Origin of the sequence: Acidocella sp. (genome assembly GCF_036489515.1) — a bacterium.
Classification (GTDB): Bacteria; Pseudomonadota; Alphaproteobacteria; order Acetobacterales; family Acetobacteraceae; genus Acidocella.
In genome coordinates this window covers 1-57,292 of the sequence record NZ_DASXFO010000053.1, presented here as the reverse complement: position 1 = coordinate 57,292, position 57,292 = coordinate 1, and the positions used below count along the sequence as shown (strand labels likewise).

Annotated in this window: 52 protein-coding genes and 1 pseudogene (1 of these 53 cut by a window edge); 21 read left to right on the top strand and 32 right to left on the bottom strand. The window is 63.0% G+C overall.

From position 1 onward, the window contains the following. Positions 1-2,173: the 3' portion of an efflux RND transporter permease subunit gene (locus VGG47_RS08425; RefSeq protein WP_331537409.1), read on the top strand. Its footprint begins 995 nt before the window's first position; only the last 2,173 of its 3,168 coding nucleotides appear in the window; its start codon lies off the left edge, out of view; it ends in the stop codon at positions 2,171-2,173. A gap of 145 nt (positions 2,174-2,318) precedes the next feature. Here VGG47_RS08425 and VGG47_RS08420 read toward each other — a convergent pair whose 3' ends face one another. Then, entirely contained in the window at positions 2,319-2,540 is a 222-nt protein-coding gene (locus tag VGG47_RS08420) for a DUF2934 domain-containing protein (RefSeq protein WP_331537407.1), read from the bottom strand. 50 nt (positions 2,541-2,590) lie between these two features. On the opposite strand from VGG47_RS08420, the gene VGG47_RS08415 reads away from it, so the two are divergent. Next, positions 2,591-2,725, top strand: coding sequence for a hypothetical protein (locus VGG47_RS08415; protein WP_331537405.1), 135 nt, complete (start codon positions 2,591-2,593; stop codon positions 2,723-2,725). Between the two features lie 330 nt (positions 2,726-3,055). Beyond that, positions 3,056-3,847 carry a sensor histidine kinase gene (locus tag VGG47_RS08410; protein WP_331537403.1) on the top strand — a complete coding sequence of 264 codons (792 nt, stop codon included), beginning with the start codon at positions 3,056-3,058 and terminating at the stop codon, positions 3,845-3,847. Between the two features lie 154 nt (positions 3,848-4,001). Here the strand turns inward: VGG47_RS08410 and VGG47_RS08405 are convergent, their stop codons facing one another. The 3 genes from VGG47_RS08405 to VGG47_RS08395 form a co-directional block, all read right to left on the bottom strand. Continuing rightward, positions 4,002-4,844, bottom strand: coding sequence for an aldo/keto reductase (locus VGG47_RS08405; protein WP_413788646.1), 843 nt, complete (start codon positions 4,842-4,844; stop codon positions 4,002-4,004). A 165-nt stretch (positions 4,845-5,009) separates the two neighbouring features. Next, positions 5,010-6,632 (bottom strand): gamma-glutamyltransferase family protein, encoded by a 1,623-nt coding sequence (locus tag VGG47_RS08400; protein WP_331537401.1) that lies wholly within the window; start codon positions 6,630-6,632, stop codon positions 5,010-5,012. Between the two features lie 223 nt (positions 6,633-6,855). Next, positions 6,856-7,314 (bottom strand): cupin domain-containing protein, encoded by a 459-nt coding sequence (locus VGG47_RS08395; protein ID WP_331537399.1) that lies wholly within the window; start codon positions 7,312-7,314, stop codon positions 6,856-6,858. A gap of 172 nt (positions 7,315-7,486) precedes the next feature. Between VGG47_RS08395 and VGG47_RS08390 the strand changes: the two genes are divergently transcribed. Beyond that, positions 7,487-8,392, top strand: coding sequence for a LysR family transcriptional regulator (locus VGG47_RS08390; RefSeq protein WP_331537397.1), 906 nt, complete (start codon positions 7,487-7,489; stop codon positions 8,390-8,392). A gap of 146 nt (positions 8,393-8,538) precedes the next feature. Here VGG47_RS08390 and VGG47_RS08385 read toward each other — a convergent pair whose 3' ends face one another. The 3 genes from VGG47_RS08385 to VGG47_RS08375 all read right to left on the bottom strand — a co-directional run bounded on the left by VGG47_RS08385 (position 8,539) and on the right by VGG47_RS08375 (position 10,978). After that, positions 8,539-8,859 carry a hypothetical protein gene (locus VGG47_RS08385; RefSeq protein WP_331537395.1) on the bottom strand — a complete coding sequence of 107 codons (321 nt, stop codon included), beginning with the start codon at positions 8,857-8,859 and terminating at the stop codon, positions 8,539-8,541. Next, complete coding sequence (locus tag VGG47_RS08380) at positions 8,856-10,175, bottom strand: amidohydrolase (protein ID WP_331537393.1); 1,320 nt, start codon at positions 10,173-10,175, stop codon at positions 8,856-8,858. Before VGG47_RS08380 ends, VGG47_RS08385 begins: the two co-directional genes overlap by 4 nt. 248 nt (positions 10,176-10,423) lie before the next feature. Further along, complete coding sequence (locus VGG47_RS08375; RefSeq protein ID WP_331537391.1) at positions 10,424-10,978, bottom strand: hypothetical protein; 555 nt, start codon at positions 10,976-10,978, stop codon at positions 10,424-10,426. Positions 10,979-11,273: 295 nt separating this feature from the next. Between VGG47_RS08375 and VGG47_RS08370 the strand changes: the two genes are divergently transcribed. Then, on the top strand, positions 11,274-11,528 hold the full coding sequence (locus VGG47_RS08370) for a hypothetical protein (RefSeq protein WP_331537389.1): 255 nt from the start codon (positions 11,274-11,276) through the stop codon (positions 11,526-11,528). A 65-nt stretch (positions 11,529-11,593) separates the two neighbouring features. Here the strand turns inward: VGG47_RS08370 and VGG47_RS08365 are convergent, their stop codons facing one another. The 5 genes from VGG47_RS08365 to VGG47_RS08345 form a co-directional block, all read right to left on the bottom strand. Next, a complete protein-coding gene (locus tag VGG47_RS08365) occupies positions 11,594-11,920 on the bottom strand; it encodes an NIPSNAP family protein (protein WP_331537387.1) in 327 nt (108 codons plus the stop codon). A gap of 198 nt (positions 11,921-12,118) precedes the next feature. Continuing rightward, on the bottom strand, positions 12,119-13,108 hold the full coding sequence (locus VGG47_RS08360; protein ID WP_331537385.1) for an aldo/keto reductase: 990 nt from the start codon (positions 13,106-13,108) through the stop codon (positions 12,119-12,121). 183 nt (positions 13,109-13,291) lie between these two features. Then, the gene (locus VGG47_RS08355; RefSeq protein WP_331537383.1) at positions 13,292-14,518 is read right to left on the bottom strand and encodes a multidrug effflux MFS transporter; all 1,227 of its coding nucleotides are present in this window, start codon (positions 14,516-14,518) and stop codon (positions 13,292-13,294) included. A gap of 153 nt (positions 14,519-14,671) precedes the next feature. Beyond that, positions 14,672-15,316, bottom strand: a complete 645-nt coding sequence (locus VGG47_RS08350; RefSeq protein ID WP_331537382.1) for a TetR/AcrR family transcriptional regulator — start codon at positions 15,314-15,316, stop codon at positions 14,672-14,674. A 3-nt stretch (positions 15,317-15,319) separates the two neighbouring features. Further along, positions 15,320-15,892, bottom strand: coding sequence for an NADPH-dependent FMN reductase (locus tag VGG47_RS08345; protein ID WP_331537380.1), 573 nt, complete (start codon positions 15,890-15,892; stop codon positions 15,320-15,322). Positions 15,893-16,019: 127 nt separating this feature from the next. Here VGG47_RS08345 and VGG47_RS08340 point away from each other — a divergent pair, with 127 nt between their 5' ends. The 3 genes and pseudogenes from VGG47_RS08340 to VGG47_RS08335 all read left to right on the top strand — a co-directional run bounded on the left by VGG47_RS08340 (position 16,020) and on the right by VGG47_RS08335 (position 18,082). Continuing rightward, complete coding sequence (locus tag VGG47_RS08340) at positions 16,020-16,973, top strand: AEC family transporter (RefSeq protein ID WP_331537378.1); 954 nt, start codon at positions 16,020-16,022, stop codon at positions 16,971-16,973. A 210-nt stretch (positions 16,974-17,183) separates the two neighbouring features. Then, positions 17,184-17,468, top strand: a pseudogene (locus tag VGG47_RS15620) (Kdo hydroxylase family protein); the annotation flags it as partial. Between the two features lie 14 nt (positions 17,469-17,482). Continuing rightward, positions 17,483-18,082: a Kdo hydroxylase family protein gene (locus tag VGG47_RS08335; RefSeq protein WP_331537376.1), complete on the top strand. Its 600-nt coding sequence runs from the start codon at positions 17,483-17,485 to the stop codon at positions 18,080-18,082. A gap of 143 nt (positions 18,083-18,225) precedes the next feature. On the opposite strand, the gene VGG47_RS08330 is transcribed toward VGG47_RS08335, so the two are convergent. Continuing rightward, positions 18,226-18,378: a hypothetical protein gene (locus VGG47_RS08330; RefSeq protein WP_331537374.1), complete on the bottom strand. Its 153-nt coding sequence runs from the start codon at positions 18,376-18,378 to the stop codon at positions 18,226-18,228. Between the two features lie 184 nt (positions 18,379-18,562). Here VGG47_RS08330 and VGG47_RS08325 point away from each other — a divergent pair, with 184 nt between their 5' ends. The 5 genes from VGG47_RS08325 to VGG47_RS08305 all read left to right on the top strand — a co-directional run bounded on the left by VGG47_RS08325 (position 18,563) and on the right by VGG47_RS08305 (position 22,992). Beyond that, on the top strand, positions 18,563-19,570 hold the full coding sequence (locus tag VGG47_RS08325) for an alpha/beta fold hydrolase (RefSeq protein ID WP_331537372.1): 1,008 nt from the start codon (positions 18,563-18,565) through the stop codon (positions 19,568-19,570). A gap of 159 nt (positions 19,571-19,729) precedes the next feature. Further along, positions 19,730-20,803, top strand: a complete 1,074-nt coding sequence (locus VGG47_RS08320; RefSeq protein WP_331537370.1) for a glycosyltransferase family 4 protein — start codon at positions 19,730-19,732, stop codon at positions 20,801-20,803. Positions 20,804-20,967: 164 nt separating this feature from the next. Continuing rightward, positions 20,968-21,228 carry a hypothetical protein gene (locus tag VGG47_RS08315; protein WP_331537368.1) on the top strand — a complete coding sequence of 87 codons (261 nt, stop codon included), beginning with the start codon at positions 20,968-20,970 and terminating at the stop codon, positions 21,226-21,228. A 70-nt stretch (positions 21,229-21,298) separates the two neighbouring features. Next, positions 21,299-22,150 carry a glycosyltransferase family 25 protein gene (locus tag VGG47_RS08310; RefSeq protein WP_331537366.1) on the top strand — a complete coding sequence of 284 codons (852 nt, stop codon included), beginning with the start codon at positions 21,299-21,301 and terminating at the stop codon, positions 22,148-22,150. After that, entirely contained in the window at positions 22,147-22,992 is an 846-nt protein-coding gene (locus VGG47_RS08305) for a PIG-L deacetylase family protein (protein WP_331537364.1), read from the top strand. Before VGG47_RS08310 ends, VGG47_RS08305 begins: the two co-directional genes overlap by 4 nt. A gap of 150 nt (positions 22,993-23,142) precedes the next feature. On the opposite strand, the gene VGG47_RS08300 is transcribed toward VGG47_RS08305, so the two are convergent. From VGG47_RS08300 to VGG47_RS08290, 3 genes are all read right to left on the bottom strand, one after another. Further along, positions 23,143-24,234 carry an NADH:flavin oxidoreductase/NADH oxidase gene (locus VGG47_RS08300; protein ID WP_331537362.1) on the bottom strand — a complete coding sequence of 364 codons (1,092 nt, stop codon included), beginning with the start codon at positions 24,232-24,234 and terminating at the stop codon, positions 23,143-23,145. 256 nt (positions 24,235-24,490) lie between these two features. Continuing rightward, complete coding sequence (locus VGG47_RS08295) at positions 24,491-26,593, bottom strand: putative bifunctional diguanylate cyclase/phosphodiesterase (RefSeq protein WP_331537359.1); 2,103 nt, start codon at positions 26,591-26,593, stop codon at positions 24,491-24,493. 397 nt (positions 26,594-26,990) lie between these two features. Then, positions 26,991-28,046, bottom strand: coding sequence for an NAD(P)-dependent alcohol dehydrogenase (locus VGG47_RS08290; protein WP_331537357.1), 1,056 nt, complete (start codon positions 28,044-28,046; stop codon positions 26,991-26,993). Positions 28,047-28,387: 341 nt separating this feature from the next. Between VGG47_RS08290 and VGG47_RS08285 the strand changes: the two genes are divergently transcribed. The 3 genes from VGG47_RS08285 to VGG47_RS08275 all read left to right on the top strand — a co-directional run bounded on the left by VGG47_RS08285 (position 28,388) and on the right by VGG47_RS08275 (position 30,202). Further along, positions 28,388-29,080 carry a TetR/AcrR family transcriptional regulator gene (locus VGG47_RS08285; protein WP_331537356.1) on the top strand — a complete coding sequence of 231 codons (693 nt, stop codon included), beginning with the start codon at positions 28,388-28,390 and terminating at the stop codon, positions 29,078-29,080. A gap of 76 nt (positions 29,081-29,156) precedes the next feature. Next, positions 29,157-29,363 carry a TOBE domain-containing protein gene (locus VGG47_RS08280; RefSeq protein WP_331537354.1) on the top strand — a complete coding sequence of 69 codons (207 nt, stop codon included), beginning with the start codon at positions 29,157-29,159 and terminating at the stop codon, positions 29,361-29,363. 287 nt (positions 29,364-29,650) lie between these two features. Beyond that, a complete protein-coding gene (locus VGG47_RS08275) occupies positions 29,651-30,202 on the top strand; it encodes a ferritin-like domain-containing protein (protein ID WP_331537352.1) in 552 nt (183 codons plus the stop codon). Between the two features lie 146 nt (positions 30,203-30,348). On the opposite strand, the gene VGG47_RS08270 is transcribed toward VGG47_RS08275, so the two are convergent. Then, positions 30,349-31,461 (bottom strand): NADH:flavin oxidoreductase/NADH oxidase, encoded by a 1,113-nt coding sequence (locus VGG47_RS08270; protein ID WP_331537350.1) that lies wholly within the window; start codon positions 31,459-31,461, stop codon positions 30,349-30,351. 265 nt (positions 31,462-31,726) lie between these two features. On the opposite strand from VGG47_RS08270, the gene VGG47_RS08265 reads away from it, so the two are divergent. From VGG47_RS08265 to VGG47_RS08250, 4 genes are all read left to right on the top strand, one after another. Further along, positions 31,727-33,226: an MmgE/PrpD family protein gene (locus VGG47_RS08265; RefSeq protein WP_331537348.1), complete on the top strand. Its 1,500-nt coding sequence runs from the start codon at positions 31,727-31,729 to the stop codon at positions 33,224-33,226. Between the two features lie 106 nt (positions 33,227-33,332). Next, entirely contained in the window at positions 33,333-34,481 is a 1,149-nt protein-coding gene (gene prpC, locus VGG47_RS08260; protein ID WP_331537346.1) for a bifunctional 2-methylcitrate synthase/citrate synthase, read from the top strand. Positions 34,482-34,648: 167 nt separating this feature from the next. Continuing rightward, positions 34,649-35,578: a methylisocitrate lyase gene (prpB, locus tag VGG47_RS08255; RefSeq protein WP_331537344.1), complete on the top strand. Its 930-nt coding sequence runs from the start codon at positions 34,649-34,651 to the stop codon at positions 35,576-35,578. Between the two features lie 206 nt (positions 35,579-35,784). Then, a complete protein-coding gene (locus VGG47_RS08250; protein ID WP_331537342.1) occupies positions 35,785-36,966 on the top strand; it encodes an NAD(P)/FAD-dependent oxidoreductase in 1,182 nt (393 codons plus the stop codon). 150 nt (positions 36,967-37,116) lie between these two features. Here the strand turns inward: VGG47_RS08250 and queC are convergent, their stop codons facing one another. From queC to VGG47_RS08220, 6 genes are all read right to left on the bottom strand, one after another. Beyond that, positions 37,117-37,836 carry a 7-cyano-7-deazaguanine synthase QueC gene (gene queC, locus VGG47_RS08245; RefSeq protein WP_331537340.1) on the bottom strand — a complete coding sequence of 240 codons (720 nt, stop codon included), beginning with the start codon at positions 37,834-37,836 and terminating at the stop codon, positions 37,117-37,119. A gap of 193 nt (positions 37,837-38,029) precedes the next feature. After that, positions 38,030-41,371 (bottom strand): L-glutamate gamma-semialdehyde dehydrogenase, encoded by a 3,342-nt coding sequence (locus VGG47_RS08240; protein ID WP_331537338.1) that lies wholly within the window; start codon positions 41,369-41,371, stop codon positions 38,030-38,032. A 185-nt stretch (positions 41,372-41,556) separates the two neighbouring features. Further along, a complete protein-coding gene (locus VGG47_RS08235; protein ID WP_331537336.1) occupies positions 41,557-42,243 on the bottom strand; it encodes a fumarylacetoacetate hydrolase family protein in 687 nt (228 codons plus the stop codon). A 13-nt stretch (positions 42,244-42,256) separates the two neighbouring features. Continuing rightward, entirely contained in the window at positions 42,257-43,183 is a 927-nt protein-coding gene (locus VGG47_RS08230) for a dihydrodipicolinate synthase family protein (protein WP_331537334.1), read from the bottom strand. Beyond that, positions 43,183-44,163 (bottom strand): 2-hydroxyacid dehydrogenase, encoded by a 981-nt coding sequence (locus tag VGG47_RS08225; protein ID WP_331537331.1) that lies wholly within the window; start codon positions 44,161-44,163, stop codon positions 43,183-43,185. Before VGG47_RS08225 ends, VGG47_RS08230 begins: the two co-directional genes overlap by 1 nt. Positions 44,164-44,213: 50 nt before the next feature. Then, entirely contained in the window at positions 44,214-45,935 is a 1,722-nt protein-coding gene (locus VGG47_RS08220; protein ID WP_331537329.1) for an IlvD/Edd family dehydratase, read from the bottom strand. Between the two features lie 139 nt (positions 45,936-46,074). On the opposite strand from VGG47_RS08220, the gene VGG47_RS08215 reads away from it, so the two are divergent. Then, a complete protein-coding gene (locus tag VGG47_RS08215; RefSeq protein ID WP_331537327.1) occupies positions 46,075-46,938 on the top strand; it encodes a LysR family transcriptional regulator in 864 nt (287 codons plus the stop codon). Positions 46,939-47,071: 133 nt separating this feature from the next. On the opposite strand, the gene VGG47_RS08210 is transcribed toward VGG47_RS08215, so the two are convergent. From VGG47_RS08210 to VGG47_RS08170, 9 genes are all read right to left on the bottom strand, one after another. Further along, the gene (locus tag VGG47_RS08210) at positions 47,072-47,914 is read right to left on the bottom strand and encodes an NAD-dependent epimerase/dehydratase family protein (RefSeq protein ID WP_331537326.1); all 843 of its coding nucleotides are present in this window, start codon (positions 47,912-47,914) and stop codon (positions 47,072-47,074) included. Positions 47,915-48,043: 129 nt separating this feature from the next. After that, positions 48,044-49,342: an MFS transporter gene (locus VGG47_RS08205; protein ID WP_331537324.1), complete on the bottom strand. Its 1,299-nt coding sequence runs from the start codon at positions 49,340-49,342 to the stop codon at positions 48,044-48,046. An 86-nt stretch (positions 49,343-49,428) separates the two neighbouring features. Further along, complete coding sequence (locus tag VGG47_RS08200) at positions 49,429-50,517, bottom strand: lactonase family protein (RefSeq protein WP_331537322.1); 1,089 nt, start codon at positions 50,515-50,517, stop codon at positions 49,429-49,431. 12 nt (positions 50,518-50,529) lie between these two features. Further along, complete coding sequence (locus tag VGG47_RS08195; RefSeq protein WP_331537319.1) at positions 50,530-51,246, bottom strand: ribonuclease activity regulator RraA; 717 nt, start codon at positions 51,244-51,246, stop codon at positions 50,530-50,532. Positions 51,247-51,287: 41 nt separating this feature from the next. Then, positions 51,288-52,073: an SDR family oxidoreductase gene (locus VGG47_RS08190; protein WP_331537317.1), complete on the bottom strand. Its 786-nt coding sequence runs from the start codon at positions 52,071-52,073 to the stop codon at positions 51,288-51,290. A gap of 246 nt (positions 52,074-52,319) precedes the next feature. After that, positions 52,320-53,987 carry a thiol reductant ABC exporter subunit CydC gene (gene cydC, locus VGG47_RS08185; RefSeq protein WP_331537315.1) on the bottom strand — a complete coding sequence of 556 codons (1,668 nt, stop codon included), beginning with the start codon at positions 53,985-53,987 and terminating at the stop codon, positions 52,320-52,322. Beyond that, on the bottom strand, positions 53,984-55,753 hold the full coding sequence (gene cydD / locus VGG47_RS08180; protein WP_331537313.1) for a thiol reductant ABC exporter subunit CydD: 1,770 nt from the start codon (positions 55,751-55,753) through the stop codon (positions 53,984-53,986). Before cydD ends, cydC begins: the two co-directional genes overlap by 4 nt. A gap of 117 nt (positions 55,754-55,870) precedes the next feature. Further along, positions 55,871-56,914, bottom strand: a complete 1,044-nt coding sequence (gene cydB / locus VGG47_RS08175) for a cytochrome d ubiquinol oxidase subunit II (RefSeq protein ID WP_331537311.1) — start codon at positions 56,912-56,914, stop codon at positions 55,871-55,873. 50 nt (positions 56,915-56,964) lie between these two features. Then, on the bottom strand, positions 56,965-57,292 hold a 328-nt coding region (locus VGG47_RS08170), incomplete at its 5' end, for a cytochrome ubiquinol oxidase subunit I (protein WP_331537309.1).

Genomic DNA, 57,292 nt, shown 5'->3' with positions numbered 1-57,292 from the left:
GAACTTCGTCTCCGCGGATATCGACGAGATCCTCCGCACCCTGGTAATCACCCTGATCCTCGTGGTGGCCGTGGTCTACCTGTTCCTGCAGGACTGGCGGGCCACGGTGATTCCCACCATCGCCATCCCGGTCTCGCTGATCGGCGTGTTCGCGGTCCTGTACGTGCTCGGCTACTCGGCGAACACGATCGATCTCTTCGCCATCGTGCTCGCCATCACCCTGGTGGTGGACGACGCCATCGTGGTGGTCGAGAACGTGACGCGCACGCTCGAGGAAAATCACGGCATGAGCGTGGCCGACGCCACCGAGAAGGCGATGGCCGAGATCACCGGCCCGGTGATCGCGACCACGCTGGTGCTGGTGGCGGTGTTCGCGCCGGTCGGTTTCGTCTCCGGCGTGACCGGCGCGCTGTACCGGCAGTTCGCGGTGACGATCTCGGTGTCGGTGGTGATCTCCGCGATCAACGCGCTGACGCTGAGCCCGGCGCTCTGCGCGCTGATGCTGAAGCCGCCGAAGCCGGTCACTTTCGTCGGGTTCCGCTGGTTCAACAGCCTGTTCGACTTCATGCGCAACCGGTTCGGCAATGTCGTAGGGGTGCTGACGCGCCGGCTGACCTTGGCGATCGCCGGCATCATCGCCGTCTTCGTCATCACTTATGGCGTGTTCGAGCACACCCCGACCGCCTTCCTGCCGGCCGAGGATCAGGGCTACTTCCTGATCAACGTGCAGCTGCCGAACGGCGCCTCGCTGGAGCGCACCAACGACGTCGTGGACGAGCTCACCACCATCCTGCACAAGACGTCGGGGGTCGAGCATGTGATCGGCGTCTCGGGCTTCAGCATCGTCACTGGCGCGCAGGAACCGAGCGGCGGTCTGGTCATCGCCATCCTCACCCCCTGGAGCCAACGCGGCCGCAGCGAGTCCGCCGAGGCGCTGATGGCGAAACTGAAACCGACCTTCAATGCGATCCCCTCGGCGGACATCGCGGCCTTCGATCCGCCGCCGATCCCCGGCGTCAGCGCGACCGGCGGCATCAACTACGTGCTCGAAGCGCAGAACGGCGAGAGTGTGCAGCAACTGGCCGCGGCCGCGCGCGGGCTGATTTTCGCCGCCAACCAAAATAAGAACCTGACCAACGTGTTCAGCGGCTTCGACGCCAGCCAGCCGCAGGTGGAGGTGTCCGTGAACACCACCCGGGCGGAGCTGCTGGGGGTCTCCCCGGAAGTGGTCTACACGACGCTGCAGGCCTATCTCGGCTCGCAGTTCGTCAATCTCTTCAATTATGACAACTTCGTCTATCAGGTGATCGTGCAGGCGGACCAGCAGTACCGCAGCAAGATCTCCGACATCAATAACCTCTATGTGCAGAGCTCGACCGGACAGGAAGTGCCGATCAGTAGCCTCGTCACCATCAAGAACGTGACGGGTCCCAATGCGCTGATCACGTACGATGAATATCCGGCGGTGCTAATCAACGGCCAGCCGGCCCCCGGCTACAGCGACGGTCAGGCAATCACCGCGATGGACCAGGTGTCGGCCAAGACCTTGCCGGACGGGTTCGGCTATGACTGGACCGGCATGACCTACCAGCAGTTGCTCGCTATGGGTCAGGAAAGTTCAGCCTTCATCTTCGCCGTGGTGTTCTCCTTCCTGTTCCTCGTGGCGCTTTATGAAGGCTGGTTCCTGCCTTTCGCGGTGACGCTGCCGGTCGGCTTCGCGCTGATGGGCGGGCTGGTCGCCTTGCATCTGCGCGGCATGCCGCTGGACGTGTACGGCCAGGTGGGCCTGGTGCTGCTGATCGGCCTGTCGGCGAAGAACTCGATCCTGGTCGTGGAATTCGCCAAGGACCGGCTGGAGAAAGGCGGCATCAGCATCGAGCACGCCGGCGAGGAAGCGGCGCGGATCCGCTATCGGCCGGTGATGATGACGGCGCTCGCCTTCATCATCGGCGTGGCCCCGCTGGTGATCGCGACCGGCGCCGGCGCCGGGGCGCGGCAGTCGATCGGCACCACGGTGTTCGGCGGCATGGTCGTGGCGACGCTGGTCGGCGTGGTCTTCATCGCCCCGCTCTTCGTGGTGGCGGCGAAGCTCAGCGAACGGCTCAAGCGGAAGAAACATGCGGCGGAACCAGCCGGCTCCTCGCTGCAACGCGGACCGGCTGACCACGAATGACCACGAAAACCGCGGGCGCCTAAAGCGGCCGCGGTTTTTTAAAGAAAGCGGCCGCTTTTTGAAAAAAGCGGCGCAAAAATTTTTGTTATGCTGGGCCGCGGGCGTTGACGCCGACAACGCCCACAACCCAGATGCCTGAACGCTGTTACGTGCGGTTGACCGGATCGCTGGCGGGGAAGCTGTCCTCACCTGCCTGATCGAGATCGGCATTCGGGACGGCGATTTTGCTGGCAGCCCCCGAATGGATCACCTGCTTGCGCGCCTCTGGCCAGAACGTTTTTTCCCGCCCCTTGGGCCGGCCGGCCTCCAGCCACAGCTCGTGCGCCCGAACCCGGACCAATTGTTCGATGGTCGCGCGATTGTCCATGATGTTGTTCCTCTCCTTTGCAAGTTCTACCGTGCGACGCTGCTTGACCCTTGACCTGGGACAATCCGGGAGCGGATCAAGACCCGCTCGCGCGCAGCCGCAAGTTTAATAACCTCGTCACGATTTTCACGACCCAGGCCGCCCGGTACCGATCTCGCGGCGCCGCCGGCGTCACAGGCTCGTGAAAGAAGCTCTCCGGAAAAACTGTTAATTTTGTTTAAATCAATTTATTATTATATAGAAACGAGATGAAACAAGCAGCGCCATCCAGAGAGACCGCAACGTCAAGTTGAAGCTTTAAATTGTTTGAATTGCCTTTGTAAAATACTAGAATTTTTTTGATCAAGCCACTCATGCCAGAACCGCGTAGCAATGGCGCTGAGGGCAAGCGGAGATGAGGCATTGACCGAACAAACCTTCCCGCACAGCTTGGCGAGAACGACATCGCTCGCCATCGAAACGCGTCGCTTTTCGATTGAGCCAGGCGATCTCCCGCGCGCACAAGGCGACCGCTCATGAGCCCTCATACGTCCGTGCAGGAGGAAGGCAGCGACGCGCTCATTTCGCTGCAGTCAGAAATTGCTCGCCTGAAAACCGCGCTGCAAGCGCGCGATGATTTTATCGCCATAGCCGCACACGAACTCCGCAATCCGATGACACCGTTGCTGGGCATTTGCCATCTGGCGCTGAATGCCGCGCGCAAAGCCGAGCCGCCGGTGCCGCCGGCGCTCTTGTCCCTGCTCGAGCGCATGAACGTCTCGATCCAGGAGTTTGTCGACCGCGCCACGCGGCTTCTGGACCTCAGCCGAATCAACGCCGGCAAACTGCAACTATGTTCGGTCGAGGCGGATTTTTCCGCCACCGTCGGCACCATTGCCGCCAAATATGAAAACGCCTCCTTGCGCAAAGGCTCCCCACTCGAACTGCACATCGAACCCGGGGTGAGAGCTTGCCTCGATCCCCTCGCCTTCACGCAGATCGTGGAAAATGTTCTATCCAATGCTTTTAAGTTCGGCAACGGAAAAACGGTCAGGCTGCGCTTCGCACAAGCGGATGAATGGGTGACGCTGAGCATCGAAGATTTCGGAATCGGCATGAGCGCCGAACAGCAAAGGCATCTTTTCGGCCGCTTCGTGCAGGCGGAACTTCCGCCTTTGGGCGGGGGCATCGGCATCGGGCTGTGGCTGACAGGCCGGCTGGTCGCCGCCATGAAGGGCCGCGTCACGGTGGTCAGTCGCGCCGGTCAGGGCGCGACATTCACCGTGCAGTTGCCACGGCGCCCGGTACTGGATCCCAGCCCGGAATAGTCCAAAAACCACAAGAAAGAGGCCGATTTTTGAAAAAAGCGGCGCAAAAACTTTTATTATGCTGGGCTATGGGCGTTGGCGCGGACAACGCCCACGGCCCAGATTAATAAAGTTTTTTTGCTTCTTTTTGTTCACAAAAAGAAGCCTTCCCTTCCTAGAGCATACCGAGGGACATCTTACGCGCGGGCGGCTTATGAACGCGGTCGATCTCCGCGAGATCAGCCGCACTCAGGCTGATCGCCGCCGCCCGCGCATTTTCGCGCAGATGCGCGGGGTCGGCGGATTTTGGAATCGCGATCGTGTTGCCGTCCCGCAGGCTCCAGGCGATGGCGATCTGCGCGGGGCTCGCATCGTGGCGCTGCGCCACCGCCTTCAAGGCCGGTGAACGGAGCAACTTGCCCGCCTGGCCGAGCGGCGAGTACGCCATCACCGGCATTTTCTGGCTCCGGCACCAGGGGAGCAGATCGAATTCGATGCCGCGTTCGTCAGGATGGTAGAGCACCTGATTGGTGGCGCAGTTCTTCCCATGCGGCGTAGCCAGAACTTCCTCCATGTCGCCGGCGTCGAAATTTGATACGCCCCAAGCGCGGATTTTTCCGGCCGCCCGCAGCGTCTCGAACGCGGCGATGGTCTGCTCCAGCGGATACCGGCCGGGCCAATGCAGCAGATAAAGATCCAGATGGTCAGTGCCGAGGCGCCGCAAACTCGCCTCGCAATGGCTGACGACGCCGCTGGAGGAGGCGTTCTGCGGCATGACCTTGCTGACCAGGAACACGCGCTCGCGCTGGCCCTTGATGGCCTCGCCCACAACCTTCTCCGAACCGCCATCGGCATACATTTCCGCCGTGTCGATCAGGCTGAGCCCCAGCTCGATGCCTTTGCGCAGCACCGCGGCCTCAGCCCCGGCACGGCCGGCGGCCTCCCCCATATGCCAAGTGCCCAGGCCCAAAGCCGGGACTTTGGTCCCATCCGGCAGGGTGACGGTCGGAATGGTCATCTGTGCCACCTCGTAAGAATAAGAAAAGGCTACTTTTTGTGAACAAAAAGTAGCAAAAAAACTTTGCTATGCTGGGCCATGGGCGATGTCGCCGACAACGCCCATGGCCCTGCATAATAAAAGTTTTTGCGCCGCTTTTTTCAAAAAGCGGCTGCTTTACTGGCCTCAGAACGCCGCGGCGTGGCCGTCGCGGCGGCTGTCGCTGGCGGCGACATAGCCGTGATCGAGATCGTCGGAGAGCTTCATGATGAACTGGCCGGAGCCGAAATCCATGTATGGATCGTCGACGGATTTCAGCTGATGGCCGCGCGCCTGCAGCCCTTCGATGGTCTCGCGGCGCATCGTCGCCTCGACGTCGAGGGTAAAGTCGCGATTCACCTTCCAGCGCGGCGCATCGCACGCCGCCTGCGGCTGCTGGGCGTAATCGAGCATGCGCACCGCGGTTTGCAGATGGCCCTGGGGCTGCATGTCGCCGCCCATCACGCCGAAGCTCATCAGCGGCTTGCCGTCCTTGGTGAGGAAGGCCGGGATGATGGTGTGGAACGGCCGCTTGCCGCCTGCGACCACGTTCGGCGAGGCCGGGTCCGAGGAGAAGCCGTAGCCGCGATTTTGCAGGCTGATGCCGAAGCCAGGCACCACAACGCCGGAGCCGAAGCCGTTATAGTTCGACTGGATGAAGGAAATCATCATGCCGGATTCGTCGGCGGCGGAGAGATAGATGGTGCCTCCCGCCTTCGGCATGCCGAAGCTCGGGCGCTGCGCCTTGTCCATGCTGATCAGCTTGGCGCGCTCGGTCAGGTAACCGTCGCTCAGCATCTCTTCCGCGGTCACCGTCATGGCGCGCGGATCGGCGACATAGCGGTAGATGTCCGCGAAAGCGAGCTTCATCGCCTCGATCTGCACGTGCTGCGAATCCACACCGTCGACCTTCATGCCGGCGAGGTCAAATTTCTGCAGGATGCCAAGCGCGATGAGGGCGGCGATGCCCTGCCCGTTCGGCGGGATCTCATGCACATCATAGCCGCGATAGGACTGGCTGATCGGCTTGACCCATTCCGGGCGATAGGCGGCAAGGTCGGCTTGCGTCATCGCGGCGCCGCATTCCTTGGAAAAAGCAGCGATGCGCGCGGCGATCTCGCCTTCATAGAAGGCGCGCGGGCCCTGCTCGGCGAGCATGCGCAGCGTGACAGCGGCCTCCTTGAAGACGAATTTCTCGGCGACCTGCGGTGCCCGCCCATGCGGCATGAACGCGGCGGAAAAACCCGGCTGGTCCTTCAGCACCGGCACCAGCGCGGCCCATTTGTGCTGCACGATCGGCGCCACGGCATGCCCACGCTCGGCCAGCTCGATCGCCGGCTGCAGCAGGTCGGCGAAGGGCAGACGGCCGAAGCGCCCATGCAGCGCCTCCCAGCCGGCGATGGCGCCCGGCACGGTCACGCTGTCCCAGCCGCGCATCGGCCGGTTGGCCAGGCCATTCGCGGCCTCGCCGTATTTGCCGCGGAAATAGGCCGGGTTCCACGCAGCGGGCGCGGTGCCGGAGGCGTTCAGGCCGGATAATTCCTTGCCGTCCCAGAGAATCGCGAATGCGTCGCTGCCGAGGCCGTTAGAGACGGGTTCGACGATCATCAGTGCCGCGGCCGCCGCGATGGCGGCGTCCACCGCGTTGCCGCCGCACGCCAGCATGCGTAAGCCGGCCTGCGCTGCCAGCGGTTGCGAGGTCGAGACCACGTTGCGCGCCATCACCGGCATGCGGATGGTCGGATAAGGATTGGTCCAGTCTGAAAACATCACATTGTTCCTGTTGCTCTTGCTCGATGGCCTCGCTTGCCGGCTTCAGACGGCCGCAAGCGGTCACCGCGTGACCACCACAGGCACCACCACGTTGACGAGCAAGGCGACGACACCGACATTGATGGCCTTCACGACATCAGGCAAGCCCGGCCCCACCGCGAGGATGGGGCCGGCGCGCTATGTCACGGCGCGATGCAAACCCGCCCGTGACAAATCAAGCCTATTCCGGCTTCGGCCCGTGCGCCTTGATGAACGTATCGACCGTGCCTTCTTCCGGGTTCACGAAAACCACGTCCCGCGGATCGCGGCGCGGCGTGTCGACGGTGAGGAAGATCACCGGATGCTCGAGCAATTCAGGGATCGCGTGCACGACGCCTTTCTTGAAGAACACCATCTGGCCCGCCTGCAATTCACGCGGCTCACCGCCATCCACCTCGAAGGTGGTGCGGCCGGAGAGCAGGTACAGATATTCATCGCAGGTCGCGTGGTAGTGGCGCGGTACGGGGTGATAGGCGCGGAAAATCCGCGAGCTGGCGGCAACCTCGTCGGTCAGGCGGGTGTCGATCAGCATGGTGTCGGCCGTCTCCGGCAGCGACGCGGCGATCGCCTTCACGTCGAAATACGCGCTGTTCCGCATGCTGTCCTGCGGCGCGGTCTTGGTCTTCTCGTCGGCACTCATATTTCACACTCCTGCTTGGGCACGAAGCGGAACCTGATCAACGCCGGCCCGTTCGACACAGCTTGGCCAGGTTCCACATTGCCCCCTGACATGGAGGTGCTATTTCAGCTTTCCAATAGAAGATTTTGCGCAGTCTGATCTGTGTCTGCGTATAATGAGCCTGGAGGTTAACGTGGACTTGCGGCAGTTGGAACATTTCGTGGCGGTCGCACAAGAACGCCATTTCACGCGCGCCGCGGCCCGGCTTCATATCGTGCAGTCCGGCCTTTCCGCGTCGATCCGGGCGCTGGAAGAGGAGATGGGGGCGGCGCTGTTTCTGCGCACGACCCGGCGGGTCAATCTCACCCCGGCCGGCACGGCGTTTCTGACTGAGGCACAGCGTGTGCTCGACGCCGCCACGGCGGCGCGCAACGTCGTCGCCGAAGTACAGGGGCTGAAGCGCGGCCGGCTGCTGGTCGGCGCGATCCAGGGCCTGAGCCCCTTCATCGACCTGCCGCGCCTGCTCGGCGCCTTCCGCCGGCAATACCCGCAGGTGGAAATCCAGCTCCGCTTCGACGACACCGCGGCGCTGATCGAGGGCGTGCTGGACGGCAGGCTGGACATCGCCTTCACCCAGTTCGTGGAGACGCCGCCGCCCGAACTCGCCGCCCGCATGCTCGCCTGCGACCCGCTGGTCCTCGCCTGCCCCGGCAACCACCGCCTCGCCGGCCAGCGCGACCTCAGCCTCGGCGCCATCGCCGAGGAGGCCTTCATCGACCTGCCTTCCGGCCAGGGCACACGGCAGCTGGTGAATCAGAGCTTTGCCGCCGCCAACCTGGCGCGGCGCTCGGAATTCGAAGTCAACGACCTGGCGATGCAGCTGGACATGGTGGCGCACGGACTCGGCGTGGCGCTGGTGCCGGAACTGGTGGTGCAAAGCCGGATGCGCGCCGCACCACAGGCGCCAATCAGCTTCGCCACCCTGGCCGAACCGGAACCGTGCTGGGAACTGGCGGTGGTGTATGGACGGCACGCCGAAACCGGCCGCCCCGGCAGCGCCGCCGCCGAAGCGTGCCTGCGCATCTTGGACGAAGCGTAGGAAGCGAAAGAAAGACTACTTTTTGTGAACAAAAAGTAGCAAAAAAACTTTTTTATGCTGGGCCATGGGCGTTGTCGCCGACAACGCCCATGGCCCAGCATAGCCAAAAGTTTTTGCACCGCTTTTTTCAAAAAGCGGCTGCTTTCTTAAATCTGCCTAGCGCCGGGGATGTGCAGATCCTGCATCGGATTGAACCGGTGCACCCCGCCCCCGTGCATCATCCAATGCACGAGCAGCAGCACGACTAAAATGAGGATCAGCAGCGCGAACACGCGGCCGAGCACGCGGAATGCTGCCACCACCAGCCACAAGGCGACGCCGATGAGAATCAGCACCTGCAGCAGCGGCGGCAGACCGACCGACGTCATCAACGTGACAAGAAATCCGTCGATGACGCCGATCAGTTCCATCACCAGGCCGGCCAGGGTCAGAATCGCCGAGACAACCAGGTTGATGGCGTGTGTCATGCCTTGGCGGGGACCTCAGCGCCGAGCTTCAGCAGCGTGCGGGACAGGGTCTCGATCGCCCAGGGCAGATCGGCTTCGTTGATGTCGAAATTCGGCGTGTGGTGGCCGGAGGGGATGTCCGAGCCGAGCACCGCATAGACCGCCTGGCCGCCAAGCTCCTGCACCCGGCGCATGAAGAAGGTCGCATCCTCGCTGCCGCCGGTGAGATGCGGCGCCGAGTCGACATCGAGGCCCGGCACGGTTTTCGCCGCCGCGGCGACCTTTTCCGCCAGCGCCGCGTCCGAGGCGGCGGTCGTGGTGCGGCCGACCGTACGGATCTCCACCTCCACCTCCTGCGCCGCGGCACAGCCGCGCAGCACCGCTTGCGCCCGGCGCAGCATGTAATCGGTGATCACTTCGGTCTCCCCGCGCACTTCCATCTGCAGGAACGCCTCATCGGCGATCACGTTGCGGCCGGCGCCGCCGCGCAGCGTGCCGACATTCACCCGCGAGCGCCCAGCGCCGTGCCGGGAGATGCCGTACAACGCCGTCACGGCATTGGCGGCGGCGAGCAGTGCGTTGCGGCCTTCATCGGGATGGCTGCCGGCATGGGAGGACTGGCCGCGAAACGTCACGTCCAGCTTGGCGCTGGCCAGATGCCCCCAGGCCGCCGGGCGGAACACGCCGCTCGGCACGCCGGTGCCCAAATGCACGGCGATGAAAGCGTCCACATCGTCGACCACGCCGGCTTTCACCATTGGCAGCGCGCCGCGCCCGCCTTCCTCGCCCGGCTGGAAAATCAGCTTCACCGTGCCGCGCAGGTTTTCCTTCATGCCGCTCAGCACCTCCGCCACCGCCAGGCCGATCGCGGTGTGGCCGTCATGGCCGCAGGCATGCATCACGCCGGGATTCACCGAGGCAAATTTTTCCCGCGACGGGAGATGCGCCTGGGTATCGTCCTCGAGGATCGGCAGCGCATCCATGTCCACGCGCAAGGCCACGACCGGGCCCGGCAACGCGCCCCGCAGCACGCCCACCACCGCGGTATGCCCACCAGCGAAAGCGGGCAAAAACTCCGCCGGCGCGCCCGCGTCAGCGGCGCGCTGATAGGCACGGTCCAGTTCCGCCTCGCTAGGCAGGCCGAAGCGGCTGGCAGAGTCGATCACCTCGCGGCCCAGTTTCACCTCGACCCCCAGTTCGGTCAGGCGTTGCGCCACCACGCTCGCGGTGCGGAACTCCGTCATTCCCAGCTCGGGATGGCGGTGCAGGTCGCGTCGGATGGCGACGGCGCGGGCGGCGATTTCCGGCGAGACCAGGGACGTGTCGAAGGGGGCCATTGAAGAGCCTTTCATTTCATCGGGTTGATACGCGGTCTGAAGCTGATGTTATCGCTACAGCAATCTGCGTCCAGCGGAAATGCAGGAGGCTCCGGCTATCGTCACGAACCAGATGAAGGAAAGCGGCCGCTTTTTCGATCAAAAGCGGCGCAAAAACTTTTGCGCCTCTGGGCCTGTGGCACTGACACAGCACGGGCCCAAAGGCGCAGCGGGCCGGACGAGCCGGCCCGCCGGTCGTCACTCCGTGCTTAGACCCACCAATGGTAGCCCAGCGCAAAGTTGAGAACGACGCCATAGGTCAGGTAGATAAGCCAGAGTCCGGTCAGGACCTGCCACAGGCCGATCAGCCGCCCACCGAAGGACCATGAGAAGAGGCGCGTCGGAATTTCGGTAATGTAGATAAGCGACAGCCCGACAAACAGGATGGCAACCGGGATGTCCCCCGCCCCCTGGAAGACGATGACGCCAAGGACTGAGAGCATGAAGACGGCGATCGCCATCCAGCCCTCGGGAACCGCGCTGCTGCCGATATACCGGCGGTGCGACACGGCGAACCAATGCACGCCATAGGCCGTGAAGGCGACCGCCGCCATGTAGAGCGGTGCTGCATTCGTAAAGACGCCGAACCAGGTCAGGCCGACGGTGAGATAGACGCCGGTGATGAACTGCATGAAGCCAGCCATCCAGAGGCCCCACATCGCGACGGTCTTATCGACCTCCCGGCTCGCCTTTGGAAACTGGAACAGCGCCTGGCCGCCCATCACCAAATATCCCGTCGCCAGGCCGAAAAAACCGATGGCCACAGGCCAGAACTTGGATGAGTCGAAAACGACGTCAACAATTTGGTTGTGCATATTGTATCTTACTCGCAATAAAAAATCAGATGCGCAAAGGAGACCTGTGCACGGTTAGCTGCCAAACGACTTGGGAGAGAAACCAAGACATTCATGATCAATCGTTAGAGCATCCTGATGGATGGGGCTATGATAGGGTCGAATGTCTGCCTTGTTATTTTGTAATTTTTAATGATTTTTCGAATGGGCGATAGTCTTTACCTATATTTGTGTCGCCCGCCCTGAACAATGGCATGTGCCATCCATGATGGTGCAGAACCCCGGACGGAGCCCCACCAGCACGCAAACGGCTGCGGGCGCAGAAAATCTGAAAGATCCTGAGCGCAGCAGGACAATTCAGAAACAAGAGAAGGGGAAGGCTGCTTTTTGTGAACAAAAAGAAGCAAAAAAGCTTTATTCATCTGGGCCATGGGCTGCACCGGCGACAACGCCCATGGCCCAGCATAGAAGAAATTTTTGCGCCACTTTTTTCAAAAAGCGGCCGCTTTCTTCTATCTGACTAGCCTGCCTGGAAGCATGATAGACCTAAAGAAATCATGCTCCAGGTCTTTGTTCGAGGTTGCTTTAGCGGACCGCAGAGAACGAGGTCGGCGTGAGCATCGCGTTGCTCAGCGTGTCGACGATGGCACCGTTCTTTTCTGTCTCCGCCTTCACCGCGAGCCATTCCGGGTCGCTCGCGAAGGCGTTCCATTTGCGCTCGCGCTCGGCCAGCGACTCCCATTCGAGCAGATAGTACAAGTCTTGATTCGAAGAACCGATGGCGACGGTCCAGAAACCGGCTTGGCGGATGCCGTGCTTCTGCCAGATCTTCAGCGTGTGCGTCTCGAAGCGCGAGAGCAGATCGGGCATCCGGCCGGCGGCAGCGCGATAGATGCGCAATTCATGGATCATGGGAAATGTCCTCCTGAAATATCAATCGTGTTAGAGTCTGGTCGTTTGAAGGAAGCGGCCGCTTTTTGAAAAAAGCGGCGCAAAAACTTTTGGTCCGCTGGGCCATGGGCGTTGTCACCGACAACGCCCATGGCCCAGCATAAATAAAGTTTTTTGCTACTTTTTGTTCACAAAAAGTAGCCTTCCCTTCCCTTCCCTTTAGCGCGGCGCGTCGCCGCGGCGGAATTCCGCGGTCAGTTCGTCGAGCTTCTGCTTCAGCCCGGCATCGAGCTTGAACTCGCAGGCAGTCAGCGTGTCGTTCAACTGCTCCGCCCGGCTGGCGCCGATGATGGCTGAGGTCACGGCGGGGTTGGCCAGAACCCAGGCGATCGCGACCGTGGTCAGGTTCAGTCCGGCATCGTTCACCACCCGGCGCAGTTCCTCGATCTTGGCGAAAGAGCTGTCGTTCCAGTAGCGGTCCTGGTAGCGGGCCCCGGCGGTGCCGAGGGTGAAGCGCGTGCCGGCCGGCGGGGCGCCGGGCTTGTGCTTGCCGGTCAGCAGGCCGCCGGCGAGCGGGTTGTAGGGGATGACCCCCAGCCCTTCCTCTGTGGCCAGCGGCAGCAGCTCGCGTTCGATCTCGCGAAACAGCAGGCTGTAGCGCGGCTGGACCGAGATGAAGCGGGTCTTGTTCTTGACATCGGCGCGGCCGAGCGCGCGCGCCAGGCGGTAGGCGAGGAAGTTGGACACGCCGACATAACGGGCCTTGCCGCTGCGAACGACGATGTCGAGCGCATCGATGGTCTCATCCAGCGGCGTGTTCGGATCATCCGAATGCAGCTGGTACAAATCGACATAATCGGTGCCGAGGCGCTGCAGCGAGGCATCGATCGCATCCAGAATATGCTTGCGCGAGGCGCCCTGGTTCCAGGCGGCGTCGCCCATCTTGCCGACACATTTGGTCGCCAGCACGAAATTATGGCGCTTGCCCTTGAGCCAGCGGCCGACGATTCTTTCCGTGTCGCCGACGGTGCCGGCGTCGCCACCCAGCGGATACACGTCGGCGGTGTCGATGAACGTCACCCCGGCCGCCGCGGCCTTGTCGAGAATTTCAAAGGATTTGTCTTCTTCGGTCTGCAGGCCGAAGGTCATGGTGCCTAGGCAGAGCCGCGAAACGGTCAGGCCAGTCGCGCCGAGATTGGTATACTGCATGTCTCTCTCCAAACTGTGTGCAGGCCGTAGCACCATAGCAGCCGGGACGGTTCACGCCAGACGAGCGTTAGAATAAGGAAAGAAGCCGCTTTTTGAAAAAAGCGGCGCAAAAATTTTTGCTATGCTGGGCCATGGGCTGTGTCGGCGACAACGCCCATGACCCAGATTCATAAAGTTTTTTTGCTACTTTTTGTTCACAAAAAGCAGCCTTTCTCTTCCCTCTCGGGTCCGCGCCGCCAGAAGAAGCCGCAGGCCCAGGGCGGCGACGGCGCAGCCGGCCATGGTGCCGGCCATCGCCATCAGGCCGAACCGGGGAAACAACAGCGCCACAACGCCGCTCGCCCCCGCGCCGCCGAGCATCTGCAGCGAGGTCAGCAGGCCGCCGACAATCCCGGCGCAATCGGGCAGCGGGTGCAGCGCGCCATGGGCGGCACTAGGGGCGGCCAGGCCGAAACTGGCGGTGGCCAGCACCAGCAGCGGCATCATCTCGCCGAGTGGGACAGGGCCCAGGGCGGCGCGCCAACAGAGCGTGAGCGTGGCTGTCAGCGCCAGCGCGACGGCGAGGCTCAGCAACAGCGTCGCGGACACGCCGCGATGCGACAGCCTGGCGTTACAGAACGCCCCCACGACGATGCCCATGCCGGTGCAGGCGAACAGCCCGGCATAGAGTGCTGCGCTCACATGCATGAGTCCGATCAGCACCAGCGAGGAACCGGACACGTAAGCGAACATCCAGCCGAAGCCGAGCGCGTTGAGGCCGATATGCAGCATCACCTCGCGATGACAGAGAACCTGCCGGTACTGCCCGACCAGCCGCCGCACCCCCGCCGGCGGCGCCGCGCCGGGCCTTGTCTCCGGCAGGCTGACGGCGGCGATAACGGTGAGCAGCACGCCGCTCAACCCGGGCACGCCGTAAATGCCGCGCCAGCCGGCCATGCCCAGCAGCAGCGCGCCCAGAGCGGGGGCGACGATCGGCGCGACATTGGCGACGATGGTGATGACGGCGAGCCGCGTCTGCGCGGCGCGACCCTCGAACAGGTCGCGGACGATGGTGAAAGCCAGCGTCATGCCGGCCCCAGCCCCCACCCCTTGCACCAGCCGCGCGGTCAGCAGCAGCGCAATCGTCGGCGCCGCCATTGCCGCCAGCCCGCCCAGCGTGAACAGCAGCAGCCCGGCCAGCAGCGGCAGCCGTCTTCCATACCGATCGGCGAGCGGACCATAGACCACGGGGCTCACGGCGAAGCCGGCCATGAACAGGCTGAGCGTCAGCCCGACCATGCTCGACGCCGCGTGCAGCGCCCGCGCGATCACGGGCATAGCGGGCAATGACATGTCGATGGCCAGCGGCGGCAGCGCCGCGAGCGCCCCCAGGAACAGAAGCAGGCCGAAACTTTCACGTCGTAGTCGCATGACTTATCCTTACCTTGGCCGGAACCGGCTCTGGGAAGTGAAGGGAAGGCTTCTTTTTGGGCTGGGGTCATGGGCGTGATCGGTGACAACGCCCATGGCCCAGCATAGCCAAAAGTTTTTGCGCCGCTTTTTTTAAAAAGCGGCTGCTTTCCTCTAACCGCGGGCCGGCGGCGCGATCCCGGCGAGCATCAGCCGCACCGCGTGTTCGATCTTCGCCGCCATCTCTTCGGGCGTCGGCCCGCCCTCGATCGCCATCACCGCCCGGTTGAGAAGAGTGGACAAGACCATGTCGTGAAACAGGACCGAGGCTGGCCCCAGCGCCACATCCGGACGGATATGGCCCAACCGTTGCTGCTCGGCCAAAAACCGCTGCAGCAGCTCACAGGTGGCGGCCGGACCGTCGCGGTACCAGCCGAGGCCGATCGCCGGGTGCCGTAGCGCCTCGGTGATGACCAGACGCTGGAACGCGAGATGCCGCGGCTGCAGCAGGGTCGATAGCAGCATCGTCGCGAAGCTTTTCAAACCGTCCCGCAGCGACAGGCCTTCGAGATCCAGCGCCATGAGCGGCACGATGAGGTCCTCGAGCGTGTCCTCCATCACCGCGGTGAACAAGCCGTCCTTGTCGCCATAAAACTGATAGACGCTGGCTTTCGAGCCGCCGACATCGCGGATCAGTTCATCGACGCTGACGCCGTCATAGCCGCGCTCCAGAAACAGGTCGGCCGCGCGCTGGCGCAGGCGCGCATCGCGTTCCTCGCCACGACGCGTGCGGCGGGCCGGGGGCGCGCCTGCGCTCATGCCTCAGGCCTTGGCGCCGGCGACGAGCTGGATTTCCGCCAAAAGATCGTCGATCGCCTTCAGGCAGAAATCGAGCGTAGTGGCATCGACCAGCTTGCCGTCGACGATTTTTTGCGTCACGCCGGCGATCACCACCTGCGGGCGCAGCACCACGCGCGACAGCGTCGAGGCCAGGGTTTCCTGCATCTGGGTATGCGCGCGCGCGCCGCCGACATAGCCGGGGGAAGAGGTCATCAGCAGCACCGGCTTGTCCTTGAGCGGCGAGACGAAAACCGGCCGCGACGCCCAGTCCAGCGCGTTCTTCAGCATGCCGGGGATGCCGTGATTATATTCCGGCGTGCACAGGATGAGCCCGTCCGCCTCGGTGATCGCCGCCTTCAGGGCGCGCACGGAGGCCGGAAGATGTTCGCCCTCCAGATCGCCATTGTAGATCGGCACATCGTTCAGCGGAAACACCGTCATGCTGGCCTTGGCCCCGAGCCGTTCCGCCAGGCTCTGCAGAATCATCGTGTTGGTGGACGCCTTGCGGATGCTGCCGGAGAGGCCCAGCAGTTTCACCCCTGAGAAAGTCGACATAAGAACTCCATCGTGTACGTGCGGATGAAATGTACTGCATCGTACACTTTTTTCAAGACCTAGACCGGCGGCTTCGCTGGTGTTTTGCGTCCCTTGCATCCCGCGTGAGGCCAAGGGAAAAGACAGCATGTCCGCCGTATTCAATGCCGTCCTCCCGATCTTCGCGCTCATCCTCACCGGTTACCTCTGCGCGCGCCGCGGTATCCTCGGCCCCGCCGCCACCGACAGCCTGAACGCTTTCGTCGTCTGGCTGGCGCTCCCGGCGCTGTTGTTCCAGGCCATGGCGGGTATCACCTGGGCGGGGTTGGATCACCCCGGCTTTCTCGCCGCCTTCACCGGCGGCATGATGATCACGTTTCTGCTCTCTTTCCTGCTCGGTCCCCTGAAGGCCCGGCCGGCCCATCACCGCCTCGCGGACCGCAGCATCGAGGGACTGGACGCGGCCTATGCCAATACCGGCTTCATGGGCATTCCGCTCTGCCTCGTGGCGCTGGGCCATGGCTCGCTGGTGCCGGCGGTGATCGCCACCATTCTCACCGCCTGCGTGCTGTTCGCAGGCGCCATTGTGCTGATCGAGACAGACCTGCACGAAGGACCGCATCTCGGCGCCACGCTGCGCAAGGTCGGCCTCTCGCTGCTGCGCAACCCACTGGTGGCCTCGCCGCTTCTGGGCCTCGCCGCGGCGCTGCTGCGCGGCGTCGCGCATGTGCCGCTGCCCGGCCTTGTCACCCACTTCACCTCCTTGCTCGGCGCAGCCGCCAGCCCCTGCGCACTGGTCACCATCGGCCTGTTCCTGGCGCAGTCCGAGACGGCGAAGGAAACCGGCATCATCACCCGGTTGGTGGCGCTGAAACTCGTGGTGCAACCGACGATCACCGGCCTGCTCGCCTTCCGCGTCTTCGACATGCCGGAATTATGGGCCGACACGGCGCTGCTGCTGAGCGCCCTGCCGATCGGCACCGGCCCGTTCATGCTGGCGAAGCTGTATAATCGGGAAGCCGCAGTGACCTCGCGGGCGATTTTAATCTCCACCGTGCTGTCGCTGCTCACGGTCTCCGGGCTGCTGGCCTGGCTGGGCTAGAGAAATAAGCGAAGGAAAAGTCTACTTTTTGTGAACAAAAAGTAGTTTTCTGCTCCTTTGGGCCCGTGCTGTTTCAGCGCCTCAGGCCCAGCATAAGAAAAAGTTTTTGCGCCGCTTTTTTCAAAAAGCGGCTGCTTTTCTCTTGACCCGCCGACCGGTTTTGCCGTCCTCTCGTAACCGGAACGTTACCAAAGAAAAACGGGAGGACTTATGGACGCCACTCTGGTTCTGCCTCTGTCCGGGTGGCAGACGCCGCCTAGCCGCGAGCTCCAGGAGCGCGCATTGCCGGCTCTGGAAGCCGGCACCGTTCTGGTTTTTCCACGCCTGAATTTTCCGCTTCTGCCCGCAGAACAAAGCTTTCTGACCGAGTCTGCGCTCTCCGGCACACGGAAAAACATCAGCTACGACCCCGCCACCAAGAAACTGGGCGGCACGCAACTGGATCCACCGCAAGCGGCGGACCTGGCCGTGCTGCTGGCACGGTTCAGCGACGATGCCGTGGCGTTCGTTTGCGGGCTGCTGCCGCGCTATGCCCGCAGTTGCGCAAGGCCCGCGCCAGTTTCCGGCCGGCGGAGATCATGGGGCGCACCTACGCCCCGCGCCACGACGACCGGCGCCTGCATACCGACGCGTTTCCCTCGCGCCCGACCCAGGGCGAACGGATCCTGCGGCTGTTCGTGAACATCGATCCCGCCGGCACGAAGCGGGAATGGCAGGTGAGCGGCCCCTTCGAACAAGTGGCGGCGCGTTTTCTGCCGCAGCTGGATCGCGGCCCCTTGGGCAAGCCGATCATCGCCAGCCTCGCCGGCCGCGCGATGGCGGGCCTCAGCCTCACCCATGGCCGCCGCACGCCCTATGATTTTCTGATGCTGGGCCTGCATAACCGCGCGAAACTGGATGCGGCGTACCAAGCCTCTGCCCCCCGTACGGAAGTGACGTTTCCATCGGGCACGGCCTGGCTATGCTTCACCGATTCCGTGTCCCACGCAGCCCTGTCGGGACGCAACACGCTCGAACAGACGTTCCATTTGCCGGTCAGCGCCATGGCGCGGCCGGAACTCTCGCCCTTACGCGTCCTCGAACGCCTCTCGGGCCACGCGCTTACCTGAAGCGAAGAGAAAGACTACTTTTTGTGAACAAAAAGTAGCAAAAAAACTTTGCTATGCTGGGCCTTGGGCGTTGTCGCTGACACAGCCCATGGCCCAGCATAGCCAAAAGTTTTTGCGCCGCTTTTTTTAAAAAGCGGCTGCTTTCAGGCCCAGTGACCGCGGACCCAATAGCCGTACGGCCCATAATGCCCAGGCACCCACACGGCGCCATGATGAGGCTGGGCCGGGTACACCACGCATCCGGCCAGCGGCGCCGCGCTCAAAGCCAGCATCGCCAGGATCATCAATCGCTTCATGAACGCCTCCACGTCGTATCGAACGGCCAACGATTACACCACAACAAATGGGCAAACTGCAAGAAACTGTAACGGGCGCATCAATGCCACGTGACCACCGCGCCCCAGCCGATTTCCGCTGACTGCATTGGGTGATAAGCCCGCCGCGACACAGGTGCAGTCATTGGAAAGGAAGTTTGCTGACATGAACTGGCCAACGGAACAGGGTGAATTCCAGCTGGACAATCTCCCGCTGCAATCGGGCGAAGTGCTGCGCGACGCAAAGCTCGCATGGAAATCCTACGGCACGCTGAACGCCGCGCGCGACAATGTGATTCTTTACCCGTGCAGCTATGGTGCCAAGCACAGCACCATGGAGTGGCTGATCGAGCCGGACGGAATCCTCGACCCGACGCGCTGGTTCATCATCATTCCCAACATGTTCTCCAACGGCCTCTCCTCCGGCGCCGGCAACACGCCGGACTATCCCGCCGTGGTGACACCTTGGGACAATGTGACGGCGCAGCGCCGCCTGCTGCTCGAGCAGTTCGGCATTGAGCGGCTGCATGCCGTCTACGGTTTCTCGATGGGCGGGCAGCAAGCCTATCATTGGGCGGCGATGTTCCCCGATGCGGTGGAGCGCGCCATCGTGGTCTGCAGCAGCGCCAAGACGGCAGAGCATAACAAGGTGTTTCTCTCCGGCGTGCTGCGTACCTTCGAGGCGGCGCCGGAGCATATCGGCAATGGCCGTTTCTCCGCCCCGCCGCTCGGCACGCTGCGCGCCGTCGGCCATATCTATGCAGGCTGGGCCATCAGCCAGGATTATTACCGCGAGCGCCTGCACCTCGCCGGCGGCGCGCCGGACCTGGAAACCTATCTGGAAAACGACTGGGCGGCCCCGTTCCAGCAACGCGACGCCGCCGACGGCTATGCGCAGCTGGTCACCTGGATGCATGGCGACATCAGCGCCAACACGCTCTACGGCCACGATCTCGCGAAGGCGCTGAGCGCGATCAAGGCGAAGGTGCTGCTGCTGCCGGGCGAGACCGACCTGTATTTCCGCGTCGCCGATAACGCGCTGGAGATGCGCCACCTCGCCAAAGCCGAGCTGCGACCGATCCCCAGCATCCGCGGCCATCTCGCCGGCACCCCCTCGTCCAACCCGGCCGACTTCGCCTTCCTGAAGGACGCCGTCCGAAACTGGCTCGACTGATCTTCCGGTCCCCCTCCGCCGCACATGGGGCGGAGGGGGAAAACCGCACCATTCCGGCCAAAAGCCGCCGCAATTGCGCCGCATTAACTTTCTACAAGGAGGGTCACGCCCGCCGTTCAACACCGTGCCGAATGGCGGCTTTTCTTTTGAAGGTTCGCCATGAAGATTGCCCAGATCGCCCCGCTCTTCGAGAGCTGCCCCCCGAAACTCTACGGCGGGACCGAGCGCATCGTCTCGTACCTCACCGAGGAGCTGGTGCAGCAGGGTCATGATGTGACGCTGTTCGCCAGCGGCGATTCGCAGACCGCGGCGACCCTGGTGCCCTGCGGCGACATGGCGCTGCGCCTCAACCCGGTGGTGAGGGACTGGCTGCCGCATTACATCGTGATGCTGGAACAGGTGCGCCAGCGCGCCGACGAATTCGACGTGCTGCATTTCCATGTGGATATGGTGCACTACCCGCTGATCCGTGATTTCGCCGACCGGACCGTGACCACCCAGCACGGAAGGCTGGATCTGCCGGACCTGATGCCGTTCTACCGGGCTTTCCCCGAAGTGCCGCTTTCCTCGATCTCCGACCATCAGCGCCTGCCGATGCCCCCGGTGAACTGGGCCGGCACCGTGTATCACGGCCTGCCGCAGGATCTGCTGCCTTTCAAGGCGCAGCCGCAGGGCGGCTATCTCGCCTTCCTCGGCCGGATTTCGCCCGAGAAACGCCCCGACCGCGCGATCGAGATCGCCACGGCGGCGGGGATGAAATTGAAGATCGCCGCGAAGGTGGACAAGGCCGACCAGCCCTATTGGGACACGGTGATCGGCCCCATGGTCGCGGCGCATCCGAATGTGGAATTCATCGGCGAAATCAACGAGCAGCAGAAGGCCGACTTCCTCGGCAACGCTACCGCCCTGCTGTTCCCGATCGACTGGCCGGAGCCGTTCGGCCTGGTGATGATCGAGGCGATGGCCTGCGGCACACCGGTGATCGCCTTCCGCTGCGGCTCGGTGCCCGAGGTGATCGATCACGGCTTGTCGGGCTTCATCGTCGACAGCATGGACGACGCGATCCGGGCGGTCCGGCAGATCGGCGAGCTGGACCGTGCCGAGGTGCGCGCGGCGTTCGACGCGCGCTTCACCGCGACGCGCATGGCGAACGACTATCTGGACCTCTACCGCAATCTCGCCGGCGTGCGCGCCGCGATGCGGCGCCAGCCGCTCCTCGCCGTTTCCGCCTGAAAGCAGCCGCTTTTAAAAAAGCGGCGCAAAAATTTTTGTTGTGCTGGGCCATGGGCGTTGTCCCCGACAACGCCCATGGCCCAAATTTATAAAGTTTTTTTGCTACTTTTTGTTCACAAAAAGTAGCCTTCCCCTTCCCTCGTTGCGCGCTGCGGCGCCGGCGGGTGCCGTATGTAACGAAATATTTTAAAGTTCGAGGCAGCTACCGGCGCCAGAATCTCATCCTGACCGGCGGAGCGGCGTTCGGAGCGCGCGTCGCCGCGGCGCGAAAAGCCAACGATTACATGGGTTTTTGCCGCAACCTCGCCGGCGTGCGTGCGGCGATGCGGCGCCAGCCGGCCCGCGCCGTTTCCGGCTGGCGCTTGCGCCGGAGCGCGCCTTATGTAACGAAATGTTTTAAGGTTGGAGTCAGCTACCTGCGCTAGGAGCTCATCCTAAGAAACGGGGCCGCTCTGCGCCCCTTCTTTGGCAGGATGAGAGTCAATGCATGTCTACGTGCTGAATCTGCTTCGTGCGACGGGACGCCGCGCGCAGATCGAACGGACCGCCGCCGCCGCCGGCGTCAACCTCGACGTGATCGAGGCGGTGGATGGGCAAAAGCTGACGGACGCCGAGCGGGGGCTGGTCGATCACCGCCGCCGGCGCCGGATCAGCCCCTATCTGTTGTCGGATAACGAAATCGGCTGCTGGCTGAGCCATCGCCGCGCCATGCAGGCGCTGGTCGCGAACGGCCAGCCGATGGCCGCGATTCTGGAAGACGACGTCGCGCTGCTGCCGGATTTCGCCCAGGTTCTCGATGCGTTGCAGCAACAAAGCGGGCGGTTCGACGTCGTGACCCTGTACCGCAATTTTACACGGGATACCGTGTTCGCAACATGCCGCCCCTTGACCTGCGATATTTCGCTCGGCCGCATCGCGCCCATGCAGACCGGCGCGGTCGGCTATGTCATCACCCGCGACGCCGCCCAAAAATTCCTGGCCGCCACGCCGCGTTTTGTCCATGCGGTGGACAAGGAGATGCACCGCTACTGGGCAAACGGCCTCGATATCTACGCGCTCAACCAACCGATCGTGATCCATGATGATGCGGGGCACTCCTACTTAAGCGAAACGCGGCTGGATCACCGCCCGAAGGACCGCCTCAAATATCCGGACGCAGACGCCCTGTACTGGCGGCTGCAGCGTTTCGGCCATCGTGCGGTGGACAGCGTGTGCAAGCGCGCGGCCTTTCCCGCCTATGTGCGGCAGGGCCGCAATGAGGACTGGGCCTCCAGCCTGCGCAAGTTCATACGGCTGAAAGGTGCTGCGCATCAGGCGCTGCCGCTCTCTGGTCCCGTTCGAGCATGAGCTCTGCCGCCCCGCCTTTGCCCTTCGCGGGCAAGCGCGTGCTGCTGATCGCCGCACATCCGGATGACGAGACCTTGTTCGCCGCCTCGCAGCTTGGCGTCTGCGGCACGCTATGCATCGTCCACACCACCGACGGCGCCACCTCGCGCCGCGCCGCGCGGGCCAACGGGTTTCGGGGCCGTGCCGCCTATGCCGAGGCGCGGCGCTGCGAGTTAGCGACGGCGCTGGCGGCGGGCGACGTGACCGCGGCCAGCGTGTCGCTCGGCTACCGCGACCAGACGGCCAGCTATCAAATGAGCGCCATCGCCGCGCGTCTGCACGGCATCATGATCACCATGCGTCCGGATCTGATTCTCACCCATGGCTATGAAGGCGGCCATCTCGACCATGATGCCACCTGCTGTGCCGTGCACCTGGCGCAGCGGCGGCTGGCGCGACACATTCCGGTCTGGGAATTCGCCGGCTATCATAGCCAGGCGGGCCGCGCGGCCCAAAATCACTTTCCCGAAGATGGCCACCCGGAGCCGGTCACGGTGCTGCTGAATGAAACGCAGCGCCGGACCAAGGAGCGCATGCTCTTTTGCTTCACGACACAGCGCCATGTGGTGGACGGATTTGCGCTGTATGAGGAGCAGTTCCGTCCTGCCCCCGACTATGATTTTACCGCGCCGCCTTTCGCCGGGCCACTCGGCTATGAAATCGACGCCCAAGCGCCTGAAGGGCGCGCCTGGCGTGCCCTCGCCCGGGCCGAGTTTTCCGGAAGGGGCGACCGCGCCTGGCGACGCGCGCAATTGTGGCTCGCCTTCAAAAAAAGCCGGATGAAGCGCCGGCGGTGCCCTTAAAGGCAAAAAGGAAGGCTTCTTTTTGTGAACAAAAAGAAGCAAAAAAACTTTGCTACTTTGGGCTATGGGCGCTGTCGCCGACAACGCCCATAGCCCAGCATAAAAGAAGTTTTTGCGCCGCTTTTTTTAAAAAGCGGCTGCTTTCTTCAATCAGCGATAGCGCGCGAGCCAGTGCGCGTAAGGCGCCGGCAGTGTCGCCCAGGCCGCCTCTTCCACGCCCAGCTCCTGCGCGGCGCGGTAAGGCCAGTGCGGCTCGGCCAGCAGCGGCCGGCCGATCATCAGGAGGTCGATCTTCTCGTCGCGGACCAGCGCGTCAGCGTCCTCCGGCTTGGCGATGTACCAGCTGGTGGCGACCGGCAGGCTGGTGGCCTGGCGCACCTGCTGGGCGATGTCGCCCATGAAGTTCGGCGCCCAGGGGATATTTGCCTTCGGCGTGTTGAAGCCGAGCGAGACGTCGACGAAATCCAGTCCCTCGTCCTTCATGCGGCGCAGCAGCGCGATTGCTTCGTCCAGCATCGCGTCGGTGCCGTCGAATTCGACAACGCCTAGGCGGATCGTCAGCGGCCGGTCTTCCGGCCAGACCTTCTTCACCGCGATCAGCGTCTCCAGGAGATAGCGCGCGCGGTTTTCCGCGCTGCCACCATACGAGTCGGTGCGGTGGTTGGAGTGCGGTGAAAAGAAGTTCTGCGCCAGATAGCCGTGCGCCATATGCAGCTGCAGCCACTCGAAGCCGAGATCGCGGGCGCGGATCACGGCGTTCACCGTGTCGGCCTGCACGCGGGCGATCTCCGCCAGGGTCATCTCCTCGGGCAGGCGCGGCAGCCCCGCACCGAAGGCCACGGGCGACGGCGCGATGGTGGTCCAGGAATTCGTCTCACCTGCGGGAATGTGGTCATCGCCTTCCCAGGGGCGGTTGGCGGAGGCTTTGCGGCCGGCATGGGCGATCTGAATGCCCGGCACCGCGCCGGCCTCACGGATCGCCGCGACGACCGGGCGCATTGCCTCGGCCTGGGCGTCGTTCCACAGGCCGAGATCGCCCCAGGTGATGCGGCCTTCCGGCGCGACGGCGGTCGCCTCAACGACAACGAGGCCGGCGCCGCCACGGGCCAGCGAGGCGTAGTGGACCGTATGCCAGTCAGTCACCGCGCCCTCCTCAGCCATATACTGGCACATGGGCGAGACGGCGATGCGGTTGCGAAGGGTGACGGATTTCAGCGTGTAGGGGTCAAACAGGCGGGGCATAACAACTCCGAGTTAGCGAACGCACGAAAAGTGGATCACGCCCTAGTTCGGTATCGTTCGCGTCCTGGCAAGGTTTTACCCGCGCGCAGGAGACCTGCGCGGCGTCAGGCAAACAAAAGGGAAGGCTACTTTTTGTGAACAAAAGGTAGCAAAAAAACTTTGCTAACCTGGGTCATGGGGCGATGTCGGTGACAACGCCCATGACCCAGCATAATAAAAGTTTTTGCGCCGCTTTTTTCAAAAAGCGGCTGCTTCCTTACGCTAACGCTGCGGCGTGACGGTGGCGATACGCGGCGATCCACCCCGGCACCTCGGAAGCCGGGCACGGCCGGCTGATCAGGAACCCCTGCAGTTCCGGGCAGCCCTCGGCCCGCAGGATTTCCGCCTGGCGCTCCGTCTCGACGCCCTCGGCGGTCGCCGAAACGCCGAGGCTCTCGCACAGCAGCGAGACGGCGCGGATGATCGCCAACGCCTCAGGTTTGCTCTCCACGTCCTGAACGAAACTGCGATCGATCTTGATGCGCGTGAAAGGCAGGGTGCGCAGGAAGCTGAGCGACGAATAGCCGGTGCCGAAATCGTCCATCGCGATCTGGATGCCGAGCGCGCGCAGTTTTTCGAGAATCTCAGTGGTGCTGCGGACATCATCGATCATCGCCGTCTCGGTGAGCTCAAGCTCGAGCCGCTCTGCCGGCAGGCCGGTCTTCTCCAGCGTGGCGGCGATATGCTCGAGCAGGTCGGCCTGTCGGAACTGTTTTGCCGACAGGTTGACCGAGACCTTCAGGTCGCTCGGCCAGCCGGCGGCCTCAAGGCAGGCGGTCTCCAGCACCCAGCGGCCGAGCTCCGGCATGAAGCCGATCTCCTCGGCGAAGGGAATGAAGTCGAGGGGCGGCACCTTGCCGCGCGTCGGGCTATCCCAGCGCAGCAGCGCTTCGAAGCCGGTGATCAGGTTGCGGCCGGTATCGACAATCGGCTGGTAGTGCAGGGTGAATTGCTGCCCGGCCAGGGCGGCGCGCAGGTCGCTCTCGAGCTCGCGGCGCTCTTGCTCCACCCTCTCCATCCCGGGTTCGTAGGCGCGGTGACAGCCGCGGCCGGCGGATTTGGCGCGGTACAAGGCCAGATCGGCATTACGCAGCAACAGGTCCGGATCGCTGCCATGAAGCGGTGCATAGGCGATGCCGACACTGGCGCCGATCAGCACCTGCAGCCCCTTGATGGTGATCGGCCTGCTGATGTCACGGATCAGCCGGTCGGCCAGGGCGGTCACCGTCTGCATGTCGTGATAATGCCCGATCAGGACCGCGAACTCATCGCCGCCAAGCCGCGCCACCACGTCGATCTCCCGCAGTTGCGCCTGGATGCGTTGCGCCGCGGCCTGCAACACCAGGTCACCGATCTGATGGCCGAGCGTGTCGTTCACCGGCTTGAAGCGATCTAGGTCGACATAAAGCACCGCGCACGGCGCTGTTTCGTCGACCGCCTTCAGCACGCTTTCCAGCCGCGTCCGGAAGGTCATGCGGTTCGGCAACGCGGTCAGCGTATCGTGATGCGCGAGATGGGTGATCCGGTCCTCGATGGCGCGGCGCTCGGTCACATCGTCGACGGTGCTGACAAAACCGCCGCCCGGCAGCCCGCGATGGCTGACCTGGATGACGCGGCCGCGCCAGGGCAATTCGCGGGCGGAGATGCTGCCGGACTCCGCCAGACCGGACAAAACTCTTTCCCGGGCACGGTGCGCGAGCTCGTCCGCGGTCTCTGGCGACACCTGCTGAGCGGCATGCACGACCCGCAGAATGTCGATCAATGTCGCACCGGGCCGCAAAGCGGCGGGATCGATGTCGAGAATTTCGTGCAGGCGCGGATTGCTCAAAACGAGCTTCTCGTCGACATCGAACAGCGACAGGCCCTGCGACATGTTGGCCAGCGCCAGATCGAGATTCCGGGCGATCTCCTGTAACTGGTCGCTCTGCTTCTTTTGCTCGCTCCGATCCTGGGTGATGTGCGCAAAACCGACCAGCTCATTGCTCTCATCGCGGATCGGTTCGATGACGACATGCGCCCAGAAGCACGAGCCGTCGCGGCGCAGGCGCCAGCCCTCCCCTTCGAACTTTTGCGCGGCCAGCGCCACCGCCAGGGTGCGCTGGGGCAGGCCGAGCGCGCTGTCCTCCGCCGGGTAGAAACAGGAAAAATGCCTGCCGATGATGTCCTCGGCGCGATAGCTCTTGGCCCGCTCGGCGCCGGCATTCCAGTTCACGACACGGCCTTCGGGATCAAGCATGCAGATCGCGTAATCCGTGACGCTCTGAACCAGCATTCGATACATCGTGTCGGCGCTGAACGTCGTCGTCGAAATCGCGGTCAAGCCTATCTCCCTTCGCGCACCGGCACAGCACCCCAGACTGGCCGCCGATTGCGGAGCTGCGCTAACATATCGGCCGCATAACTGTCAGTTCCATTACTTCTACGTGACCAACGATTCACGTCAATGTGAAATCGCACGCGGAGCGGGCCGAGCGCTGGAAACTGCTTGGGCAAGCGAAGGGAAGGCTTCTTTTTGTGAACAAAAAGAAGCAAAAAACTTTATTATGCTAGGTCATGGGCGGTGGCCCCGACAACGCCTCAGGCCCAGCATAACAAAAGTTTTTGCGCCGCTTTTTTCAAAAAGCGGCTTCTTCCTTTCTCCGAAACGCCACCCGAGGGACGCACGAAAAAAGGGGCGGTAGTACCGCCCCTTTCTCCCCTTGCGTTAGATTTTCCGCTCAGGCGGCGGTTTTCAGCGAGGCCATGTCGATCGAGAAGCGGTATTTCACGTCGCTCTTCAGCATCCGCTCATAGGCTTCGTTGACCTTCTGGATGGGGATGATCTCCACATCCGAGGTGATCCCGTGCTTGGCGCAGAAATCCAGCATTTCCTGGGTCTCCGGAATGCCGCCGATCAAGGAGCCCGCGAAGTTGCGTCGCTTGAAGATCAGGTCGAAAGCGGCGATCGGCATCGGATGCTCCGGCGCGCCGACCTGCACCATGGTGCCTTCGCGCTTCAGCAGCGCGAAATACGGCGACAGGTCATGGTTGGCGGCCACAGTGTCGATGAACAGATCGAAGCTGTTGGCGTGCTTGGCCATCTCTTCGGCATCCTTGGAGATGACGACCTCGTCGGCGCCGAGGCGCTTGCCGTCTGCAACCTTGGATGGAGAGGTGGTGAACAGCACGGTGTACGCACCCATCGCATGGGCGAGCTTCACGCCCATATGACCGAGACCGCCGAGGCCGATGATGCCGACCTTCTTGCCGGGGCCGGCTTTCCAGTGGCGCAGCGGCGAATAGGTAGTAATGCCGGCGCATAGCAGCGGCGCGGTGGCGGCGAGGTCCATGCCCTCGGGGATGCGCAGCACGAAGCCCTTGTCGACGACGATCTGGTCGGAGTAACCGCCGAACGTCCGGCCACCGATGACCTTCTCCGGCGAGTTATAGGTGAGGGTGAAACCGTTGTCGCAATATTGCTCCAGGCCTTCGTTGCAGGACGCGCAGGTCTGGCAGGAATCGACCAGGCAGCCGACGCCGACCTTGTCGCCCGGCTTGAAATTCGTAACACCCGAGCCGACGCTGGTGACGCGGCCGACGATCTCATGACCCGGGATCACCGGGAAGACACTGTCGCGCCACTCATTGCGGGCGGTATGCAGGTCGGAATGGCAGACGCCGCAGAACAGGATCTCGATCTGCACGTCGTTCTCGCCGACGTCGCGGCGATTGAAGGTGAATTTCTCCAGCGGCGAATCCGCGGTTTGGGCGGCGAAGCCTGTACAAGTCAGCATAACTCTCTCCAGATAGTCGTTAGGGGAAATGTGCCGGGTTCGGCCCGTGCTACGGCGCTTTTCCGGACGCTCGCTCAAGGTCGAGCGGCCAGATTGCGAAAATATTTTAAATCGCCGGTGGCAAAGCGGGATTGAAGACCAGGCCATACCGCGAGGGCCGCTAAATGCCGGCTGCCTTGCCGCATGGTCGAGCCTTCCGAAACCATCTTTTACCAGCCGAGTGGCGACCCAGTAGTGACCACACGGTAACTATCGGCAAGGATGCGTCAAGTCAAATTAATTGCCATTTGGTCACTGCCTATGGTTAGCTTTCTTCCAGAGGAAAAGGAACGTCGCGCACGATGGTCAGCAGGGCCGCACAAAGGATTTCCACGGCCGCCACTCCGGAACAGGCCGTGCGCCCCAAACGGCGGCGGTTGTCGCCCGAGGCGCGGGAGCGCGAGATCGTCGACGGCGCGATCCAGTTTTTCGCGGAGGTCGGATTCGGCGGTGGGTTGCGCGACCTCGCGAGGCGCCTCGACATCACGCATCAGAACCTGTTCCGCTACTTCCCCACGAAGGAAGCGCTGATCGAGCGGGTCTATCTCGAAGTCTATTTCAATCGCTGGCAGCCGGAATGGGAGACGCTGATGCGCGACCGGTCGCGGCCGCTCGCGGCACGGCTGATCGCTTTCTACAAGTCTTATCTGCCGGTCATCTTCCGCTATGACTGGGTGCGGATCTTTATGTTCGCGGGCCTCAAGGGAGTCGATATTCCGCAACGCTACATCGGCATCATCCAGGACAGGTTGGTCGGGCCGCTGGCCCTGGAACTGCGCGAGCTTGCGCAAACGCGCTCCGACGCACCGCCTTCGGCCCAGGAACTCGAAATCGCCTGGGGGCTGCATGGCGAGCTGTTTTATCTGGCCATCCGCCGCTGGGTGTATGGCCTCGCGGTGCCGGACGACCTGTCGCCGCTGATCGAGACGAGCGTGAGCCGCTTCCTCGACGGCGCGCCGGCGGCGCTGCGCAAGTTGGGCACGGCACAAAGCTGAAAACGCTTCCCCCAAGCGCCCCGGGACGGCTAGGCTCACGACAAGACCAACCGGCGAACGGGAGAGGAAAACAGCCATGAAACTCAGCGCCCGCAATCAATTGAAGGGCAAAATCGTCGACGTGCAAAAAGGCGCGACCACCAGCCATGTCCGGATCGATATCGGCGGCGGCGCCATCGTCACCGCGTCGATCACCAATGAGGCCGTCGCCGAGCTGGGGCTGAAAACCGGCGACGCGGCGGTGGCGGTGATCAAAGCCTCCGATGTCATGGTCGGCATCTAGAGCGACATCCAAGAAAAAAGCGGCGCAAAAACTTCTTTTTTTGCTTCTTTTTGTTCACAAAAAGAAGCCTTCCCTTTCTTTCACTTGCCTAGGGCAGGTTCGGCGGCGCATTCCTCGTCGCAAGGAATGCGCCGCTACGTGCCGCGGCGAGCTTTCTCTCGCCTATTTATCGCTTGTTATCACTTGTTTTTTTGCCGGGCGATTGACCTGCCCCTGTGATTGCCTAATTATAATTCATTCGGTTGCGCATAATTCCTAATTGTCGCCGTTGTGTCGTGAGAGGTTCCATGTTCGAGCAAGCGGTCCTGACGGAAAATCTGTTTCTCAGGGATGTCGATATGCTGAGGCAGCGCGCGACAAACCTGCTGGAGGAAGGGCGTGCCGAGCCGGGCGCCAATACGCAGCGCACGATCGCGCTGTTGCAAGCGGTGCTGACGGCGGAAATCGTCTGCGTGCTGCGCTACACGGCGATTTCCATCTCCCATGACGGGCTGAAGAACGACTGGATCGGCGCGGAATTCCAGGAGCAGGCCAACGACGAGCGCCGGCATATGGCGATGGCGGCGGCACGCATCGTGCAGCTGGGGGGTACGCCGGATTACGACCCGCGGGCCCTCGCCTCACGTCACGCCGCGCCACATGAAGGGCCGGGCGGACTCGCCCTGCGGGTGCAGGAAAACCTGGCGGCGGAGCAGGCCGTCGTGGAGCTGTACCGGGAGCTGATCAGCTATTTCGCGGAACGCGACCCCGAAACCGCGACGATATTGCAGGAAATCACCCGCGACGAGGAGGACCATGCCAGTGACATGGAAGATCTCCTCGTTTCCTACATCAACTGAGAGAAAGCAGCCGCTTTTTGAAAAAAGCGGCGCAAAAACTTCTTTTATGCTGGGCCATGGGCTGTGTCTCCGACAACGCCCATGATCCAGATTAATAAAGTTTTTTTGCTACTTTTTGTTCACAAAAAGTAGTTTTCTGCTCCGCTTCAGCGGCCGCCGAACACCGTGGTCCCGAACAGTTCCTTGTGCTCGTGCGGTATCGCGCGCCAGTATTGCGGCGGGGCCTGAACCGAAGCACCGAGCGTAGCGGCCGCGTGCCAGCCCCAGCGCGGATTGTAGAGCATGCCCCGGGCGATGGCCACGAAATCGGCCTGACCGGCGGCGATGATCTCCTCCGCTTGGCGCGCTTCGGTGATCAGCCCCGCCGCCATGGTGGGCACATCGGAGGACGCCTTGATCGCCTGCGCGAACGGCACCTGGTAGTTCGGGCCAAGCTTGATCTGCTGCCGCGGCGAAATCCCTCCGGAAGAGACATTCACCCAGTCCACGCCGCGCTTTTTCAGCTCGGCGACGAAGGCGATCGACTGCTCGACATCCCAGCCCTCCGGCAGCCAATCCGACGCCGAGATTCTGATGCCGACCGGGCGCTCCGCGGGAAAGGCGGCGCGCACGGCGTCGAACACTTCCAGGGGAAAACGCATGCGGTTTTCCAGCGCGCCGCCATAAGAATCCTGGCGCTGGTTAGAGATCGGCGAGAGGAACTGGTGCAGCAAGTAACCATGCGCGGCATGGATTTCGATGCCGTCGATGCCAAGCCGCGCGGCGCGGCGCGCGGTGGCCGCAAAAGCCTCGCGGATGCGGGCAAGGCCTGCCTCGTCGAGGGCAACGGGCGCCGTCTCACCGTCCTTCTGAGGCACGGCGGAGGGGGCAAGCGTGGCCCAGCCGCCTTCGGCCGGCGGCATCAACTGGCCGCCTTCCCAGGGCACATGGCTGGAGGCTTTGCGCCCGGCATGGCTGATCTGCATGGTGATGGCGGTTTTCGAAATGTCCCGCACCGCGCCCAGCGCCTGGGCCAAGGCGGCCTCCGTGGCGTCGTCCCAGAGGCCGAGATCGCACGGGGTAATGCGGCCTTCCGGCGTCACCGCCGTCGCCTCGATGATCACCATGCCAGCACCTGACAGCGCCATAGTGCCGAGATGCACGGTATGCCAGGACGTGGCCCGGCCCTCCTGGGCCGAATACTGGCACATCGGCGCGACAACGATGCGGTTGGGCACGGCCAGGCTGCGGAGGGTTTGGGGAGAAAATAAAGCGGTCATGGGGCTTCCAGATGTAAGAACGGGTCAATCGCTATATAGGGCAAGCGAGAAGAAAGGCTTCTTTTTGTGAACAAAAAGAAGCAAAAAAACTTTGCGATGCTGGGTCATGGGCGTTGTCGGAGACACAGCCCATGGCCCAGCATAAAAGAAGTTTTTGCGCCGCTTTTTTCAAAAAGCGGCTGCTTTCTTCTATCGACGCCGTCGGCTGGACGACACGGAAAATTAGCGCGATGAACAAAGCAAAATAAACGGAGTGGATCTGTCCATGACTAACAATGAAGTTCGCGTCTATCCGTCCAAGACCGCACTGCCGCGCGAGGACCAGCTGGCGTGGAAGATCGCCGGCGTCGCCGCCGACAAGGTCGCCGTCCCCAAGGAAGTGACGGCCATGATCATCAACCGCATCATCGACAATGCCTCCGTCGCCATCGCCTCCGTCAACCGCCGCCCGGTGGTTTCGGCCCGCGGCATGGCGCTGGGGCACCCACGCAAGGGTGGCTCCACGCTATTCGGCGCGCCAGCGCGCGTCACGGTCAGCCCGGAATGGGCTGCCTGGGCGAACGGCACGGCGGTGCGTGAGCTCGATTATCACGACACGTTTCTTGCCGCCGACTATGCGCATCCCGGCGACAACATTCCGCCGATCCTGGCGGTGGCGCAGAGCCTGGATAAATCCGGCCGCGACCTCGTTCGCGGCATCGCCACCGGTTACGAAATCCAGATCGACCTGGTGAAGGGAATCTGCCTGCACGAGCACAAAATCGACCATATCGCGCATCTCTGCCCCGCCCAGGCGGCGGGCATCGGCGCACTGCTGAACCTGAAGCAGGAGGTGATCTACCAGGCGGTGCAGCAGGCGGTGCATGTGAGCTTCACCACGCGGCAGTCGCGCAAGGGTGAAATCTCCTCCTGGAAGGCGTTCGCGCCGGCCCATGCGGGCAAGCTTGCGGTGGAGGCGGTGGACCGGGCGATGCGCGGCGAAGGCGCGCCCAGCCCGATCTATGAGGGCGAGGATTCCGTGATCGCCTGGCTGCTGGGCGGCAAGGATGCCGTGTATCATGTGCCCCTGCCCGCCCGCGGCGAGCCTAAGCGCGCGATCCTGGACAGCTACACCAAGGAGCATTCGGCGGAATACCAAAGCCAAGCCCTCATCGACCTCGCCTTCCGCATGCGGAGCAACATCAAAGATTTCGATGCGGTGGAGCGGATCGTGATCCATACCTCGCATCACACGCATTACGTGATCGGCACCGGCGCCAACGATCCGCAGAAGATGGACCCGAAGGCCAGCCGCGAGACGCTGGACCATTCGATCATGTATATTTTTGCGGTCGCCTTGCAGGATGGCGCGTGGAACCACGAAACCTCCTATGCGCCCAAGCGCGCGCAGCGGGAGGATACGATCCGGCTCTGGCATAAGATCGAGACGCAAGAGGATCCGGAATGGACCCGGCGCTATCATTCGCTGGACATAACCGAAAAGGCATTCGGCGCGCGTGTAGAGGTGTTTTTCAAGGATGGGACGGTGCTGGTGGATGAGATGGCCGTCGCCAACGCCCACCCGCTCGGCGCCAAACCGTTCGAGCGCGAGGATTATATCCGGAAATTCCAGAGCCTGACCGATGGCGTCATCACGGCCCGTGAAAGCAACCGGTTTCTGGAGGCGGTGCAGGATCTGCCGAAACTGGCGGCGGGCGAGCTTTCGCTCCTGAACGTGGCGCTGCCGGCCGGCGCGTTGGCCGAGTCCAAGCCAGGGATTTTTTGAAGGCGAAGAGGAAGGCTACTTTTATCCAAGACGCCCAGAGCATGATTGATCTGACCTTGTTGGCACGGGCGATTGCGCCATATCGCTCCATAGGGGAACCAGAAAAATGAACGAGACGACAACGCTGCCGAAACCGAAAAAATCCGTCGCTTTGTCCGGGGTGACGGCCGGCAACACCGCGCTCTGCACGGTGGGCCGCACGGGCAACGACCTGCATTATCGCGGCTATGACATTCTCGACGTGGCGGAGGCCTGCGAGTTCGAGGAGATCGCGCATCTTCTGGTGCACGGCCGGCTTCCGAACGCGGCGGAACTGGCGACCTATAAAGTGAAGTTGCAGGCCTTACGCGGCATTCCGGCTGCGGTGAAGAGCGTGCTGGAAACCCTGCCGGCGGCGGCGCATCCGATGGATGTGATGCGCACCTATGTCTCGGCGCTGGGCTGCGTGCTGCCCGAGGCTCATGATCATCATCCGGCCGGAGCGCGGGATATCGCCGACCGGCTGATGGCCTCGCTCGGCTCGGCGCTGCTGTACTGGTACCATTTCTCCACCAACGGCAAGCGGATCGAGGTGGAGACCGAGGACGACTCGATCGGCGGACATTTTCTGCGCCTGCTGCATGGCCGGGCGCCTTCGGAGAGCTGGGTGCGGGCGATGCACACCTCGCTCATTCTCTATGCCGAGCATGAATTCAATGCCTCCACCTTCACCTGCCGGGTGATCGCCGGCACGGGATCGGATTTTTATTCCGCCATCGCCGGCGGCATCGGTGCGTTGCGCGGGCCGAAACATGGCGGCGCCAACGAGGCGGCATTCGAGGTCCAGAAGCGTTACACGACCCCGCACGAGGCGGAGGCGGATATTCTGCGCCGGCTGGAGGCCAAGGAGGTTATCATCGGCTTCGGCCATCCTGTTTATACCGTTGCCGATCCGCGCAATGCGGTGATCAAGCGCGTTGCGGAGCAGCTCTCCGACGAGGCGAAATCGCGGAACATGTTCGACATCGCCGCGCGGATCGAGACCGTGATGATGGATCAGAAGAAGATGTTCGCGAATCTCGACTGGTTTTCTGCGGTCTCCTATCACATGATGGGCGTGCCGACGCTGATGTTCACGCCACTTTTCGTGATCGCCCGCACCTCCGGCTGGGGGGCACATATCATCGAACAGCGGATCGACGGCAAGATCATCCGCCCCTCGGCCAACTATACCGGCCCCGAAAACCTGACGTTTATTCCCCTGGCCGAGCGTTAGAGAAAAGAAAGTAGCCGCTTTTTGAAAAAAGCGGCGCAAAAACTTCTTCTATGCTGGGTTATGGGCGTCGCCGCCGATAACGCCCATGGCCCAGATTAACAAAATTTTTTTGCTTCTTTTTGTTCACAAAAAGAAGTCCTTTCTTCCCTTTTCAGGAGTCCCGCCCGATGCCCTATCTCCGCGCCTCCGACCTTCCCTCACAACCCGCCGGCGACCGCTTTCGCGCTCTGCTCGCGCGTCCCGGCATTCTCGGTATTCCCGGCACTCATAATGGCCTGGCCGCGCAGCAGGCCAAGGCCGCCGGGTTCGAGGCCTGCTACCTCTCCGGCGCAGCGATGACCGCCTCGATGGGCCTGCCGGATCTCGGCATCATCACCGTGGACGACGTCTGCTTCTTCGTCCGCCAGGTGACGCGCGCGTCCGGCCTGCCGGTGCTGGTGGATGGCGATACCGGCTATGGCGAGGCGCTGAACGTGATGCACATGGTCCGCAGCTTTGAGGATGCCGGGGCGGCGGCGGTGCATCTGGAGGACCAGATCCTGCCGAAGAAATGCGGGCATCTGAACGACAAGAAACTCGCCACCCCGCAGGACATGGCGGCGAAGGTGGCCGCAGCGGCACATGCGCGGCGGCACCTCTACATCATCGCCCGCACTGACGCCGCCGCCTCGGAGGGCATCGAAGGCGCGGTCGCCCGCGCCAAACTCTATATGGAAGCCGGCGCCGACGCGATCTTCCCCGAAGCACTGAACACGGCGGAGATGTTCAAGGAATTTTCCGCACGCATGCCAGGTGTCCCGTTGCTCGCGAACATGACGGAATTCGGCCGCACGCCGTTCTACACCAAGGAGGAGTTTGGCGCCTTCGGCTATAAAATGGTGATCTGGCCGGTGACCTCGCTGCGCGTGGCGGCGCTGGCGCAGGAGAAATTGTATGCCGCGATCGCCCGCGATGGCGGCGCGCAGAATTGCGTGGAGCAGATGCTGACCCGCAAGAACCTCTACGCCACCATCGATTATGCCGGGTTCGAGGCTCTGGATGCCACGATCGTGAAGACGGTGGTGCCTGAGGCGATGCCGCAGGGGAAGGCAAGCTAGAAGAAAGCAGCCGCTTTTTGAAAAAAGCGGCGCAAAAACGTTTGTTATGCTGGGCCATGGGCTGTGTCACCAACAACGCCCATGGCCCAGATTAGCAAAGTTTTTTTGCTTCTTTTTGTTCACAAAAAGAAGACTTCCCTTCCTTGCTTTGCCACAACAGCGTCGAGCGCATACACAGCCCCGGTCACGAGGACTGGAGCGGAGTTTTGGCGAAAACGGTGTTTGATGTGGTGGTCATCGGCGCGGGAGCGGCGGGGCTGTTTTGTGCCGCCACCGCGGCGCGGCGGGGCCGGCGCGTCCTGGTGCTGGACCACGCCGCCGAGGCGGGCGCGAAGATCCTCATCTCCGGCGGCGGGCGCTGCAATTTTACGAACCTGTCAGTGCGGGCTGAAAATTTCCTCTCCGCAAATCCGCATTTCGCCAAGTCCGCGCTGGCGAAATTCTCCTCCCAGGATTTCGTCAAACTCGTCGAGACGCATGACATCGCCTATCACGAAAAGCGGCTCGGCCAGTTGTTCTGCGACGATTCCGCCCGCGGGATCCTTGGCATGCTGCTTGGCTTGTGCCGCCAGAACGGGGTGACGCTGCGCTTGTCGCAAAAGGTCACGGAAATCTCCCGTGGCGCCGCGTTCACCGTGCAGACCGACGCAGATATGATTGAGGCGACCTCGCTGGTGTTGGCCACCGGCGGCCTCTCCATCCCCAAGCTCGGCGCGACGGGGTTCACCTATGACATTGCCAAGCAGTTCGGCCTGGCGGTGATACCGGTGAAGCCCGGCCTCGTGCCGCTGCGGTTTGAAGGCGATCCCTGGGGCTGGATGCAGGGGCTGAGCGGCGTGTCGTTCGAGTCCGTGGCGCGCTTCGGCAAGCGCGAATTCCGCGAGAACGCATTGTTCACACATCGCGGCCTGTCCGGTCCCGCAGTGCTGCAGATTTCCTCCTATCTATCGGAGGCCGGGGATCTCACGCTCAACATGCTGCCGGGAACCGACGCCTCCGCGCTGTTGCTGGAACGCAAGGCAGCGCGGCCGAAGGCGGAGTTGAAAACGATCCTCGCGGAAATGTTTCCGGCGCGCCTGGCGCAGGCGCTGCTGCCGGAAGCTCTGCAAAAGCAGGTCATCGCCGAGACCTCGAACCAGCGCCTCAAGGAACTAGGGGAAAAAATCAATTTCCTGCGGATGCGGCCCACCGGCACCGAAGGCTTCGCCAAGGCCGAAGTCACCGTCGGCGGTGTCGATACCGCCGGGCTCTCCTCGCAGACCATGGGCGCCACCGAGGTACCCGGCCTGTTCGTGATCGGCGAGGCGGTCGACGTCACCGGCTGGCTCGGCGGCTATAATTTCCAGTGGGCCTGGTCCAGCGGGTTCGCCGCCGGGTCGGTAGCATAGAGAGAGAAAAAGAAAGCGGCCGCTTTTAAAAAAGCGGCGCAAAATTTTTGCTACGCTGGGCCATGGGCGGTGTCCCCGACGACGCCCATGGCCCAGATTAACAAAGTTTTTTTGCTACTTTTTGTTCACAAAAAGTAGGCTTCCCTGCGCTTAAGCCGCGATGAACCGCTGATAACCCTGCGCCCGCAGCGCGCATGAGGGGCACGTGCCGCAGCCATAGCCCCAGTCGTGGCGATGCGTTCGGTCGCCGTGATAGCAGGTGTGCGTTTCCTCGACGATCAACCGCACCAGCGCGTCACCGCCCAGGCTTTGCGCCAATGCCCAGCTTTCCGCCTTGTCGATCCACATGAGCGGCGTATGGAGCTCGAAATCATGCGCCATGCCGATGTTCAGCGTCTGCTGCATCGACTGCACGAATTCATGCCGGCAATCCGGGTAGCCGGAAAAATCCGTCTCGCACATGCCGCCGATGATATGCCGCGCCCCGCGACGATAACCGACCATGGCGGCGAAGGTGAGGAACGCCAGATTGCGGCCCGGGACAAAGCTGTTCGGCAGGCCGGACGCCGTCATGGCGATCTCCGTGTCGCGCGTCAGCGCGGACTCGGAAATGGCGCCCAGCACTGACAGATCGACCACATGGTCCTCGCCCAGCCGGGCTGCCCAGGCGGGGTTCATCGCCCGCACGGCCTCGCGCACGGGGAGCCGGCAGGACATTTCAACCCGGTGCCGCTGCCCGTAATCGAAGCCGATGGTCTCGACCTCGGCAAAACGGTCCAGCGCCCAGGCCAGGCAGGTGGTGGAATCCTGGCCGCCGGAGAACAGGACAAGGGCTTTTTCGCCGGAGGAGCGGTCTGATGCGTCAGTCATACCGGGCGATTTGCGGATTGTTTCTCTGCCGTCAAGAGAGGCGGTGAGAAAGTGGCTGCTTTTTGGAAAAAGCGGCGCAAAAACTTTTATTATGCTGGGCCATGGGCGTTGTCGGCGACAACGCCCATGGCCCAGCATAATAAAAGTTTTTTTGCTTCTTTTTGTTCACAAAAAGAAGACTTTCCTTCTCTTCCTATCCAAGCATCACCAAGCTGGCATTCCCGCCCACCGCTGCTGTGTTCACCGAGATCACTCGCTCTGCCAGCAGCCAGGCCGGGTTATATTCCGCTCCGGCGTCGAGTGCGGCGGGCTTAAGCGCCTGGAAGGGCAGTATCGCGCTCGGCCGCGCCGCCAGAAACTGGTTGAACGCCCGCACCTCGTCGGCCTCTCCCTCGAAGAGCACCGCATCGAAAGGCTGCGCCACGTCACGGCTGATGTTGCACCCGCTCTGTTCGGCGGCGGCACGCTGGGCCTGGCGGCCGCGTTCCGACTTGGCGACGCACAGCACGGTGCCACGCGGCCGCAGCTCATAGACATTCCGCTCGCCGACCGGGCCGGGGAGTTCCTGGGATGCCGGCAGAAAGAGCGGCGCCTTTGCCAGCATGCGGTAAAGATAGAGCGGGCCGCCGGCTTTCGGCCCGGTGCCCGAGAGCCCCTGCCCACCAAAAGGCTGCACGCCCACCACCGCACCCACCATGTTGCGGTTCACATAAATATTGCCGGCGGCGATCTTCCCTGTGGCCTGCGCGATCGCCGCGTCGATGCGGCTGTGCACGCCGAAGGTCAGTGCGTAGCCGGTGCGGTTGATGGCGTCGAGCAGCGCCTCGCGACCGTGCTGCGGATACCGCACAACATGCAGCACCGGCCCAAAGACTTCTTCTTGCAGCATTGCGATGCCGGGAATCTCGATCAATGTCGGCGGCACGAAAAGATCGCCCAGCCCGGCGGGATGTTGGACGACCTCGTAGCCGGCGCCGCGCATGGCGGCGATATGCGCGTTGATGTTTCGCGCCGCTTCGGCGGAGATCACCGGACCCACATCGGTGCTGAGGCGATCAGGCGGCCCGAGGCTCAGCTCCGCCATCGCGCCCTGCAGCAGTGCCAGAAACGGCGGCGCGATGTCCTCCTGGAGGCAAAGAACGCGCAAGGAAGAGCAACGCTGGCCGGCGGAATTGAATGCGGAATGGAGCACGTCCGCGACCACCTGCTCGGGCAGTGCCGAGGAATCGACGAGCATGGCATTCTGTCCGCCGGTTTCGGCGATCAAGGGAATTGGCCTGCCGTGCTGGTCGGTGCGCAGGGCCAGCTTTTGGTTGATCTGCCGGGCGACCACGGTCGAGCCGGTGAAGACAACACCGTCGCAGCGCCGATCGGCGACCAGCGCCGCACCGACCTCACCGTCACCTTGCAGACAATGCAACCGCTCCCGCGGGACGCCCGCCTCATGCAGCAGCGTCACGGCAAGAGCGGCAATGCAGGGCGTCTCCTCCGCCGGCTTGGCGAGCACGGTACTGCCGGCGGCCAGGGCAGCGGCGACCTGCCCGACAAAAATCGCCAGCGGAAAATTCCACGGGCTGATGCACACGATGGTACCGAGCGGAAGGTGCGTGGCGTCGTCCCAGCCGCGCGTCTGGGCCGCGTAATAGCGCAGAAAATCGACGGCTTCGCGGATTTCCGCACACGCATCGGGCAAGGTTCTGCGCGCTTCCGTCACCAGCAGTGCTAACAGGCGGGCGCGATTTTGCTCCAGAAGATCGGCCGCTCTTTGCAATGCGGCCTGACGATTTTGCACCGGCCATAACGGCAGGCCGTCGATGCTGCCAAAAGCTTTTTCAATATCGTCAGGTGTCGCCGTAGGGGCGGAAAACAACGGTGGCGCTGTTGCCGTCAATTCCTCAGCAAGATCTCGTAAGCCGCCTTCATCACTGAAATCGAACCCTCGGGAATTTTCCCGCGCTGCGCCGAACAGGCTGGACGGAAGCGCAATCTTTTCATGCGCGCCGCCAACCGGTTTCTGAGCGGAAACCTGCGCCACCGGGTCGGCCAAAAGCTCGTCGAGCGGTGCTGCAACATCGCCGAGCCGGTTGACGAAAGACGTGTTCGCGCCGTTTTCGAGCAGCCGCCGCACGAGATAGGCGAGCAGCGTTTCATGCGTGCCAACCGGCGCATAGATCCGGCAGGGCGCGGGGAAATCCCGCAGCGCCGTTTCATAGAGCGCCTCGCCCATGCCGTGCAGGCACTGGAATTCATAACGGCTGGAATAAGCCGAGGCCATCGCGGCAACGCTGGCGATCGTCAGCGCGTTATGCGTGGCAAATTGCGGATAAACCGCACTCCCCGCCGCCAACAGTTTCCGGGCGCAGGCCAGATAGCAAATATCCGTATGCGCCTTGCGCGTGAACACCGGGAAATCCACGCCGTCGCATTGCGCGCGCTTGATCTCGGCGTCCCAATAGGCGCCTTTGACCAGGCGGAGCATCAACCGATGACCGCTGCGGCGCGCCAGATCGACGACATGATCGAGCACGACCGGGGCGCGCTTCTGATAGGCCTGGACGACGAAGCCAAGTCCCTCCCAGCCCGCCAACGCCGGGTGCAGGCACAAGGCTTCCAGAAGATCGAGCGAAAGATCCAGCCGGTCGGCTTCCTCCGCGTCGATGTTAATCCCGATGTTTTGCGCCCGCGCCAATATCGCCAACCGGATCAGTCGGGGCTGCAATTCCGCCAGAACCCGGCCCCGCTGCGCCCGCGTGTAGCGTGGATGCAAGGCTGAAAGCTTGATGGAAATACCGGGCCGGTCGTAGAGGTCTGCGCCCTTGGCCGCAGCACCGATGGCGACGATCGCCTCCTCATAGGAAACGACATAGCGCGCGGCATCGTCCCGCGTGAGGGCCGCTTCGCCCAGCATGTCGTAGGAATACTTAAATCCCTTCGCCTCCATCGCACCGGCGCGGACCAAGGCCTCGCCGATCGTCCGGCCCAGGACGAACTGCTCGCCCAGCAGGCGCATGGCGAGATCCACGCCCTTGCGGATCAGCGGTTCACCGCCACGGTTCAGCATGCTCACAGAAGCTTGCGCCAGTGCCGCCTGCGGCGCCGCCTCGAGCAACTGCCCGGAAATCATCAACCCCCAGGTCGCGGCATTGACGAAAAGAGACGGGCTGTGCCCCAGATGCGTGCGCCAATCACCACGCCCAAGCTTGTCGCGTATCAGTGCGTCGCGAGTGCCGCTGTCGGGAATGCGGGAGAGCGCCTCGGCAAGGCACATGAGCGCGATGCCCTCGGTGCTGGAGAGGGTATATTCCCGCATCAGCGCCTGAATACCATTTGGCCGGTGTTTTTCGCGCAGCGCCGTGACGAGCTTTTCGGCCATCGCCCGCGCCGTCGCCGCTTGCCCCGGCGTCAGCGTGGCATCACCCAGCAGCGCCTGGACGCATTCGGGTTCCCCCCGCCGGTAAGCCTCGGTGATCGCACGCCGCGAACCTGCCTGACGGGTGGTCTCTCCCAGAAAGGCGGCGAAGGGACGGTCCTGCATGGACCAGAAATAAGCCCGGCGGGCGGCTGGTTCCAGATAAAAGAAAGCAGCCGCTTTTTAAAAAAAGCGGCGCAAAAATTTTTATTATGCTGGGTCATGGGCGTTGTCGGCGACAACGCCCATGACCCAGCGGAGCAAAGTTTTTTTGCTACTTTTTGTTCACAAAAAGTAGGCCTTGTTTGCTTTTAAACCAGGCGCGTTTTTACCTTGCCGACGCCTTCGATTTCACCTTCCAGCAGGTCACCGCGCACGACCGCGGCGACACCTTCCGGCGTTCCGGTGAGGATGAGATCCCCCGGCGCCAGCGCCACCAGCTTCGACAGCGCGGCGATGATGTCGGGCACGGGCCAGATCTGGTCCGCCAGATCGCCCACCTGCCGGCTGGCGCCGTTCACGTTGAGCGCGATACGGCCCGCGGCCGGATGGCCGATCTGGCTCGCAGGCACGATCTCGCCGATCGGCGCCGAAGCATCGAAGCCCTTGCTCATATCCCAGGGACGGCGCATCGCCTTGGCCTCGTCCTGCATGTCGCGGCGCGTCAGGTCGAGCCCGGCCGTGTAACCGTACACGTGCGACAGCGCATCCGCAGCGGGAATGTCCTTGCCGCCCACGCCGATCGCCACAACCAGTTCCATTTCATGGTGCAGATTGGCGGTGGCCGTGGGATAAGCGGTGTCGGCGCCGTTCGTCACCAGCGCGTCAGCGGGCTTGGTGAAGAAGAACGGCGGCTCGCGGTTGGGGTCGTTGCCCATTTCCCGTGCATGCGCCGCGTAGTTCCGGCCCACGCAAAAAACCCGCCGAACCGGGAAGAGTTTGCCGCCCGCAACCGGCACCGTCACCGCCGGCGGTGGCGTGATCACATAATCGCTCATTCCAACGTCCTTCTCAAAAACCGGCGCGAGCGTCGTGCCGCGCCACACGGCTTAATAGATAGTCGATTTCCAGTCGGGCCACGGCGCTTAACGCCGCCCCCGGCTTGCGCTGCGCGTCATGCGCAATCGCGCCGCGCTTCTGCAACACGTATTTGCGCACGGCCAGCCCTACGCCTTGCTGCTGCTCATAACGAACCAGCGGCAGATGCGCGTCGAACAGGTCATGCGCCGCGTCGCGCTTGCCGGCTTTGGCTAAATTGACCACGTCGACCAGCATATCCGGGAAGGCATAGCCGGTCATCGCGCCATCGGCGCCGCGTTCCATCTCGAAATCCAGGAACAGCCCGCCATTGCCCGTGAGAATCGAAAGCGGCCGGAGCGAACCATCCTTCTGGAACCCCCGCAGGGTGGAGATCTTTTCCAGCCCGGGCCAATCCTCGTGCTTGAGCATCACGCAGGACGGGTTATCCATCACAATCTGCCGGATCACCTTCGGCGTCATCACCACGGACAGGGTCAACGGATAATCCTGGACCACCACCGGCGTGTCCGTGCCGACCGCTTCGATCGCCTGGGCGTAATAGCTGAGAATCTGTTCATCGGTTCGCAGCGACGGCACCGGGGCGATCATCACGCCCGCCGCACCGTCGTCCATCACGCCGCGTGCCAAGGCGCGCATCGCGGCAAAACCCGGCGCTGACACGCCGACGATCACCGGCACCTTGGCTTTGCGAATCACCTGCCTGGCGATCGCGCGTGACTCCTCAGCCTCCAGCTTCGGCGCCTCGCCCATGATCCCGAGGATCGTCAGCCCGGTGACGCCACTGGCATGGTAAAAATCGACCATACGATCAATGGATTTTTCATCCACCGTACCGTCCGGGGTGAACGGGGTCGGGGCGATAGCGTAAACGCCGCTGGCAGTATGGTCGAGATGCATTATGCTTTTTCCACCTTCTTGTGTGCCGGAACCGGTGTTTCCGCCACCGGCGTGAGCGGTCCCTTGCCATCGAACCAGGAAATCACATTGTCGACGACCAGCTGCGCCATCAGCCCGCGGGTGTGATGCGTCGCGGTGCCGATATGCGGCAGCAGCACGACATTCTCCATCTGCAGCAGCGCCTCGGGAACATGTGGTTCGCGGCCGAACACGTCGAGACCGGCGGCGAGAATCTTGCCGGTTTGCAGCGCCTCGATCAGCGCCGCCTCATCGACCACCGACCCACGCGCGACATTGATCAGAATGCCGTTCGGGCCAAGGGCTTCGAGAATTTCCGCATCGACGATGTGCTTCGTGCCCGCCCCACCCGGCAGCACCACGATCAGCACATCCACAGCCTCCGCCAGGCTTTTCAGCGTGGCATGATGAGGATAGCCCAGATCCGGCTGCGGCCGGCGCATGAACACCGACACCGGAACGTCGAAACCGCCCAGCCTCTTGGCGATCACCTTGCCGATCCGCCCCATCCCGGCGATGCCGATCTTGCGCCCACGGAGCGATGCGCCGAGCGGAAAGGCGCCCTTCTCCCACTGCCCGGTGCGTACGAAACGGTCCGCCTGCGGGAAGCGGCGGATGGTCGCGAGCGTCAGCCCCACGGTAAAATCCGCCATCTCATCGTTCAACACGTCGGGCGTGTTGGTCACGACGACGCCCCGTTTCGCGGCGGCGGCGACCTCCACGGAATCGTAACCAACCCCGAAATTGCTGATGATTTCGAGTTTCGGCAGGCGCGCGATCAACGCTTCATTGGTCGGAATGCCGCCGCGTGTGACGAGGCCGACAATCTCTTGGCCATGCGCGGCAATGATCTCGTCCAGGCCCAGGACATCCGTACGATACACATCGTAGCGCGCGTCCAGGGCCTCATCGACCTTCTGGCCCATCTTGCCGGTGCAGAGGATTTTAATGCGATTGCTCATGAAATGTATCAGGCTCCCGTTACGCGTGGTTTGACTGTCTTGACGATAGCTCAGGCGTCCGGCTTCGCGCCACCATCACGGCGCAGGAAGTCGAAATCGCAGCCCTCGTTTGCCTGCAACACGCTCTGCTCATAGAGCTTCGCGTAGCCGCGCTTGGCCATCTCACGGTGCGGCGGCTGCGTTTTCCAGATCGCCAGGCGGCGCTGCAACTCGGCGTCGTCGACCAGCAATTCCAGCCGCCGCGCGGCGACATCCAACGTGATCCGGTCGCCGGTCTGCACCACGGCCAGAGGGCCGCCCACGGCCGCTTCCGGCGACAGATGCAGCACGATCGTGCCGAATGCCGTGCCGCTCATCCGCGCGTCGGAAATGCGCACCATGTCCTTCACCCCCTGCCGCGCCAGCTTCAGAGGAATCGGCAGATAGCCGGCTTCCGGCATCCCCGGCGCGCCTTTCGGCCCGGCATTGCGCAAGACCAGGATATCGTCCGCAGTCACATCGAGATCCGGAAGATCGATGCGATTGGTCATATCCTCAACCGAGTTGAACACCACGGCCCGCCCGGTATGGGTGAGCAGCGCCGGCGACGCGGCCGCATGCTTGATGACCGCGCCATCCGGCGCCAGATTGCCGTGCAGGACCGCCATCGCCCCTTCCAGCTTGAGCGGCGAGGCGAAACTGAAGATCACGTTCTGGTTCGGCACCGTCTCCGCCGCTTCGATGGCATCGCCGAGCGTGCCGCCCGAAACGCTCGGTGCGTTCAGGTCCAGGAATGGTTTCAGCTCGCGCATCAGCGCCGGCAGGCCGCCGGCGTGGTGGAAGTGCTCCATGTAATGCTGGCCTGAGGGTTTCAGATTCAACAGCACCGGAATTTCGCGACCGAGTTTGTCAAACTCGTCCATGTTCACGGTCACGCCGGCGCGGCCGGCCATGGCGGTGAGATGAATCAGCCCGTTCGTCGAGCCGCCGATCGCCTGCAGCACGACCATCGCGTTGCGCACGGACGCTTCGGTGATCAGCGCCGCCGGCGTCGGCGTGCCGGACACCGCCATCTCCGCCGCGCGCTTGCCACTCATTTCCGCGATCCGGCGGCGATCGGCATGGGTGGCGGGGGCGGCGGCGCTGTTGGGCAGCGCCAGCCCCAAGGCCTCCACAATGCAGGCCATGGTGCTGGCCGTGCCCATCACCATGCAGGTGCCGACCGACGGCGCCAGACGGCCGCTGATGGTCTTGATTTCCTCCGCGTCGATGGCGCCCGCGCGATGCTGCCCCCAGAGCCGGCGGCAATCGGTACACGCGCCCAGAACTTCGCCCTTATGGTGGCCCACGACCATCGGCCCGGTCTGCACGACGATGGTCGGCAGATCCAGGCTCGCCGCCGCCATCACCTGCGCCGGCAGCGTCTTGTCGCAGCCGCCGATCACCACAGCCGCATCCATCGGCTGCGCGCGCAGCATCTCCTCGGTGTCCATCGCCATCAGATTGCGCAGGAACATCGAGGTCGGATGCGCGAAACTCTCGCCGATCGAGATGGTGGGAAACACCATCGGCAAGCCGCCCGCCAGCATCACGCCGCGCTTCACGCTCTCGATCAGATCCGGCACGTTGCCATGGCAGGGATTGTAATCACTGAATGTGTCGGTGATGCCGATGATGGGCCGCTCCAGCGCGTCATCGGAAAACCCCATCGCCTTGATGAAAGCGGTCCGCAAAAACAATGAAAACCCGGCATCTCCGTAGCTGGTAAGCCCTTTGCGTAACCCCTTGCTCATCGATCGTTCCCTCTCAAAAGCGCACTCCGGCTCGAATGCCGGGCTAGTTTAGGCGAGCATATAAGCGCAGTCCTCAAAAAAAACATAGCTTCCGGTATGTTTAGAACCTATATTTTCTATCCTAATGGATACAGAATTTTTGGACAGCTTCGTCATGGTGGTCGAACACGGCTCGGTCGCCGAAGCCGCGCGGCGGCTCAACCTCACACCGGCCGCGGTCACGCAGCGCATCCGGGCCCTGGAGCGGGAAATTGGCACGACGTTAGTGTCGCGCTCGGGCCGCACCATGCGCCCGACCGAAGCCGGCGCCGCCGTGCTGCCCCAGGCGCAGCTGCTGGTGCGCGGCGTGCGCGACCTGCACACCATGGCGAATGAGCAGAATTTCGCCGGCGAGCTTGGCCTCGGCGCGATCTCCAGCGCCCTCACCGGCATCCTGCCCCCGGTCCTCGCGCATCTGGCGCAGAAGCATCCGCTCATGACGCTCTATATCCATCCCGGCACCTCCGCGGATCTGTACCGCAAGGTCGTCGATGGTGAGCTGGACGCCGCTGCCATCGTCGAACCGCCCTTCGCGTTGCCGAAAACCTGCGGCTGGACCACCTGGCGGGAAGAGCCGCTGGTCCTGCTGGTGCATCGCGGCATCACTGAACGCGACGTGCACAAGATCCTCGGCACCGAGCCGTTCATTCGCTATGATCGCAAACAATGGGGCGGCCGCCTCGCGGAAACCTATCTGCAGCAGACCGGCATCCGGCCTCAGGACCATTACGAGCTGGACTCGCTCGATGCCATCGCCGTGCTGGTGGACCGCGAGCTGGGCGTCGCACTGGTGCCCGACTGGGCGCCGCCCTGGCCCGCCGGGCTGAACCTCACCAAGCTTCCCGTACCGGTCCCGTTTGCGAAGCGCCGCATCGGTCTGCTGTGGCGCCGCGCCTCGGCGCGGTTCCGGCTCGTTCAGGCTTTGCTGCATGAGTCGGAACAGAAGGAAGCAGCCGCTTTTTGAAAAAAGCGGCGCAAAAACTTTTGGGCTATGCTGGGCCTGAGGCTGTGTCGGGGACAACGCCCATGACCCAGCATAGCAAAGTTTTTTTGCTACTTTTTGTTCACAAAAAGTAGCCTTTTTTGCTTTCGCTCGTTTATTCCTCGGCAAACTGCGCGACAGGTGCCGGCGTGTCGCGGGAATAGTCGATGCCGCAATAGCCGCCGCCCTGATACCGCTCGACAACCGGGTTGCCACTGGTTTTGCCGTCCAGCTCCGGCGTGAACGCGTCGACACTGTCCGTCGGCTCCCAACCGATGATCCTGCGCCCGTCTTTGCGCCACCAGGTCATACGCTTGTTCTTCGACGCGCCCCAGATCACGATGCAGCCGCTCTTTCCTGTGGTTGGCGCCAGCGTGCTACGCTCCACCAGGCGCAACAGGTCGCCATAAGAGAACCATGTCGCCAGCATCCGGTCATCGAGCGGCTTTGGCGTGCAGGAGCCGATCCGCAGGAACACGCTCTCCACGCCGTGCTTGTCCCAATACAGGCGGCCCATCAATTCTCCATAGGCTTTCGACAGGCCATAATACCCGTCCGGGCGCAGATAGCTGTCATCATCAAGAACCTCGCCGCGCTCGTGAAAGCCGATCGTGTGGTTCGACGAGGCAAACACCATGCGCGCCTTTTCCCGCCGCGCCGCCTCATAGACGTGATACAGCCCGCGAAGGTTCGGACCGATCACCGTTTCGAACGGATGCTCGACGGAAACGCCCCCGAAATGCAAAATCGTGCCGCACCCTTCGGCGAGGCGGAGAATCATCGCCCCATCGTTCAGATCAGCGAGCGTAAAGCTGGCGCCGTCGGGGACGCTGCCGGGAAACGCCACGCGATCCGTCAGCCGCAACTTCCAGCCGCGGCCGGCCAGTTCTCTCGCCAGCATCTGGCCTAACGCACCGGAAGCGCCGGTCAGCAATACGGGGTGTGGTGGGACGTCCATGATAATCTCCTTCTCCCTAAAGCATGATTAGTTCTGAGCCATGGGCGTTGTCTTCGACACAGCCCATGGCCCAGATTCGATACAAGTTTTTGCGCCGCTTTTTTCAAAAAGCGGCTACTTACTTCGCGATCAAGCCGGGCCGTGCCCGTGAGCCGGCGCCAGCGTCGCCACGCGCGCGCCGGGCTTCTTCACGAACACCGTCATGGCCACCACGCCCGCCACCGCAAGCGCCGAGGCGATCGCGAAGGCGCTGCTATAACCACCCAAATACTGCACTGCCAAACCGGTCGCGATCGGCCCGATGATGCCGGAGATGTTGCTGAGCAGATGGATGAAACCGCTCACGCCGCCCACCCGCGTTTCCGGAACGATTTCATGAATCGTCGCCCAGCAGGATTGCACCGAAGAGGTCAGCATCATCACTGCCACCGCGATCAGCGTCACCGCGGTCAACGCATCCGGCGCGACATTCACGGCGAGCAGGGCGGCGGCGGCGAGCGCCAGCGGCAGGATCGTCGTCAGTTTCCGCGCCGCCAGCCGGTCACGCATGTGGCGATACGCAAAGTCGGCAATCACGCCGCCGCCCACGTAGCCTACGAAGCCGCAAGCCCAGGGAATCGCGGCCACAAACGCCATTTTCTTCACATCCATATGCAGCGCGGTGGTCAGATAGGTCGGCAGCCAGGAGAGAAAAATATAGAGCGTATAGTTCACGGCAAACATGCCCAGACCGAGCGACAGCGTGCTGGCGCGGCCGAGATAGGCACGCAGCGGCAGCGCCTTGTCTTCCGCGGTCGCGATCGTCGCGGCGCGACTTTCCGTCACCAGGGCGATCTCGGCGGCGCCAACACGACGATTCTGCTTCGGCAGGTCCGTGACGAAATACAGCCAGGCCACAACCCAAATCAGCCCCAGAACACCAATGGCGAAGAACGCAATGCGCCAGCCATAGGCAATCGCGAGCAAGCCGACGATTGGTGCGGCGATGGCGCTGCCGACCGTCTGACCGGAAAACGTGAAACCGATCGTCCGGGAAGTTTCCTCACGCGGAAACCAGTTGGTGATGGCCCGGTTGGTGGTCGAATTCATCGGGCCTTCGGCAAAACCGAACAACGCCCGCACGATGAACAGTGACGCAAAACCGGTGACCGCGCCGGTCAGGCCACACAGCACCGACCAGGCCACCGCCGCCCAGGTATAGACGATACGCGGACCATATTTGTCAGCAAGCTGGCCGCCGACAAACGCGAAAATCGCATAACCGAAGAAGAACGTACTGAAGATAAGACCGAGCGCCGATGGCGAAAGCCCGAGATCCTTCCTAACAAACGGCGCCGCGACGCCAAGTGCGGCGCGGTCCATGTAGTTGATGATGCCTGCCACAAACAGCAGGATAGCAACGACATACCGGTATTTTCCGGACTTCATGATAATTTCCTCCTTTGATATCGCCCTTCGGCGTTGTGCTTCCGGTTAGAGCATAAAGCGCCCTGTCGATTTTTTATGATTTTGCATCAGATAAACGCGATCGTGCACGGGCTTGCGCTCGGCAGAACACCACCCGTCAGCGCAAGGTTTCCATCATTTTTGGCAATGACGAATTGCGAGATGCGGTCCCCCTGCTCAGCCGCGACGATGAGACGCTCCCCATCCGGGCTCAGCGTCATGAAACGCGGATCGCTTCCATTGGCCGGCGTCCAACCACGCACCGTCAATGATTCCGCGCCGGCATCGAAGGTAAGGCGGGTGATGCCATTCTGGCCACGGTTGGAGACATAGACATGCCGGCCATCAGGCGTGATGACGATCGCCGCGGTGGTGCTGGCGCCGAAAAAATCCGGCGGCAAGGTGGAGACCAGATGAAGCGGCTGGAGAATGCCGGTTGCCTCATGCCAGCGGCAGGTCGCGACCGTCGAATCAAGTTCGTTGACGACAAACGCGAACGGAAGCGTCGGATGGAACACCATATGCCGCGGCCCGGCGCCCGGCCGCATCGTCGCCTCGCCGGTCACCGCTAACGTGCCCGAAGCGACATCCAGCTTCAGGACAAACACGCGGTCGAGCCCCTTATCGGGGACCAAAACAAACCGGCCGCTCGGATCGAACGCCACGTAATGCGGATGGGCGATCGTCTGCTCGGTCCGGTGCGGACCGAGCGCGCCCGGCAAAGCGAGCACGTGCGACACGTCATCGAGCGCGCCATCCGGCCGCACCGGCAATAGCGCCACCGAACCGCTGGCGTAATTGGCCACTACCAAAAACCGACCCGTGGGGTCGAGCGCCTGGTGCACGCCGTTCATGCCACCACTGGCGGCGTGGCTGATCCGCCGCAGCGCGCCGGTTTTGCCGTCTACGGCGAAGGCGGAAACATAATCGGCATCGCCATGCACCACATACAACACACGGCGCGCGGCATCCGCCACGAGAAAAGACGGATTGACCAGATCGCCGACATGCCCGGCCGGTGACCAGGTGCCCGAGATGGAATCGATGGCAAAGATATCGATCCCCTTGCCGCGCGCCTTGCGCCGTTCTGTCGTGAAACAGCCGACATAGGCGAAACGCGGCGATGACGTCGTTAGATTTTTGACTCCCATCGTCATCGCCGCCCCGCTTTATTCCGCGGCCTTGGACTTGGCGCGGTACGCCTCGTACCGGGCCTTGTTCTCGGCATTCGGCGGATACAGGCCGGGCAGCGACGCGCCGTTCTGCACTTCGTTGAAAAGCCAGGCTTCCAGCTTTTCCTGTTCCACCGAAGCGGCCACCACATCGGCGACCAGGGCCGCCGGGATCACCACTGCACCGTCATCATCGACGACGATCACGTCATCGGGGAACACCGCGACGCCGCCGCAGCCGATCGGCTGCTGCCAGTTCACGAAGGTCAGGCCCGCCACCGACGGCGGGGCCGCAGCGCCCTGGCACCAGACCGGCAGGTCGGTGGCGAGCACACCCGCGACGTCACGCACCACGCCATCGGTAATCAGCGCGGCGACGCCACGCTTTTTCAGGCGCGCGCACAGAATGTCGCCGAAAATGCCGGCATCGGTGACGCCCATCGCATCGGCCACGGCGATGCAGCCTTCCGGCATGGCTTCAATCGCCGCGCGGGTGGAGGTCGGCGAGCTCCAGGATTCCGGCGTCGCCAGATCCTCGCGCGCCGGCACGAAGCGCAGCGTGAAGGCCAGGCCCACCACCCGCTTCTGCCCCGGCTTCAGCGGCTTGGTGCCGCGCAGCCACACATTGCGCAGGCCCTTCTTCAGCAGCACCGTGGTCAGCGTCGCCGTGGTCACGCCTTCGAGGGCCTCAATCGTCTTCTGGTCCAAAGCCATGTTTATCGATCCCTTAAATGATGGCTGTCGTTGAAATTGCGTTAGACGCTGGCGATCAGGCCGCCATCGACGCGAAACACCGATCCGGTGAGATAGGCCGCGCGATCGCTCGCCAGAAAGGCGACCACATCGCCATACTCCTCCGGCTTGCCGTAACGGCCGACCGGAATGCTGCCGGTGCTCTCAGCGGAGACCTCTTCCGCGCTGCGCCCCTCGCGCTTGGCCTTCGCCTCGTCGAGGAATTTGATGCGGTCGGTGGCGATGCGCCCCGGCAGGATGATGTTCGCGGTCACGCCATCACGGCCCACCTCACGCGCGAGGGTCTTCGACCAGCCGACCAGCGACAGCCGCAGCGCATTCGAGATCCCGAGATTGGGGATCGGTGCGACCACGCCTGACGAGGTGCTGGTGATGATCCGCCCCCAGTGGCGCGCGCGCATCCCAGGCAGCACGGCGTCCGTGATGGCGATCACCGACACCACCATCGATTGGAAGAATTTCGTCCACACTTCCGGCCCCTGGCCGCTGGCGGGGGTCGGCGGCGGCCCGCCGGTGTTGTTGACCAAAATATCGACCGGGCCGAGTTCTTGCTCGATTTTGGCGATATGGCCCGGGATCAGCGACAGATCCGCCAGATCCCAGGTCAGGCCGCAGCTTTTGACGCCGAAAGCAGCCACCGCCGCCCGGGTTGCCTCGATCGCCTTCGGGTCGATATCGCCGACGGCGATGTTCACGCCCTCGGCCGCCAGCGAGCACGCAATCGCCCGGCCAAGGCCACCGCCGCCGCCGAGCACCAAAGCCGTTTTGCCTTTTATTTTGAAATCCATGCGTCACCCTCATCTGCGCGCGTCAACCGCGCTTTGCCGTGAACGGGAATGATAGGAGACGCTGAAAATTAGAAAATATAGGTTTTTGTTCGTTCACAAGAAAGTTTTTTTAGGGAAGCAGCCGCTTTTTGAAAAAAGCGGCGCAAAAACTTTTATTATGCTGGGCTATGGGCGTTGTCGGCGACAACGCCCATAGCCCAGCATAATAAAGTTTTTTTGCTACTTTTTGTTCACAAAAAGTAGGCTTCACTTATCCCTGACTCGCGCCTTCCCTTTTTCCAGCACCAGCACGGCATCAGCGAGACGCAGGGCCTGCGGCCGGTGGGTGATCAGCAAGGTGGTGCGGCCGCGCGTCAGGCGCCCGATGGTGTCGAGCACGGCTCGTTCCGAGACGGCGTCGAGCCCTTCGGTTGGCTCGTCGAGGATCAGCAGCGGCGCGTTTTTGAGGAACGCCCGGGCCATGGCGATGCGGCGGGCCTGGCCGCCGGACAGGAAGGTGCCGACTTCGCCGACCACGGTGTCGAGGCCGGCCGGCATCGCCATGACCTCATCGAAAATATCGGCGTCGCGCAGGGCGGCGCACAGTTCTTCCTCGGTGGCGTCGGGGCGGGCCAGCAACAGGTTTTCGCGGATGCTGGTGTTGAACAGATGGGTCTGCTGCGCGACCACGGCGCAGAGGCCGCGCACGGTCTCCCCGTGCAGATCCCGCAGCGACACGCCGCCGATCCGCACATTCCCCTCCTGAAAATCCCAGAAGCGGAGCAGGACATTGAGCAAGCTGGTCTTGCCGGCGCCGGTCTGGCCGACCACGCCTAAGCAACTGCCCTCAGGGATCGCGAAGCTGATGTCGTCGAGGGCCCAGGCTTGCGTCTCGCCGTAACGCATTTTGAGGTTATCGACCCGCAGATCGAATTGGCTGGGCGCTAGCACCTCGCTGCTGGGCTCACTAACGGCGGGGCGGGTATCGATGACCTCGAAAATGCGGCGCGCGGCGGCGAGGGTTTGGCCCAGGGCGTTATACGCGGCCGGCAAGGCGCTGACGGCGTCGAAGCTGGCCAGCACGAACAGCCCGATCATCGCGAAATCCGGGCCGTCAATGCCCCGCCCCACCAGAGGAATCGCGATGATCACGCAGACCCACAGGCTGAGCTGGGCGATCAGCAAGGTCGCCGCCGACCACACGCCGTTGATGCGCGCCGCGTGCCGCTGGGTGGCGATCAAAGCCGCGCTGCTGCGATCGAGCGCGGCCAGTTTGGGCGCCAGCGCCTGATAGACCAGCAGCTCACCGAAACCGCGGATCGCATCGGCGATATCGGCGCGGAATGTCCCGCTCAAGGCAACGGCCTGCGCGCCAGGTCCGCGCCCCAGACGCAGCGCGATCAGCGGCACCACCACACCGGCGAGCAGCAGCCCCGCAAAATCGGCCAGCGCGACATGCGGGCTGAACCAGGCGAGGAAAAGCACCATCAGCAAAACGCTAATAACAGCGGACGCGGTGGGCACGAGCACGCGCAGATAGACATTGTCGAGGCTGTCGATATCGGCACGGATGCGGCTGAGCAGGTCGCCGCCGCGGTAATATTGCAGCCGCGCCGGCGCCAGCGGTTCGAGATGCTCGTAGAACCAGACGCGCAACTGCGCCAGAAACCGGAACGTCGCCTCGTGGGTGATCAGGCGTTCCAGATAGCGCCCGCCGGTGCGGATTATGGCGAGGCCGCGAATCGAGGCGGCGGGCATGAAATATTCGAGATGCAGCAAGCCGAGGCCGGCCAGCGCCATGGAGGCGATGAACCAGCCGGACAGTGCGAGCAACCCGACATTGGCCAGAATGACCAGCGCCGTGAGCCCTACACCGGCCAGGACCCAGCGCCAGGAGCCTTTGAACAGCCACAGCAGGCGCAGAAAATCCTTCATGACAACATCTCATGATAAAGCGCGCTGGTCTCCGCATAGAGACCGTTCTGCGCGAGCAACGCAGCATGGGAGCCGGATTCGACGATGCGGCCTTCGTTCAGCACCAGGATCCGATCCACCTCCGTAATGCTTTCAAGCCGGTGCGCGATGATCAGCATCGCCCGGTCGCGCGCGAGGCGTTCCACCGCGTCTGCGATCAGCGCGGCCGTTTCAGGATCGAGGCTGGCCGTCGGTTCATCGAGGATGACGAGATCGGCGTTCTTCAGGAAGGCGCGGGCCAGGGCCACGCGCCTGATCTCGCCACCGGACAGTCCCTGCCCCCGATCGCCGACGATCGTGTCATAGCCTTGCGGCAGGCGCTCGATGAAGGCGGCCGCGTTTGCCGCTGAAGCGGCCCGGCGCACGGCTTGCTCGTCGGCGCCGGGCTGGCCGAGGCGGATGTTGTCGCCGATGCTGCCATGGAACAATGTCGGCGCCTGCGGCATCCAGGCGATGCGCGCGACCCAATTTTCTGGTCCGATGTCGCGCAGATCGGTGCCGTCGACGGTGATCGCGCCTTCGTCCGGCACGTCGAAGCCCAGGAGCAGCCGCGCGATCGTGCTCTTGCCGGAACCGCTCGGCCCGACCAGGGCGACGCGTTCGCCGCGCGCGAGGCCAAAATCGATCCCCCGCAGCACAAGCTCGTCCGCCCGATAGGCGAAGCCGACATCTTGGAAGCGAATGTCCAGACGCGCGGAGGAGGACAGCTCATTCTGCCCTGCTGGCCGCTCCGGCAGTTTTGTTTCCAGGAGTGCGACAATCCGCTCCGAAGCGCCGATCGCCTCCATGCGGGCGTGATACTGCGTGCCCATCGCGCGCAGCGGCTTGAAGAATTCCGGGGCCAGCAACAGCACCATGAAGCCCGGCAGGAAATGCATATCGCCATAGTACAGACGAAAGCCGATATACACGGCGACCATGGCGATGCTGACAGTGGCGAAAAATTCGAGCACCAGCGAGGAGAGGAACGCGACGCGCAGCACATCCATGGTGCTGCGGCGGTAATCGTCGGAAATGCGGCCGATGATCTCGCCCTCGGCACGGCTCGCATTGAACAGTTTGAGAGTCGTGAGGCCCTCGATGACGTCGAAGAAATGCGCGCTCATCCAGGCGAGCTTGCGCCATTGGCGCTGGTTGAGCCGTTCCGTGCCCTTGCCGATCAGGATCATGAAGAACGGAATCAACGGCGCGCTGATCAGCATGATGATCCCGGACACCCAGTCGGTGGGGAAGACGAACACCAGGATGGCGGCGGGGATGAAGGCGGCGAGCGGCATTTGCGGGAGATATTCGGCATAGTACTTGCCCAGTTCGTCCACGCTCTCGAGCAGCAGGTTGGTGAGGTCGCCGGTGCGTTGGCCCGCGACAAAGCCGGGGCCGAGGGCGGAGATCTTGCGGGTCAACTCGCCGCGCAAAGTCTGCTTGACCCCGGCGGCGGCCTCGAAGGCGACGGCGTCGGCGAACAGGGAAACGACCGCGCGGGCGACGAACACGGCGAGCATGCCCCACAAAAACGGCCAGGCGGAAGACAGACCCAGATGGTCGATCACGACGCTGTCGACCACATGCGCGAGCAGCCAGGCCTGGACGATCAGCAGCAACCCGCCGCAGGCCCCGATGCCGATGGCGGCGGTGAGCGGCAACCTGACGGCTTTGGCACGGCTGCGCAGCCAGGTATCGAGCGCCTTCGCTGTCGCACGGGGTATCGGAGCGGAATGTAGGGCCATGAGATCGTCATTCCTTGCCGGAAAGCAGCCGCTTTTTGAAAAAAGCGGCGCAAAAACTTTTACCCTGCTGGGCCATGGGCGTTGTCACCGACACAGCCCATGGCCCAGGAGCTTCTTTTAGTGATGGACCTCCATGGCGGAGATGCGGCCGCGGAACACCCAGATCTGATACGCGTTGTACATGATCATGATCGGGAAGAAGCCGCCCATCGCCAGGGTGAAGGTGAAGAGCGAGACCGCCGGGCTGGCGCCCGAATAGATCGTCCAGGTCCCCGGCACCATCCACGGATAAAGGGTCGCGAGGAAAGCGATGGACATGATCGCCAGCGCCACCGTGAACCAGATCAGCGCCTTCAGATCCTTATCGCGGTTGGCGGCGGTGCGCATCATGACCGCCGAGATGATCACGGCGAGCAGGACGATGGCCCAGATCCAGAAATTCGGCCCCAGCCATTTATGCGCCGCCCAGGGGAAGATCGCCATGCTGAACACGATCGTGACGATCGCCACCGCCAGCGCCAGATAAAAGATCACGCTGCTCCAGCGCGCCGCCTGGCGACGGATCGGCTCGCCATGGTGGAAGCGGGCGCGGATGAACAACACGCCACCCTGCGTCACCGCGATCACCGAGGCGATGCCGGTCCAGATGCTGAAGGGCGAGATGAAGCGCAAGGCGCCGCCCACATAGGTCGGCACGGTGCCGGCGTCATGCGTGAGCGGAAAGCCCTGCATCACCGCGCCCAGCGCCATGCCACCGAAGAAGGCGACCACCAGGCTGGAGAGCCCGAAGGCCAGATCCGAGAAGCGCTGCCAGCGGGCCTCGGCCACGTGCCGGAATTCCAGCGCCACGGCGCGGGTGATCATCCCCCACAGCGCCAAGGCCAGGGGAATCATAAGGTAGCTGAAAGCCGAGCCGTAGACGAAGGGAAAGGCAGCGAACATCACGCCGCCGGCCACGATCAACCAGGTTTCATTGGCATCCCACGTGCCCGCCATCGCCGACATGATCGCGCCCCGCTCTTCTGCTTTGCGCACAAACAGCGAGAACACGCCGGCGCCAAGGTCCGCACCGTCCAAGACGACGTAGAGCACCACGCTCAGCGAGAACGCCATCCACCACGCGAAGGTGATGATACTCTGTACCTGAGTTAAACTGTTCATGATTGCAGTCCTGTCGTTGGGCCAGCGGCCAGGCAGCCGGCCCTTAAAGGTTAGATCTTGTTGGCTTTGGCGTAGGCGAGAGCAGCGTGAGGCTCGGTATGGCCAGGGGCCTGCTGGGCGACGCGCACGACCGGGCTATCCATATCCGGACCCTTGCGGACCACTTTGGCGAAGAAGTACCAGGTGCCGCCCCAGACCAGGAGCTCGAAGCCCAGATAACCGACCATCCAGAAAATCTCCTGGGCGGTGCTCATGATGCTGGTGCCCTGTGCGGAGGTCATCATGCCGTAGACCACCCAAGGCTGACGGCCGACCTCACGTGTCCACCAGCCGGTCCACACCGCGATATACGGCAGGAAGCCACACAGGATCGTAAAG

Bases quoted from the DNA above. Each gene is read 5' to 3' on its own strand.
- queC (WP_331537340.1), bottom strand. From the start codon at position 37,836: ATGACTGACGCATCAGACCGCTCCTCCGGCGAAAAAGCCCTTGTCCTG.
- prpB (WP_331537344.1), top strand. From the start codon at position 34,649: ATGCCCTATCTCCGCGCCTCCGACCTTCCCTCACAACCCGCCGGCGAC.
- VGG47_RS08220 (WP_331537329.1), bottom strand. From the start codon at position 45,935: ATGAGCAAGGGGTTACGCAAAGGGCTTACCAGCTACGGAGATGCCGGG.
- VGG47_RS08280 (WP_331537354.1), top strand. From the start codon at position 29,157: ATGAAACTCAGCGCCCGCAATCAATTGAAGGGCAAAATCGTCGACGTG.
- VGG47_RS08235 (WP_331537336.1), bottom strand. From the start codon at position 42,243: ATGAGCGATTATGTGATCACGCCACCGCCGGCGGTGACGGTGCCGGTT.
- VGG47_RS08210 (WP_331537326.1), bottom strand. From the start codon at position 47,914: ATGGACGTCCCACCACACCCCGTATTGCTGACCGGCGCTTCCGGTGCG.
- VGG47_RS08320 (WP_331537370.1), top strand. From the start codon at position 19,730: ATGAAGATTGCCCAGATCGCCCCGCTCTTCGAGAGCTGCCCCCCGAAA.
- VGG47_RS08200 (WP_331537322.1), bottom strand. From the start codon at position 50,517: ATGACGATGGGAGTCAAAAATCTAACGACGTCATCGCCGCGTTTCGCC.
- cydD (WP_331537313.1), bottom strand. From the start codon at position 55,753: ATGGCCCTACATTCCGCTCCGATACCCCGTGCGACAGCGAAGGCGCTC.
- VGG47_RS08420 (WP_331537407.1), bottom strand. From the start codon at position 2,540: ATGGACAATCGCGCGACCATCGAACAATTGGTCCGGGTTCGGGCGCAC.
- VGG47_RS08285 (WP_331537356.1), top strand. From the start codon at position 28,388: ATGGTCAGCAGGGCCGCACAAAGGATTTCCACGGCCGCCACTCCGGAA.
- VGG47_RS08300 (WP_331537362.1), bottom strand. From the start codon at position 24,234: ATGCCCCGCCTGTTTGACCCCTACACGCTGAAATCCGTCACCCTTCGC.
- VGG47_RS08240 (WP_331537338.1), bottom strand. From the start codon at position 41,371: ATGCAGGACCGTCCCTTCGCCGCCTTTCTGGGAGAGACCACCCGTCAG.
- VGG47_RS08370 (WP_331537389.1), top strand. From the start codon at position 11,274: ATGATGGTGCAGAACCCCGGACGGAGCCCCACCAGCACGCAAACGGCT.
- VGG47_RS08380 (WP_331537393.1), bottom strand. From the start codon at position 10,175: ATGGCCCCCTTCGACACGTCCCTGGTCTCGCCGGAAATCGCCGCCCGC.
- VGG47_RS08365 (WP_331537387.1), bottom strand. From the start codon at position 11,920: ATGATCCATGAATTGCGCATCTATCGCGCTGCCGCCGGCCGGATGCCC.
- VGG47_RS08290 (WP_331537357.1), bottom strand. From the start codon at position 28,046: ATGCTGACTTGTACAGGCTTCGCCGCCCAAACCGCGGATTCGCCGCTG.
- VGG47_RS08270 (WP_331537350.1), bottom strand. From the start codon at position 31,461: ATGACCGCTTTATTTTCTCCCCAAACCCTCCGCAGCCTGGCCGTGCCC.
- VGG47_RS08190 (WP_331537317.1), bottom strand. From the start codon at position 52,073: ATGGATTTCAAAATAAAAGGCAAAACGGCTTTGGTGCTCGGCGGCGGC.
- cydB (WP_331537311.1), bottom strand. From the start codon at position 56,914: ATGAACAGTTTAACTCAGGTACAGAGTATCATCACCTTCGCGTGGTGG.
- VGG47_RS08325 (WP_331537372.1), top strand. From the start codon at position 18,563: ATGAACTGGCCAACGGAACAGGGTGAATTCCAGCTGGACAATCTCCCG.
- prpC (WP_331537346.1), top strand. From the start codon at position 33,333: ATGAACGAGACGACAACGCTGCCGAAACCGAAAAAATCCGTCGCTTTG.
- VGG47_RS08345 (WP_331537380.1), bottom strand. From the start codon at position 15,892: ATGTCGACTTTCTCAGGGGTGAAACTGCTGGGCCTCTCCGGCAGCATC.
- VGG47_RS08205 (WP_331537324.1), bottom strand. From the start codon at position 49,342: ATGAAGTCCGGAAAATACCGGTATGTCGTTGCTATCCTGCTGTTTGTG.
- VGG47_RS08395 (WP_331537399.1), bottom strand. From the start codon at position 7,314: ATGAGTGCCGACGAGAAGACCAAGACCGCGCCGCAGGACAGCATGCGG.
- VGG47_RS08385 (WP_331537395.1), bottom strand. From the start codon at position 8,859: ATGACACACGCCATCAACCTGGTTGTCTCGGCGATTCTGACCCTGGCC.
- VGG47_RS08405 (WP_413788646.1), bottom strand. From the start codon at position 4,844: ATGACCATTCCGACCGTCACCCTGCCGGATGGGACCAAAGTCCCGGCT.
- VGG47_RS08400 (WP_331537401.1), bottom strand. From the start codon at position 6,632: ATGTTTTCAGACTGGACCAATCCTTATCCGACCATCCGCATGCCGGTG.
- VGG47_RS08275 (WP_331537352.1), top strand. From the start codon at position 29,651: ATGTTCGAGCAAGCGGTCCTGACGGAAAATCTGTTTCTCAGGGATGTC.
- VGG47_RS08350 (WP_331537382.1), bottom strand. From the start codon at position 15,316: ATGAGCGCAGGCGCGCCCCCGGCCCGCCGCACGCGTCGTGGCGAGGAA.
- VGG47_RS08265 (WP_331537348.1), top strand. From the start codon at position 31,727: ATGACTAACAATGAAGTTCGCGTCTATCCGTCCAAGACCGCACTGCCG.
- cydC (WP_331537315.1), bottom strand. From the start codon at position 53,987: ATGAAGGATTTTCTGCGCCTGCTGTGGCTGTTCAAAGGCTCCTGGCGC.
- VGG47_RS08355 (WP_331537383.1), bottom strand. From the start codon at position 14,518: ATGCGACTACGACGTGAAAGTTTCGGCCTGCTTCTGTTCCTGGGGGCG.
- VGG47_RS08195 (WP_331537319.1), bottom strand. From the start codon at position 51,246: ATGGCTTTGGACCAGAAGACGATTGAGGCCCTCGAAGGCGTGACCACG.
- VGG47_RS08340 (WP_331537378.1), top strand. From the start codon at position 16,020: ATGTCCGCCGTATTCAATGCCGTCCTCCCGATCTTCGCGCTCATCCTC.
- VGG47_RS08225 (WP_331537331.1), bottom strand. From the start codon at position 44,163: ATGAGCAATCGCATTAAAATCCTCTGCACCGGCAAGATGGGCCAGAAG.
- VGG47_RS08305 (WP_331537364.1), top strand. From the start codon at position 22,147: ATGAGCTCTGCCGCCCCGCCTTTGCCCTTCGCGGGCAAGCGCGTGCTG.
- VGG47_RS08360 (WP_331537385.1), bottom strand. From the start codon at position 13,108: ATGCAGTATACCAATCTCGGCGCGACTGGCCTGACCGTTTCGCGGCTC.
- VGG47_RS08410 (WP_331537403.1), top strand. From the start codon at position 3,056: ATGAGCCCTCATACGTCCGTGCAGGAGGAAGGCAGCGACGCGCTCATT.
- VGG47_RS08230 (WP_331537334.1), bottom strand. From the start codon at position 43,183: ATGCATCTCGACCATACTGCCAGCGGCGTTTACGCTATCGCCCCGACC.
- VGG47_RS08330 (WP_331537374.1), bottom strand. From the start codon at position 18,378: ATGAAGCGATTGATGATCCTGGCGATGCTGGCTTTGAGCGCGGCGCCG.